Here is a 57,671-nt window from a genome sequence, read left to right as displayed (position 1 = left end):
CTTGATACGTCGGCCGCCGCAGCGAGATCGGAGCGGCCTCTCGGTTCAGCTTCGGGCGGTGCAATCGGCAGCGCGGGGTGGACGGTCTGGACGAGTTCGCCGACATCGATCTCGTTCCCCTCGGCCGAAAGCACGATCGCCATCGGCGGCAGTCGTTCCAGCCATCGCTGGGCCGACATTGTCGTGCGGCACGACGGACACTGGACCGAACAGTCGCTGGGGAGACATGTGGCCGGCAGGCGAGCGGGTTCGCCGCAGCTGGGACATGAGACGGTGAGCATGGGGTACCCGGGTGAGATAAGACGACCGCATAGTCTAACCCGATTGCGCGCGATTCCCACCTCGCGACGAACCAGAGGCGTGTTTCAGGTCCCCCTGTTGTCAGGAGGTGGCGTGGTCCTCGGGGTCACCCTCCCTGGCAGGTGGGTTTCATCAAGTCTTCATCGTGCCCCGCGCACAAGATTCTTGTCGGGTGGGACAATCGATGGCACTTTGCATCGGGGGATTTCTGTCACGGTTCCACCACCTTCTCCTTTCAACCCGGCGGTTCTACGCATCACGGCAACAAAACTCGTCAACATTGCGGTCTTGATTCAAGCCTCCAATAACTTCAACCGCAGAATCATTCTCGGGGCTTCGGCGTACAGCCGAATGCACGGTGGCTGGGATTTTTTGTATCCCGCGTCCTCGATCAATGGGCTTCAGTATCCCAAGGGTGAAGTTTCGTTGCCCGAAGGCTGGCAGGGCGACGGGATTCTATTCCGCGGCACAAGCGATTCGCTTTGGTCCAAGGTTCGGGATGCGGGTTGCCCGGCCGTCAACGTTTCGTGGCGGGGCATGAGATACAGTCCGCTGGTCAGCGTGGTGGCCGACCCGACCCGCTGCGGTGAAATGGTCGCCAGCTACATCGCGTCCAAGGACTTTCAAGTCTTCGGTTATGTCGGTGTGCCGCCATGGCAAGGCTACCCCCAGCAGTTGTTCCACGCCATCAAGAAATCGTTGGGCTGCGACCTGCGGGTCTTTGAGTTTCCCGATCAGAAGGATTATCGGTCCAGACTGCGTCAAGCTCTCGGTGAATGGGTCAAGGGATTGCCGAAGCCGATCGGGATTGTGACCTGGTCGACGGATCAAGCCAGGATTTTGATTTCGATCTGTCTGACCCAGGGGATTGCAATCCCCAACGAAGTCTCGATCGTGACGTGCGAATACGACGAACTTTCCGCGGCGCTCGCCCCGATCTCGATTTCCAGCGTCTTTCAGAACCCCAACGAAGTCGGCTTCAAGGCCGCCAAGACGCTGCACGAGATGATGATCGGTCGTCCATCGACCGCATCGCTCGAACTGGTGCCGCCGGTCGACGTGATCGAACGCGAGTCATCAAAAGTTGTTGCGTTCTACGACGATTTCACTCAGGCATGTTTGCGGTTGATCGATCAGAACCTGGCCGATGGCATCAATGCAACCAAGCTGGCCGCCGCGATGGACGTTTCCAGAAGAACACTGGAAATCAAAATCGCTCGCACTCTCGACAAACCGCCGTCGGTTGTCATTGACGAAATCAAATTGCGAAAAGCGAAACAGTTGCTGTCCGATACGGATCTGTTTTTAGACGACATCGCAAAACGAACGGGATTTTCGTCGACGTCCGCTTTCACCCGATTCTTCAAACGCAACTTGGGTTGTGCGCCGAGCATGTATCGAACCCCGCTCGGGGCTTAAAAAAAGCTCTCCTGCCAATCCCCATTGGTTGGCAGGAGAGCGCGCCGTCTTTCAGGTCACAACGGTAGGACGAAGGAGGACCTGAACGGCAATCCGGTTGAAAGCGGCTTGCTTTCGGCGGCTCACTTTCGGCGGCGACGAACGACCCATCCCACAACGCCCATCGCCAGCAAGGCCGTGGCGGAGGAGGGTTCGGGGATGGCCGTGATCACGTTGAGTGTGCGTCCACCGGTGGCGAATCCGCTGATGGCGCCGGTCTGGTCGTTCACGCCGTTGGATCCGACGTTGAACGCCAGCAAGGTCGACCCGACGTTGTCAGCCGAGACGTCCACGGTCCCCAGACGAATGGCCGGGTTGGCCGCGGTGAAGGTGACACCGGTTCCGGCAAAGCTGCCGAGCGTGGCGACCTGGGCATCATCGATCAACAGGCCGGAGGCGGATTGGCCGATCAGGTCGGAACTGGTGTTGTTCAGCGGCCACCGCGTGGCCAAGTCATCGAACGAAAGTCCGGTCGAGTTGACCACGCCGGGTGTGTCGGCGCTGAGGTTGAACGAGAGCGCCCGAATCGTTTGATCCGTCGCACCGGTCACCCAGATTCCCAGCGTCTCGTTCGATCCGAGGTTCAGGTCGAGCGCGTTGCCCGACTGGGCATCGGCCAGGTCTCTCCCGAAGACAAATTCCGCGCGGCTCGCCGCGGGGGTGATGATCAACATCACCATGGCAAAGATCATCTTTCTCATCGAAACAATTTCCAGTTGAAGGTTGACGAAAGCTAGTTAAACAATTCTGCGGCGAAACCGTCGATGTCATCAAAGTTCACGACACCGTCGGCTTTGAAATCGAATCGGGCGTCGTACCCTGCGGCACCGAACAGGGCGTTTGCAAAACCGTCGATGTCACTGAAGTTGACGACACCGTCGCCGTTGGAGTCCCCCATGACGTAGGCTTGCGTTTCGGCTTTGACACGCACATCATCGACGGCAAACCACCAGTCATTGCCGGTGTCCAGACAGCCGAAGCGGATCGTCAACGTATTGCTCTTCGACGCCGGCAGCGTGCTCAACGCGTCGCCGAAAAGAAACTGCTGCGGACCGGCGAAGGTGTTGACCACGTCTTCGCCGTCACTGTCGACATAGCCATTGCCGTTGTTGTCATTGAACAGGAACGGGAACAGGGTGAACTCATAGTCCGGTTCCTCGGGGGCACCGTTGTCCAGATTCAGGCGATCCGAATCGACATCCAGAATCGTGGTCCAGGTCAATCCGTAATCGAACGAAACCTGGGCCAGGGCGCGCTGGGAAGCGTACAAGCGGGTTTCCCACAGGAACTCAATCTCGAGTGTGGTGTTGTCAAAGCCGCTCATGTCGTAGGTTCGCTGGATGAACGAATTGAACTGCTGTTCGCCTTCCGGAGGACCGGACTCGCCTTCGGCCAATGCAACCATGTTGTCTTGGTGGGCGTCGCCGTCGCACAGCAGAATCGTGTTTCGTGCGGGGAAGTTAAAGAAGCCGCGTTGCTGGTCGCCCTGCTGGTCGAACCACGAAAGCGAGTCGACGGCATTCCAACCTTGGAACGCTCCTTCCTGGCTGGTGCGATACATCTGCTTGGTCGGAAAATCAGGCGTTCCGTTGTTCGAGACCGTCCAGTTGGGAATCGACGGGGCGTAGTCGGTGCCATCGGATGGGTCGAATGGCTCGGTGGGCCCGTCGTTGACGGCGTCAAAGGGCACCATGTCCGCGGCCGAGGATTCGAAGTCTTCGAACACGAAGACACCGTCCTGATCGGCGATCCCCACGTTGTCCACGCAGAACCACCAGTCGTTGCTGGACCGGATGCATCCGAAACGCAGAACGACTTCCGTCGCGGTGGCGTCCGCGGTGAAGTCGACTCCGGCGACGAACACGCCTTGATTGCCCAGTTCGGTGCTGAAGGCTCCGCTGTCGACGGTCGAGTCGATCGTCAACAGGTTCTGCCACGTGCTGCCGCCGTCAAAAGAGATGTCGACCACGCCGGTTTGAGTGTCTTCGCAAACGAAGTCGTAGTCGAAGCTCACCATCAGCGAAGGCAGGTGGCGCCCGGTGACGTCATAGGTTCGCGAGATGTACGAGTCGTAAAGCGGGTTGCCGGGGTCGCCCAAGTCGGTGTTGCCGCTATCGTCGGCTTCGTCGGGGTCGGCAACCAGGGCGACGTTCCGATCGGTGCTTCCGAAAAAGCAGCGGTCGCGACCGGCTTGCACATCGGCGTGAGCGATCCAGGACGCGACATCCAGCAACGACCAGCCATCGAATTCACCCGGCATCGTCGCGTTGTCGTAGCCGTTGCTGGAATTGTCCAAGACCCAGCCTTGGGGAAAGGTCTTGGTCCAGTCGGTGCCATCGAGAAAGTAGGGCGAGCTGTAGTCCAGCGTAAACGGCACCATGTTCAAGCCTTCGAAATCATCGAAAGCAACTTCAACGACTTGCCCGCTGGCCGGTGCGTGCAGTCCGCAGCAACACAGCAGCGCGAGCAAGGTCGTGTAAACACTTCGCCTCGGGAGGAAGCTTTTCATGAACAGAAACTCCAAAGTAAGTAAAACGGAAAACCTTCGAGACATTGAATGGTTGGAAGCGCTACTCGGGCATGGGCGAGTCGGTCTCAGATCCGTTGCGTGTTCCCAGGGCGCTGAACAGCTTTGCATCGATGCTGTCCGAAATCAGCCGGACCGAACCATCGCCCGCACAGAACTGCGCCCCTCCGGGGTGATTGCTGCCGAAGCTCACTTCATAGGCTGCCCACTCCGGTGACGCGTCGCTGAAGCGGACGTCGTCGGGCCGCTTGTAGTTGATGGCGACGGCGGTGGATCCGCCCTGCTCGGACCAATCGGTGCCTTCCCAGTTGTCAAAGTCGTCTCCGCCGATCGCCCAGTGGTCTTTGCGACCCGTGTTCTGGTTTTCTTGCCGTGACGATTCGATGCTATGAATGAAATCGGGTTCGACTTCGCCAAACATCAAGGTGTTGGCAAGGCCGTCGGTCACATCGCGAAACTTGGCGCCGTCCATCCCGCCTTGGCTGATGCGTGCCTTTTCGGGCGGCCGCGTGATGATCATTCCGTCGAGTTCGCTGTGGTGCAGCGTCGGCGTGCGATCGGGGCCCCAGGTGGCTCGGTTGGGACGTCCCCAGCCGAATTGTGGCTTCCAGTCGTTGGGCTGAATGCCGGTGACGACACCCAAGTAGTTCGCCGGTTCGCGTCGGGACACGAACCACGGAGGCGAATAACACGAGGCGTCGAAAACGGGACCCTGCATCACCGACGATGGGCACTTGTAGGCTTCGATGACCATTTGGCAGGCGGCGATCTGGCGAAGCTCCGGGCTCGCCGATCCTAGTTCCGCGTCTTCACGCGCCACCGAGGCGGCCCAATTGACGGAGCCGAACGAAAGGCGTTCAAACGTCGCGGACTGTTCCAGATACGGCAAGATGAACGCACTCCAGTGACCTCCCTCCTGCGCCTCGCCCAACATCGGAAGCCCCTTGTGGACCAGTTCAAAGTTGTGTGACGCCAGCCCGATCTGCTTGAGCTTGTTGGAGCACGTCATGCGACGACTGGCTTCCCGAGCCGATTGGACCGCCGGCAGCAAGAGTCCGACCAGTACACCGATAATTGCGATGACCACAAGCAGCTCAATCAGCGTGAATGCAGACCTGATGTTTGCGCGATGGTTTCTCATGAGTTTTGGGATCGATGGTGCGAGGGGGATGGGAGGCATTTTTAAATCCGAAACGTCTCTATTTCGCCGGAATGTCAAACACAAATTCGTTCACGTCACTTCGACCGATCTCAAACTCGACCGGACTTTCCGCGTCGCTCGAATACGGGTCAGGCACAATCTCTTCGGTGATCAGCTTGGGGTTGTCGTCATGCTTTTCATTGGGATCGAGCGCCTCTTGGTTTCCGACACCCTTGGGAACCATGCATGAGAACGAGACCCGATAGTGCCCGGCGGCGAGTCCATCGCCGGCACTGCTTCGCAACGTCAGCACACCGGCAGCGTCGGTCTCGCCGACACCCATGCGAAACTTGTCGACCTTTTCGTCGATCGGACGCATGTAGACGAGCAACCGTTCGTGCGGCACGCCTCCCAGCGTGACTTTTCCGGTCACCTGGTGCAGTTGGGGATCTCCACATCCGGTCGAACACGCGGCCGTCAATAAACCGATCAAGAGCAAGGTTTTGTTCATGTCACTGGGCAATGAGTCTGTCGCGGTTGAGTGCGTCTGAAGCGTGGAAATCGCCGCGACCGAATGTCTTTGAAATACACGTCGCTCGGACGCGTTGCGACACGTTCCGGGCAAGCGATGCGGCGAGAAGTAAAACGACGTTTTGTCAGGAAAGAAAGCGAGATGCGCACACGGTTGGCCGAATTGCGCAATTGGTTAAAAGACTTCTTCGAACACACACAGTCGCGTGCAGGTTGTCGATGGTTCGCGTGAGGAATGTGTGAAGAAAACTCGCTGTCACATCGCTGTCCAGGCTTTGAGGATCGTCCAGCTCAAGCCGACCGTGTTTCGCAAGTACGACGGCCCTTCCGGACCGTCGTCCAAAGGGCTCGCCCCGATGCACTAGAAAGAATGTCGTACAACGATCCGCTGACGCGGTGGGTCAGCACGCACCGCACGTCAACATCGCAAAGCACTCTGTACAATCCTGCGCCGACCGGTGATGATCGTGCAGCACAGCAGCCCGCAACGGCCTGTCGATGGATTCAACAAGAGAGTCGGCGTGAAAATGGAAAACAAGTACGATCTGATTGTGGTCGGGGCAGGCGTTTTAGGAACGTTCCATGCCTACCAGGCATTGCTCCGTGGCATGCGCGTGATCTTGGTCGACAAGAACCTGCAGCCTCAAGGAGCGACCGTTCGCAACTTCGGACAAGTGGTTCCGTCCGGCATGGACGCGACCTGGCAACGGTTGGGCCGGGACAGCTTGGAGATCTACAAGTCGATCCAGGCGAAAACCGATTTGTCGGTTCGGCAAGAAGGAAGCGTCTATCTGGCGTCGGATGCCGAGGAGGTTGCATTGATCGAGGAACTGCACGCGATCAATCGCCAGGAAGGCTATCGGTCGCAGCTGTGGACGAAAGAGCAATGCAAACAGCGATACCCGCGGCTGAACGATGCCTACTGCCGAGCGGGGCTGTTTTTTCCCGAGGAGATTTCCGTCGACCCACGCCAGATGATCCTGCGTTTGCACGACTACCTGCGTGAAACGTTCGGACTGACGATCGCCTTGGGAACCTGTGTTCAGCATTTGGATCGGCAGTCACCCACGACGGTCACGGCCCATTGCACCGACGGCCGGATGCTGCACGCCGAAAAAGCGATCGTCTGTTCGGGCGCGGAATTTCGAATGCTGTTTCCCGAGTTGTTTCAAACCAGCGACATTGAAGCGGTCAAATTGCAGATGGTGATGCTCTCGGCACAATCGGCCGGAGCGTTGCCGGGTAACGTTTTGACCGGCCAGTCGATTCGACGCTATGAAAGTTTTGCCGCCTGTCCTTCGTATCGTTCCATCAAAGCAGGCGAGGATCCGGACAGCTTCTGGAAAAAATGGAGTGTCCACATTCTGTTCAAACAAGAAGTTGATGGTCACATCATCCTCGGGGATTCGCACGAATATGCACCGGCGGCTCGATCGGATGAATTAAGTTTCGACATCCAAATGCCGATCAATCGATTCTTTGTTTCCCAAGCACAACAGATCATGGACTTGCCGAACTGGGACATCGAACGGACCTGGGCGGGCATGTATTGCCAATCAAAACACCCCCGGGGTGTTTTTCAACACACATTGGATCGTGACATCCACGTCGCAACCGCCATTGGTGGCAAGGGCATGACCGGAAGCGCGGGATTCGCCAAACAACATCTACGGGAGATTTATGGTGATTGAATTAGTCGTCTTTGACATGGCAGGTACAACGGTTGACGAGGACAACGTGGTCTACAAGACCGTTCGTGCTGCGATCAACGCCGCCGGGTATTCGTTCACGCAAGATCAAGTGCAAGCGACGGGGGCCGGGAAAGAAAAATCACAAGCCATTCGCGACGTGTTGGCACTGGACGGCAACGACCACGGCGAGGAGGAGATCGCTGCGATCTTTGCCGATTTCAAAACGCGATTGCAGCTGGCCTATGACGAACTGGATGTCAAGGAGCAACCGGGGGCGAGTGAGTTGTTTCGGCAGTTGCGCGAGCGCGGGGTCCGCGTCGTGCTGAACACGGGCTATGATCGAGACACCGCGTTGAAATTGATCCGCAAACTCGGCTGGAATGTCGGTCAGGATTTCGACTGCTTGGTCACGGCGTCGGACGTCAGCCGCGGTCGCCCCCACGGCGACATGATCATCAAGGCGATGCGGGACGTTGCAGTAAGCTCTGCCGATCATGTCGCGAAAGTCGGTGATTCCCAGATCGACATTCATGAAGGGCAAGACGCCGGCTGTGCCCTGTGCATCGGCATCACCACCGGCGCCCAGTCGCGCGAGTTGCTCGCCCAAGCTCAGCCGACCCAGATCATTGACCGGTTGATGGATCTTCTGCCGCTAATCGACGCGCCGTAGCTGATCGGGGTTGAATTTACGGCCGCATAACGTCGGATTTAACGCCGGATCGCGCGGTCGACCAGGATGTGTGGGGTGCTCATGCCCTCGAGCAGTTTCTCGTTACCGCTGACGGCGACCTTGCTATTGAGATGGTTGCGAAGGTTCACGCCCGGGTAGGGCGTGACGTAGGCGACCGTCAGTCCCGCGTCGTCGGTCAATGCGTATGGGGGACTGTTGGCGCGTGACGAATAGACTTGGACCAGATAGCCGGTCGCGGTGCCGGTGGCCGAATCGAGTGACGATTGGGTCGGTGGTGCCGAAGCGACCGGGGGCTGGCTCAGCGGCGAGGGGGCGAGGTCGGTCGGTCGGGAGGCGGTGGTCTCAAGTGAGCCGGCTTGTCGCACCGCCGTGTCGATCGGTTGGACGTTGCCGGCCAGCGACGCCGATTGAATGGTCGTCACGCCATCGCGTCGGGCGGCGACGTTCCGATAGCGCTGCGCGAGATTGAGCAGGTCACGTGTGCGCGTGGCGTTGTTGACGTCGCCCGATCGGAGCAGCCGCTCGGTGCGGCGGATCAATGGATCCAGTTCGTCAGCGGACGCGCCCTCGGCCATCAATTTGGAGAGGACTTGGCTGATCGTGTCCAGGTTTGCAGCGGCGACCGCATCTTCGACGCGCGCGATCTGATCCACCGTCACGATCCGCGAGGGCACGGCGGGGCGGGGCGGGATAGGCGCCAACGTCGTGGCCTGGAGTGCCCCGGTCTGCATCACGCCGGTCTGCGTCATGGCGGGGGACTGCAGCGCCACAGACGTGGCTTGCGGGGACAGCGTTTGCGGGGCTGGGGGTTCCGGGTACCGAGCTTGGGGCAAGTGCGTCAAGTCACCCGGCTGAGCGGAGGCGAGCGATGCCGGCGGTGCATCGATCGATCGTCCCGAGCCGACGCTCCAGCGGCGATCGGCCGGCGAATTCGGTTGGAACGCGTTGGCGTGGGAGGAATCGATTTCGACCAGCCGGGGAGGGCTGATGAAGTTGGCCACGACATCGGTCATCCGGCGCAGGGGTTCCGCGATGGCGGAGGCGGCAGCTGCGGCGCCGTTGGCCGGCAGTTCGGTCAATCGGTCTGCGCTGAGGATGGATTGGGAGTCCGCGTCGGTCGAGAGTCCGGCTTCGGAGGTTTCGACGGAATCGTCTTTCCAACCCGCCTTCAAGCCGCTTCCGATTACAGCGCCGCGGTCTTCAAAGTCCTCGGCTTGGGCGCCGCGATGAAACTGGATCGCGCGATCGGCGAGTGTCCGCGGTTGCGGCCCCCGGGGGGCGCTGTTTTCGGCAACGCTGTTTTCCGGTGCCGGTTTCAGTTCGGGGATCACGTCGGTCTCGCGCAGCGCCTCGGTTCCCGTTCCGCGTCGTGTGGAATTTGCCAGGGGGCGCGGGGAAGGCTCCGAGCCGTCGGCGGATTGAAGCGTTGCAAGTTTGGGGTTGGCGTCGGCGTTCAAGACGACGGTGGCGATGTCGCCGCGAGGTTGCAAGTCGGGTTCGGCACGGGCCACGCGGTCAGCCAGTTGCTCGGCGCTCTCCACGACGTCACCGCGGTGGATCCAGCGAAATTCTCCCGACGGAGGAACGATGCGCAGCCACGTTTTGCTGCCCGTCGATCCCTCGCGTTCGTTCTTTCCCAACACAAAAACGACTTCGCCGGCATCGAGCTGGACCTGCCAGCGATACCGACGCGCTTTTCCCAGTCGGGTTCCGATCCAGGCGACGGTTTTGTCTTCGCGGATGGTCGCCGTTTGTTCGTCTGCGGACAACTCCACCGCGTCGGCCGGCATCCAGCAAAAACTCTTCTCCGGCGGCCGGACACCCAGCCAGCCATCGGCGGTTTCGACATAGACCTCCAGCTCTTGCCCACGGCGCAGGGGCTCGGTGCGATAGTGGTCGGTGCCGGGGCCGCAGCGGGTGAACGCGGCGGGCTCGGCGACGAACACGATGTAGGGAGCAGCGTCGTCGAGATCGGTCGCGGCGGCTTCGGATTCCTGAGCCCGAGCTTCGGGCCCCAGGGCGATGGGGGCGACGAAGCCGAGGGTCAATGGAAACAGCAGGGGCAGCGCGGCGAGCGTGCCGCGGGTGCAAAATCGTTTCTTTGGTGACAAGACATCCATGTCGAGTGTTCCGTCGCGAGTGATGGTGTTCCAGGCGACCCGTCGGCCGGCAGAGCTGCGATCAAGCCTGGGACATAACGAACTTTGGGCCCCGGAATCAAGATAGAACCGCCGCCGGCGGGTGGGCCGACCCGCGATTTTGAATCCGAGTGGCCATTTCCGCTCGACAAACGCAGGCTCGAAAATTGAAAGCTGACAAAAGCACTAGGAACCATCCGGGTGCCGGGGCAGGTACAGATCGATTTGGTTTTCCTGGAAGATCCGGAACTTGACCCCGTGGGCCCAGAGCGTGAAATAGCTGTCGAACGGGTCGGCGAGCCCCGTTTGCTCAGCATAAAACGGCCACATCAAATAGTCGCGGAGCATGGCGTCGCAGGCGATGAAGTAGTAAGCCGGCCGCAGCAATTCGGCGTGCGGGTCGACTCCCGCGACTTTTTCCGTCAGACCGGGGGCGTGATCCAGGAACACGTTCAGCAGTTCGCTGCGCTGGTGGGGTTGTTTGGGGTGTTTCGGGGGAATGCCTTCCAGGACGCGGATTTTGGGCGGCGAGGCGAGTTGCTGGGCGACGTGCGAGTCGGCGACGGCTTCGGCGAGTTGCTGCAGGCCTTGGATCCAGGTCGCGCCGAGGTGTTCGGCCTGTTCGGGCGCCAAGGGGGACGGGGATCGGACGATGAAAAACGCGTCGCGTCCGCCCTGGGGGCGTCGATCATCGCCGGCGGCCTGGTAGGCATTCTGCAGCCGCTCGGAAAGTTGGTCACCTTGCCGCAGAACATCAAAAAGGCCGTGGAGGTCACCGCCGTCTGGCCGAAACAGTTGGAAGAATCCGATCAATGATTCGGATTCGGACAATTCCGGTCCGGGGCTGCACGGGGTTTGCTCACTGCACCCGGATCCGGCGGCAAGTTCGCGGCAACGTTCAACAAAAGCGGCGGTGGTCATGATGATCGAGCACTTGAAGGACAGACGGAGTTCGAGGAATTTGTAGCAAAGCGTCCAGCAGCAATAGCCCCCCCGGAGACATTTAGAATCTGAAATCTGAAATCTGAAATCTGAAATCTGAAATCTGAAATCTGAAATCTGAAATCTGAAATCTGAAATCTGAAATCTGAAATCTGAAATCTGAAACCTGAAATCTGAAACCTGAAATCTGAAACCTGAAACCTGAAACCTGAAACCTGAAACCTGAAACCTGAAACCTGAAACCTGAAACCTGAAACCTGAAACCTGAAACCGAGGACGTTCCAACTCCCGCCCCTCACTCTTGTCGCGGGGCTGGCGTTCGGCTACCCTCTCCGCCCCGGCGGAAAATACGTCGTTTTTCCGCTTTGTCTACCTTTTTTGTCCGCGTGATTCGGGATGAAGGGCCCCGCTGGTCGGGGGTGTGCTGTCGATCGTCATTGATCTTCGCCGCACATCTGTCCCTGGGAACGGTTTTTGGCCGTTTCGTGATGCCCACGCCGACACTCCACCTGGAGAAACTGTCTCGATGTCTAATCCGATCGTTCAAGAGATGATTGAAGCCGGTGTCCATTTTGGTCACCGGACGAGTTTGTGGAACCCGAAGATGAAGCCATACATCTTCGGCAGCAAGAACCAGATCCACATTTTGGACATCCGCGAAACGCTTCGTGGGATGCTCCGTGCCAAGAAGTACCTGGGGCAAGTCGCCTCGGGCGGTTCGTTGATTTTGTTCGTCGGGACCAAGCGTCAAGCCGGCGAAGCGATCGAGGAGCAAGCGAGTCGCTGCGGCATGCCGTTCGTCAGCGAGCGTTGGTTGGGAGGAACCTTGACCAATTTCCGCACCATTCGCAGTCGACTGGGACGTTTGGAAGAGCTGGAAACGATTCGCGGTAGTGACGCGATCAACAGTTACAGCAAGAAGATGCAGTCGGCACTCAATCGCGAGTACCGCAAGATGTATCGCAACTTGAACGGTCTGCGGACGATGAACCGCTTGCCCGAATGTTTGTTCATTGTCGATCCGGGCAAGGAGCGAAATGCGGTCCGTGAAGCGAAACGGTTGGGCATCACCACGGTGGGATTGATCGATACCGACAGTGACCCCTCCCTGATCGATCTTCCGATTCCTGGCAACGACGACGGGATTCGCAGCATCGAATTGATCCTGAAACAACTGGCAGACGCCGTCAACAGCGGCAAGGGGCAGACCGACGTCGGGGCTCCCCCGGCACCGGCCGAAGCGGCTCCCGCACCGGCCCAGGCTGCACCGGCCGAAGCCGCACCTGCCGAAGCTGCGCCGGCTGAACCGGCCGCCGAGGCGACCGCCGAACCCGGAGCGGCCGAAGCGGCTCCTGAAGCCTAGCGGCGCGTCGACGTTCAACGCAGGGTGCCGCGGAAAAGGGGTCAGGTACCAAAAATGCGAAGCACCCTTCGGGCCATTTGGTTTTTGGTACCTGACCCCTTTTCCGCTCGACAAACGCAGGCTCGAAAATTGAACGCTGACACAGCGATAGGCACATCCCCACTCACACGACACAAATACACTTAGTCGAATACCGACTTTTCTGGAGGAAACAATGGCGATTTCAGCCAAAGATGTAAGCGAACTGCGCAAGTCCACCGGTGCCGGCATGATGGACTGCAAGAAGGCACTGCAAGAGTCCGGTGGTGACATCGAAGGCGCGTTGGACTACCTGCGCAAAAAAGGTCAAAAGGTGGCGGCCAAACGTGCCGACCGCGAAGCCAACGAAGGTGTCGTGGTGGCATTGGTCGACGGCGGAAAGGGCGTGTTGCTCTCGCTCAGCTGCGAAACCGACTTTGTGGCAAAGAACGACGAGTTCATCGCGTTTGCCGAAAAGCTGGCCAAGCTTGCCTTGGACAGTGGTGCATCGACCAAAGAAGAAATCGGCGCGCTCGAGCTGGACGGAGAAACCGTTTCAGAGAAACTGGTCGAACGCACCGGAACGATCGGCGAGAAGATCGAGATCGCGGATTTTCAAACGATCGAAGGCGACAACCTGGCGTCCTACATTCACGCCGGAAGCAAGATCGGCGTGTTGTTGTCCTACAAAGACGGCGGCAAGGACGATGCCGGCGATTTCTTCCGCAAGGTGGCGATGCACGTTGCCGCCATGAAGCCCTCGATTCTGACGCCCGATGAGTTTGACGAAGAACTGGTCGCCAAAGAAACCGAGGCCCTGCAGGGACAGATCAAGGTCGAGAACGAAGACCGTGCCCGGTTGGGCAAGACGCTCAAGACGGTGCCCCAATATGCGAGCCGTTCGCAATTGACACCTGAAGTCATGCAAAAGGTCGAAGACGAGATCAAAGCGGAACTGAAGGCCGAAGGCAAACCGGAAAAGATCTGGGACAAGATCGTCCCCGGTAAACTGGAACGCTTCATCGCCGACAACACGCTGCTGGATCAAGAGCGGTGCCTGTTGAGCCAGTTCTACGCGCTCGACGATACTAAAACCGTCGAAGCGGCCGTGAAAGAGTTCAGCCCCGAAGCCGAAGTGGTCGCGTTCAAACGTGTCGCCGTCGGTTCGGCGTCCTGATTCGATTGAACTCGAAAACGACATTCTCGGAAACCTCGTTGTTCCCCCTCGGGAACGACGAGGTTTTTTCGTATCATCTGACCATTCACCTATGATCCTACCCGCCAGGACCGATCGAGCATGTCTGACGATTCCACCCCCGCCCCGCTCCGTTATCAGCGCGTCGTCCTTAAGTTGAGCGGCGAAAGCTTGGCCGATTCCGGAGGCCGTGGAATCAGCAGCCAGGAAATGTCGGATATCGCCGAACAGATCCGCCAGGCGCACAGCAGCGGTTGCCAGATCGCGATCGTCGTCGGCGGCGGCAACATCTTGCGAGGCGCCCAGTTCTCCGGCAGCAACGCGTTGGTTCAAGAGGCCACGGCGCACTACATGGGGATGCTGGCGACGGTGATCAACTCGCTCGCCATGCAAGACGCATTGGAAACGCTCGGGTTATCGACGCGGGTGATGTCCGCGGTCCCGATGGATAAGATTGCCGAGACATTCATCCGCCGCCGCGCGATCCGTCATCTGACCAAGGGCCGCGTGATCATACTGGCTGCAGGGATCGGAAACCCCTTCGTCACGACCGACACCGCCGCGGCCCAGCGTGCCTTGGAAATCGACGCGGACGTTGTCTTGAAGGCGACACGCGTCGACGGCGTGTACAGCGACGATCCCGAGAAGAACCCCCACGCCGTCCTGTACGATCAGCTGACCTATCGCGACGTCACCGAAAAACAGCTCCGTGTCATGGACGCCACCGCGATCGCCCTCTGCCAGGAACACAGTAAACCCATTCTCGTGTTCAATTTTAAAAAGGCCGGCAGTATCGTGCGGGCAATCAACGGGGAAACGGTGGGAACCTGGATCGGATCGGAGAAGTGATTTCCCCAATTCGCAGTTCCCACGCACGTTTCGAAGCCACCCTCCCTGGCAGGGAGGGTCGAGCGCAGCGAGGGGAGGGTCGAACGTTCAATCGCCACGTTCGCTACGAGGAAGTTCAGTCGCCCGGGGGCAATCAAATCAGACACCCGGGGGCGATCTTGTTCCAGACGCACGTCGCCACACGCCGATCTAAAAAAAGCTAGACTCATAATCTGTCGACACCACTCTAACCCCAAGGATGCTCAACATGTCCGCCGAAGAAACCTTGATGGACGCCGAAGAACGTATGGAAAAGGCGATCAGCGTACTGGGCACACAGCTTTCCGGCATTCGCACCGGTCGAGCCACGCCCGGGCTGGTTGATTCGCTCAAAGTCGAGGCGTATGGATCGACGTCGCCGCTCAAGCAACTCGCTTCGATCGGGACACCCGAACCCCAGCAAATCCTGATCCGTCCTTACGACGCCGGCACGATCAAAGATATCGAAAAGGCGATCGTGGGCAGCGACCTGGGGCTGAACCCGCAAAACGACGGTCGCGTCATTCGGCTGAACATCCCCGCGCTCTCGACCGATGTCCGCAAGAAAATGGTTTCGCGGATCAAAGAACTGGCCGAAGACTCCAAGATCTCGATCCGCAACATCCGCCGCGATGCCAACAAGACGGCCGATCAGTTGGAAAAAGACAAAGAGCTGACCGAAGACGATCGCGACAAGCTGAAGAGCGATGTTCAGGATTTGATCAAAAAGTTCGAAGAGCAAATCAACGAGATGGCCAAGGCACGCGAAGCCGAAGTCATGGAAGCCTAAAGTTTTAGTCGGGTTCTACTGAGCCAATGGTGAGCCGCTGGCCGTAAGGCCTCGGGCAACGTCGCAGTGCCCGGCCGCTTACGCGTCACGGCTCACAAAAACGACAGACCGTAAGCATCCTGCTTGCCAATCCGCGACCGATCGTGACGCGATGCGTCACGATCGCAAGCTGGAAGCTTACGCCACGATCGCAAGCTGGAAGCTTACGCCACAATCGCAAGCTTGGGGCAGGGTTACAGCGCGGCTGATTTTTTGGGCGCGAGGTCTTTGACCAGTCGGCGAATCAGATCGTCGACGGTGATCCCATCAGCCTCGGCCGTGAAGGTCGGAACGATGCGGTGACGCAGCACGGGGAACGCCAATTTTTGCACGTCATCGAGCGTGACGTGGGGGCGGCCGTGCATCAACGCACGGGCCTTGGACGCCAGCACCAGTTGCTGGCTGGCGCGAGGCCCCGGCCCCCACTCGATCAATTCCTTGGCCCAGGGGGCACAGTTCGGATCGCTCGGACGCACCGCGCGGACGGCATCGAGCACCCATTCTTTGACGTGTGGCGGCAAGGGGACGCGTCGCACGGTTTTTTGGAACGCGATGATCTGTTCTCCGCTGACCACGGCTTGGACGGTTGCGTCAAAGGTTGACGTGGTGCGGTCGACGATCTCGGATTCTTCCTCGCGGCTGGGGTAGTCGACCACCACGTGGAACAGGAACCGGTCGCGTTGGGCTTCGGGCAAGGGGTACGTCCCCTCCTGTTCGATCGGGTTTTGCGTCGCCAAGACGAAGAACGGTTCGTCCAGTTTGTACGTTTTTCCGCCGGCGGTGACCTCGTGTTCCTGCATCGCTTCGAGCAGGGCGGCTTGCGTCTTGGGCGGCGTGCGGTTGATCTCGTCGGCCAACAACATCTGGGTAAACACGGGGCCGCGTTCGAACAACAGTTGACGGCGACCGGTTTCCGGGTCTTCTTGAATGATGTCGGTGCCCGTGATGTCGCCGGGCATCAGATCGGGCGTGAACTGGATGCGGTGAAATTTCAGGTGCATCGATTCGGCGAGCGTGCGAATCATCAGGGTTTTCGCCAATCCCGGCACGCCCTCAAGCAGGCAGTGGCCGCGGGAGAGGATTGCGATCAATAATTGCTCGATCACGTCTTCCTGGCCGACGACGACGCGTCCGACTTGCTGCCGGACCGCCTGGCAGGCCTTGACCAATTCGGCGGCTTTGGCGCCGTCATTGGCTGCCTCGGATGCGGTGCCGGTTTCTCTAGGTGGCGGTTGAACCATAAAACTCACTTTTTGCGAACAGGGATACGCCCGGATGGACGACACTATTTTAACCTCTGGTGCGACCGTGTGGCCCGGTCGCGACAATCCCCGAACAAATCTTGCCAACGGGCACGAATTGGCGGTGTCGGGGTTAAACCGGCATCGGAACACGTTATCTTTGGGATATGGCATCGCTTTACGTTGTTCGCGGACGAGATCAGGGAAAGCACTTTGTGCTCGACGGGGAAGTCGTGCGCATCGGCCGCGATACGCAAAACGACGTCCAATTGCTCGATAGCGAAGCGTCACGTCTGCACGCGGAAATTCGCATCGACACGTCCAGTGATTGCCATCTGGTCGACTTGCAGAGCAGCAACGGAACCCAGGTCAACGGAAAGCGGATCCGCGATCAAAAACTGCTTAGCGGTGATCGCATTGAGATCGGCGGCACGCTGTTGATCTTCACCGGGACGGGGCAACCCACGGCGATCGAGGCCGCGCACGGTGTCGACATCGTGCGGCAAAGCAGCGGCGCCGACGCCAGCCGGATCATTTCGTCGCTGGTACGGCCCACGTCACGAACCGGCGGCGTCCGCATGGATCCGGTTCGGTTGCCCGATCAGGTCGCCGAGGCGGTGGCGCCGTTCGAAACCGAGCTCTCCCCGTCGCCGGATCCCTCGGACTCCTCGGTCGATTCGGTCGAACCGGTGATGAACACGATCACCGACAGCGACCGGTCACTGGAGGTCATGTATTTGACCGCGCTGGCGGTCGGTCGGACCGACGATCTGGATGAGTTGCTCGATCGTATCTTGAGGCTGGTGTTTGATTGGGTCGATGCCGATCGCGGATGCATCATGCTGCGAGACAACGAAACCAATCAATTGCGACCGGCCGCGCGATGCGATCGCCAATCGGCCGACGGTCAGCGTCATGACGAAGCGCCGATCAGTATCAGCAGCACGATCCTGGATTATGTTCTGGACCGTGCCGAAGGAGTCCGGACCAGTGACGCGACCGACGATGCGCGGTTTGACGCCGCGGCATCGATCGTCCAAGGCGGTGTTCGCGAGGCGCTGTGCGTGCCGCTGCAGGGACGCTACGACATCGTCGGCGCCCTCTACATCGATACCTACACCTCTCCCGGCCAGATCGTTCGGCGCGGAAAAACTCACCGCTTCACCGACGAACACCTGCGGCTGATCACGGCCATCGGGCATCAAGCGGCCTTGGCGATCGAGGACACGTTCTACTACTCCGCGCTGCTGCAAAGCGAACGTTTGGCCGCCATGGGGCAAACCATCGCGACACTCTCGCATCACGTGAAAAACATTCTGCAAGGGATCCGCGGCGGCAGCTATCTGATCGAAGCAGGGCTGAAACGAGATGACACCGATGCCGTCCGCCGCGGTTGGGGCATGGTCGATCGCAATCAAGAACGGATCTCCAATCTCGTCATGGACATGCTGACGTTCTCCAAAGAACGGGAGCCGCAAAAGGTCGAAGCCGACTTGAATGAGACCACTGCCGATGTGGTCGAACTGATGGCCAGCCGGGCCAGCGAAGCCGGTGTCGAATTGACATTGCAAACCGATACGGACATGCCTCCCGCATTTTTCGATCCCGACGCCATGCACCAAGCGATTTTGAATCTGGTCACCAATGCGATCGATGCCGTCAAGGGCGACCATGAACCGGAGTTGCATGAGCAGAACGAGAGCGATCCGTCAGCACCGGTGGGCAAGGTCAAAGTCGAAACCGGGTACGACGATCAAGTGGGCTGGTTCATCGATGTGATCGACAACGGGCCCGGTGTGTCGCCGGGGGATCGCCAAAAGATTTTTTCGTTGTTTGAGTCCAAAAAAGGGGCACGGGGGACGGGACTGGGATTGCCCGTCAGCGCCAAAATTCTCAAAGAGCACGGCGGAGCGATCGTGATCCTGGACCCGCCCAGCGGCAGCGGATGTTGTTTCCGTTTGCAGCTGCCGCCACCCGCTCGTCAATCAAACGACTGACGGCGGCTTTGTTTTTTCTGGCTGAGTTTGGTTTTGGCTTCCTTGCGGCGCCGTTTACTGCCGAGCGTCGGGCGGGTTTTCTTTCGCTTCTTGGCCGGTTCTCGGCATTCCAGCAGCATTTCGACGAGCCGAAAACGGGCATCGGCCAAATTCCGCGGCTGGTCGCGGTAGCGTTCACTGTGCAACACCAGCTCGCCGTCTTTGGTGATCCGGTTGGCGTGACGAGCGATGAAGCGATTTCGCCAACCCGGATCGATCGCGGTGCATTTTTCCGGTGACCACCGCAGCGTGATCTTGGAATTCACCTTGTTCACATTTTGTCCTCCCGGACCGCTGCTCCGCGCAGCGCTGATCGCCAATTCCGATGACGGAATCGTCAACCGTTGGTTCACATACAAATCACTCATCAAGCACTCGCTGTGGGTTTTATTTCCGAAGGGTCAATGTCACGCGGCGGACGTCCATCACGGATTGTCCCGGGATGTCGAGCGCCCGCAAGGTCAGCGGTCCGGTGCCGGCGGGCAGGTCGATCTGGCCAAGCTCCAGCGTTCGGAACTCCTTCATCTGGCTTTCGCCCTTGGGGCGTTCCAGCGTGTCTTGATTGGTGTACAGCGGCGGGTCCCAGCCGGGCGCGACTTTGCCCGTCACGCTTGCGCCCTTGAAACTCAATTCGATCGTGGAGCCCGCATCGGGAACCTTGCAGGTGTAATCAATCGTGACACCATAACGGCCCGCCGTGTTCACCTCGATCAGCCAGACCATGCTGTCGTCGGTGCTGGTCCAATCGACGAAGTACGAACAGTTGGGGGCTCTGCTGCTGCGTCGAACGCCGCCGCGTGGTTCACCGTCACGGGCGGGCAACATCGTGATCGGAAACTCGCGGTAGCCGACGGTGAAGGGCCGAGGATCGATCGATTGGCCGCCCTTCCTTTGGTTCGCAGGTTGCCGCGGTGCCGGGGCATCGGTTCCGAACATCTCCAGACGCCAGGCTTTGACCGCGGCGGTCAGTTCCGCGGCGAGCGCCGGTTGCCGGGCATTGACCGCAGTCGTCTGGCCGGGATCGGCGATCATGTCAAACAAGTTGCCTTGGTGGTCCAGGCGATGCGTTTGGGTCCTCACGCTGACCTTGTTCGCCCAGTGGGAAAAGTGGCGATGTTCGGCCCAGTCCGTGTTCTGATGATCCGCGGTCGGATGCATCAGCAGCGGCGTCAGATCGCGTCCATCGATCGGTTTGTCACCGACCCTCTGCACGCCGGCCAGCGCGGTCAGGGTCGGCATCAGGTCGATCGCGCCGCAGATCGGCGTGACGGTGTGCCCGGCCGGCAGCTTGGCGGGCCATCGGATGTAGCAGACCGATCGCAGGCCGCCTTCGTCGGTGGTGCCCTTGCGGCCCTTCATGCCGCCGGTCCAGCGGTGGCTGTTGGGACCGTTGTCGGAGAAGTAAACGACGATGGTGTTGTCATCGATGCCGTGTTCGGCAAGTCGATCGAGGACGCGTCCCACGTTTCGGTCTTGGTTTTCGACCATCGCCAGCGCGCAGCGTGTGTGGTCGTCGACCTCCGCCTTGGCGTCGGTCGCACGTTGCGTGATCGGTTTGTCCTTGAAACGCTGCCAATCCTGCTCCGGTGCCGTCCAGGGTGAGTGCGGCGTGGTGAAGGGGACGTAGCAAAGGAATGGATTCGCTTGGTTGCGGTCGATGAACTCCAACGCGCGATCGGTGCAGACATCGACGATGTATCCCCGGGTGCGGACCATGCGCCCGTTTTCCTCCAGGGGCGCGTCAAAGTACTCGCCCCAATGGCCCGCGGTGTGGCCGAAATATTCATCGAAACCGCGGGCCATCGGATGGTACGGCCACTGGCTGCCGTTGTGCCACTTTCCAAACGCGGCGGTCGCATAGCCGGCTGCCTGGAAGGCATCGGCGATCGTTGTTTCGTCCGGGTTCAGCCGCTCCTTGCCCGTCGACACGCCGCTGACGCCGCCACGTGGGTGGTACCGTCCGGTCAGAAACTCCGCCCGTGTCGGGGCGCAAACCGAGCACACGTAAAACCGGTCCAACGACACGCCGCCCTTGGCGATGGAGTCGATGTGGGGGGTGGAGACTTGTCGATTGCCGGACTGGCTGAAATCACCCCAGCCCGCGTCGTCGGCCAGAAACACGACCAGATTCGGCGAGGCGGCGAACGAGGCGCCTGGCAGAACGAGAAAACAAAACAGAAACAGCAGCGCGGGCGTGGGGATGGACTTCATGGGGGGATCCTCGGTGTGAAAGGCAGTGAGGATCATAGCAGTGGCGGATGCGCCCGTGGCCGGTTGGCGAACAGCATCGTCTAAGCGGCAGGGCGCGAGCCTCTCCGGTGTTGCAGACGGTTTTCGGGCTGCGACCGGACGGCTCGCGGGCTGTCGTTTTTGTGAGCCGCGCGCCGCGTAAGCGGCCGGGCACTGTGGCGCTGCCCGAGGCCTTACGGCCAGCGGCTCAGCATGGACTCAGCAGATCCCGACTCAATCGACAGCCCGCTCGCGCCGTTCCGCTAACACTCAGTGGCATCGGCCTACGCCTGCCGCCGTCGCGCGGCGCAAAAAAAATCCCCGGATGGCGTTGGAAAACACCATCCGGGGATTGTTGCAGGTGACCCCTACGGGACTCGAACCCGTGTCGCCGCCGTGAAAGGGCGGTGTCCTAGACCGCTAGACGAAGGGGCCATGGTGATGAGCAACCTGGGTGACTCATCACTGGGCGGAGTTTTAGCGAAGACCCTAAGGAACCGTCAAGGGTTCGTGCCGCCCACTCGGAAAAACGGCGCAATTTTTGCTCGAATCAACGAGCAAGGCGGAAATCACGCACCGTGGTGGGGGCTAAGGGAGAACCCGATCAGCCGTCTTCGTGGGACGAAACGCTGGCGGACCGGTCACTTCGAAAAAATCACATCGCCGTGTGAGACACTATGCGTCGACCGCCGCGTCTCCCGATTCCAGGCTTTTCTGGATCGCCTCGTAGACTTCGCGACGGTGCACCGGGACTTCGCGTGGAGCCTCCACGCCGAGTCGAACCTTGTCGCCACGGATCTCGACAACAACGATCTTGATGTCGTTGTTGATGACAATACTCTCGTTCTTTTTTCTTGATAAAACCAACATTGTTTCAGTCCTTTCGTTGACCGGCCTGATAAATCGAATTGATGCCTACGGGGCGAACCAGCGTCCGACGGGAGGTCATTCGGCAAGATCGCTGTAGGCCGGTTCAATGCGGCGTCACTATTGGGAGGTAGGGACAGCCACTCCTGACAATCAACTCTAGAACAAAATTAGTATCGGTCAAGGAATTCTGGCTTGACAAAACCCGATTTCTGGCCTTTCCACCCTTCAAGGGGTTCGCCTAACCGTCAAACTTCGCCGTAAAGGGGGTGTTATGCGCCCCGTATCGCGAACTTCGGTCCCCCGGCGAGGCCGCCCGGCGGGGGGGGGGCAGGTTTCAGGTTTCAGGTTTCCTGATTCTAACGTTTTCGATGTACCGGATTTCGCCGGACAGGCGAAGTCTGTTCGGCGCAGAGGGCCGGCAAAGTGAATGCCGGTGGCGTGAGCCACCGGAGATAATTTCAAGGAATCTCTGAGTCCCAGCGGGCCGACACAATTCCCCAGCTTTTAGCAATACCCGCAGCTGATGAGACCGATTGTGCCGGCCTTTCAGGCCTCCGTGATCGAGGTCTTTCCATTCCGGTGGCTGACACCACCGGCAAGCATTGTGCCAGCCCTTCGGGCTGCATCGCGAACAAACATAGAAGACGTTAGAGTCAGGAAACTTGAAACTTGAAACTTGAAAAAAAAACGCGGCGTGACCCGTTTGGCCACGCCGCGTTTTCGTTTGATCTGGTTCGATCGGTGGCCGCTTAGCGGTTGGGATCGAATCCGGTTTGAGCGAACTCTTCTTCCTCTTGGATGATGATCCGTGGGGTGACCATCAGCATCAAGCTCGAGGCGTCGCGTCCGACGGCGACGTTGCGGAACAGTCGGCTGATGTACGGAATCTTGCTGAGCATCGGGACACCGCGTTCGGTGCGTCCTTCGCTGAGTCGTTTGATTCCGCCCAACAGGATCGTTCCTCCGTCGGGCACGCTCACCGTCGTGCTGACTTGGGTGAACGCGAAGGTCGGCAACTGGACCGTCGAACCGGAGATGATGTCTTCTTCATCTTCGCTGTCGACCGCATCATCTTCGTTGACGACGCCGTCGCCGTTGGTGTCTTCTTCGGCGCGGCTGCTGCGTCGGGTCGTTCGGGAACCTTCGAAGGTGAAGGTGTCGACGTCACCGATTTGGCTGAAGAAGGGCACCAAGGTCAGGCGTACGAATCGCTTGTCATCGCTGACGATCCCTTGCACGTTCAACTGCGTGCCTTCGTTGAGGACCACGATCACGGGTTGTTGGGCGACGGCGAAGTCACCGACAACCGGCGTGATACTGGTCACGAAAGGACGCTGGCTCTGGTCGGAGATCGTTGCGATCTGGCCGTCGAACAGCGTGACCTTGGGAGCCTGCATCACGTTCGTCCGCTCGTCGCCTTGGGCGGCTTGCAGGAAGAAGAACGCTTCGATGTCGCTGAGGATGGCGAAACCGATCGATGACAGGGCCCCGGGGTCGGGTGCACCGAAGGCCGGGACGACGCCGAAGGATCCGTTGTTGAACTGGATGTCCAAGTCTGCCGTCGGCAAATTGTTCAGTGCGTTCCAGCCGACGGTGACACTCGGGCCACTGTCGTCATCGGGAAGTGTCTGGACGTTGTCGTCGAACTGGACGTTGAAGTCGACGCCGATCTGTTCAAAGAACGTATCGGACAGCGTGATGAATCGCACTTCGATCGTGATTTGCAGGTTCTGCAGCGAACGCAGCGACTCGATCAAGTCGACGATCTGGTCGTGAACATCGCTGGTGGTGCTGATGATCAGGCTGAGGTTCTGGGGATAGGGGGCCATGGTGCTGTTTCCACCAAGCGCTTCCCAAGTGTCCGGAACCACGGTCGTTTCGATCAGAGTCATCAGCGAATCGAAGTCCGCGAAGGAGCCACCCCCACCGCTGCCGTTGGGCGGATTTTGGGGGCCGAAGCCGCCTTGGGCGCCGCCCGGTGCGTATTGGCCGAGCATGTTCGGCGACATCTTGCTCGGCTGCAGGGCGTTGGCCTGTCGCGAAGCGAGGTCGGTCATCCGAACGGGCATCATTTGCACGTCCATCCGCGGGTTGGTCATTTGGTAGGCGGCTCGCAGAGCCCCGGCCAACCCGTCTTCGTAGCTGGACGTGAAGTTCGGGATCGGGGTCACCAAGTCGGCGACCTTGTAGACCCGAGTGATCACGTTGGCACGTTTGGCTTCGGCACTGGTGATTTGCAGCACTTCATCCTTGATCTCATAGCCCAGATCCAAGGGTTCCAAAATCAGATTCAGGGCACTCTTGAGTTCGATCTGGTTTTGCAGTTCCAGGTTCACCGGTGTATCGATCTGAACGCGAACCGCTTCCATGGCCCGTTGGTTCATCACGATCGGCATGCCGGTGACATTCTTCAAATCTTCGATAACTTCGACCAGCGGTCGATTGCGGTACTGGACATTGACCGGAGTGCTCAACTGTTGTTTCAGTTTTTGCTCTTGGACGGTGCCGTACAGCGAACCGGTGTCGCGGGATCGACGAAGCGTCAATTCGTGCCACGATTGGGGATCGCGTCCGAAGGTCATCGGTTGATTGGGATCCAAGCCGTCGGAGAGTGACGCGGAGTACTCGACGTCTTCCAGGCCTTTGTAAACCAGCTCTTCTTTGCCGGCTTGGATGTCCCGCATGATTTGATCGCGAGTGGCGAATCGGCTCTTGTGGAACATCGTCGTCGCGATGGTGGAGCCGGGTTTCAGCTCGCCCACTTGCTTGGCGACCACTTCCGCTTCGGAGTACCGTCGCTCGCGGATCAAGTCGTTGAAGCTGTTGACCAACTCGGAGATCTCTTCATCGATTTGAGCTTCGCGAGCGGCATCGGTGGCCAACTCGGTTCGGACCGCATCGTTTTGAAGTTCCAACTCGATCGAGGCACGATTGGATTCGACATATTGTTTTTGCTTTTCCAACTCACGGTCGACCAAACGGGCGAGCGTGCGTTTGCTGGTTTCATCGACGTTGGAACCGTCGACGCGTCGGCGCAAGCGGTTCAAGTTGTCCAGTGCGTCCAGCGGAGCCGATTCTCGCATCTCGGCGGCTTTGGCCATTTCGGCGGTGATCTCTCGATACAGCCGTTGGGTTTGCTCGCGCGATTCCGCATCGGCTTGATCGATCGCGGAAAGCTGTGGTTCGCCGCCGGCCCGCGGCAGTCGTCGTGCCGGTTGCAGCAGCGTCAGTTTGTCCTTGAGCCCTTGTCGGGTCGCCAAGTCCAGTTGATCTTCGTACTTCCACGCTTCGACAAAGTTCTTGCGAGCGGTTTCCTGATCACCGGCTTGAAGCGCCTGCAGTCCGGCTTGGTACAGTCGGTTGGGATCGGCTCCCGGTTGGCCTGCACCGGATTGGGGCAACGGTGGGATCGGGGCGCCGAGTGCTTGCACTTGGGCAACCGCTCCGCCGCCGACGTTGTTCAGTCCGGCGCCTGCGTCGGCATTGAACAGCATCTGCTTGATGAAGCCTGCTTCGTCGCTGCCGATTTCCTGTTGTCCGCCGGCCAAGGCGATTTGCGAATCGATGGTGCCGGCACGTTTGGCGGCCGATTCGGCATCCAAGACGAACTGCCACACGCGGGGTTCGCCTTGGGCGAAGGCCGACTCGGGGACGTTCAGCGATTGGGCTTGGCGTGCCAGACGCAGGGCGGTGGCGGTGTCGCCCCGATCCAGCGTCGCACGTCCGACGGCGATCAATCGCAACGCTTCCCGTTTGGCCGCGGATCCGTCCGCGGTGTTGGGAGAAGCCGTTGTCGCCAGCGGTGCCGCCGTGATGCCGGGGGACAAGCGTTTGGGCGCCGGAGCGGGGAGGTTCAGCAACTCGCCGTCGATGCCGGCAATCTGCAGATCGACACGCAGCCGTGCGACGTCGGCCGAGAGATTCGGATCTGACTTCGCCGCCGCCGAAGCTTGGCGGAAGGCGTTGACGGCCATTTCGTATTGGCCGCCGGCCAGTGCGGCGCGAGCTTGCTGGACGAGTTGTTTCCCGCCGACAGCACGACTATCGATCGCCGCGTTGGGCACCCTGTAGCCGGCCGGTAGGGCCGATCCACCTTGTGCGTAGGAAGGAGCGACAGCAGTTGCCGCACCCGTTTTGTCGTTGGATGGCAGGCTCATGCCTGGCATCGGTAGCTGGGCAGAGACGCTGGACGCCCCTACAAGCCACGCCATTACGGCGCCGCCCCATCGATTGCGATTGAGGCCGAAAAGTTTTTCGTGGCGTTTCAACGCGACACTCCTTCTTCGCGGTGAGACTTCGTTGGATACACATGGAGTTTCCGCCTACGTTCACGAAAACCCATCGTCGGCTTAGCCCCACGGCACGTCTGTCCAACCAATGAGGACCGACCTTTCGCGAGCCCCGGACGATGGCGGACCGCGTCTGGCCGCCTTCCTTCGGGCCCCGACGCTTGACCGACCAAAGTGGGCGGAAGTGCCGGGAGCTAATGGACACGGAGCCGGGGATACGGTGTTTTCGATTGCCCTGTCAAGCTCGGCCGAGCCCGGTTTTTGGCTTTTTTTCGAATTGAAACCCGTGTCGGCAGAGGGCCAGAGCGACTTGAGTCAAAGCCGAAAAAAAGATCCCCCATTTGCGTCAGTCTGGGGTGTCTAGGTAAGGATCCTGGCCGATTTCACGCTGCATCTTCTTGCGTTCCTTTTCGTGATGCAGCAGCACCATCCGATCGCGAAAGTGTTTCTTTTCCACCTTGCGTTGGGCGCGGCGGAACAGTTTGGCGTAGGAGTCGACCGAATCGGTCAAACTCTCGCCGCGGGCTTTCAGTTTCTCGGCTTTGTCCGGCCCCAAGCCGCCCTTGAGAATGTCGTCATCCAGGGACAGGTATTGGCGGTAGGAACCCGGGTCGCCCTGGCGTCCACAACGTCCGATCAGCTGGCGGTCGATCCGCGCCGCATCATGCAACTCGGTGCAGATCACGTGCATACCGCCGAGTTCAACGATCTGGTCGGTGAGTTTGATGTCGGTTCCGCGTCCGGCCATGTTGGTGGCCACGGTGACACGTCCGTGCTGGCCCGCATCGGCGACGATTTCGGCCTCCATGGCGACGTTATTGGCGTTGAGAATCTGATGCTCGATGCCGATCGCCTGCAGCATCCGCGACAGCAACTCGCTCTTGTCGATCGAACGCGTTCCGATCAACACCGGACGCCCGGTCTCGTGGATCGTTTTGACTTCATCGACGATCGCTTGAAACTTGGCATCGATCGATCCGAACACGCGGTCGGCCAATCGCTTGCGTTTGGGCGGCCGGTTGGTCGGCACCCGCAACACGGGCGTGCGATAGATGCGTTTCAATTCACGCGCGCTGGTCGCCGCGGTGCCGGTCATCCCGGCCAAGTGGTTGTAGCGGAGGAACAGGTCTTGGACGGTGATCCGTGCCGCCTGGCCGGTGGGAACGCTGATCTCGATGTTCTCCTTGGCCTCGATCGCCTGGTGGATTCCGTCGCGCCACTTGCGTCCTTCGGCGAGCCGGCCGGTGAATTCGTCGACGATCACGATTTCATCGACGCCCTTGTCGCCGGGCCGCACGACGTATTGGCGATCGAGCAGGAATTCGCGAAACACCTTGACCGCCCGCTCGGTGTATTCGTACAGATCGACCAGGCCCATGGTGCGCACCAGATTGCTCTTGGGCAACGCACGGACCTTCTGGCGACCTCGCGCGGTCAATTCGTACTGCTTGGTGTCGTCGTCGATCGTGAAGTGATCATCCAGTTCGTATTCGGGGGCGTGCTCGGACGCCCAGCGATAGGTTTCGACGATTTGGTCTCGGACGGTGTCTTCCAGGCTGCCGATGATCAGCGGCGTACGGGCTTCGTCGATCAAGATGCTGTCCGCTTCGTCGACCAGGCAGAAGTGCATGCCTCGCATGACCGGTTTATCGCCGGAATCGGAGAACCCGCCGCCTCCATCGCCCAGCATTTCGGTCTGGATGCGGTTCTGGGCGCGCAACAGCAAACGGTCTCTCAGGAAATCGAATCCGAACTCTTTGGCCGTCCCGTAGGTGACCGCCGAGCCATAAGATTTGCGTCGGGACCCTTGGTCGTCGGGCGTTTGGATGATTCCGACGCTGACGCCCAGCAAGTTGTAGATCGGCGTCATCCATTCGGCGTCCCGTTTGGCCAAATAATCGTTGACCGTTGCCAGGTGGGCGCCCTTGCCGACCAGGGAATGCAGGTACAGCGGCAGCGTGGCGGTCAAGGTCTTTCCTTCACCGGTCTGCATTTCCGCGATGTGGCTTTCGAACAGCGAAATGCCGCCGATCATTTGCACGTCGTAGTGCCGCATGCCGAGCGTTCGCCGGCCGGCTTCACGGACCAAGGCATAGGCCTCGGGAAGTAGCTTGGCCAGTTTTTCGCCGGCCATGGCGCGGTAACGCAGCGCCAACGAGCGTTTGCGAAGGTCGTTGTCGGACTCCGGTTGCAGCGTCGGTTCGAGTTCATTGATCTCGGTGAGCATCCGCTTCCAACGCACCATTTTGGGGTGGAAGCCGCCACCGGAGAAGATTGACATCGACTTGGTGCCGACCGACTGAAATCGCTCCGGGGCGACGGTGGCCGGGGGAGTGCTGGATGCGCCGCCGGGAGTGCCGGCGTCGCCGCGAGGCTTGTCGGCGGGGATGATTTCGGTCGCTTGGACGACCTTTCGTTCGACCGGCTCGGGTGCGGCAATCGGTTCGGGTTCGGCGACTTGCTCGGGTTCGCTGACCGGTTCGGGGGCGGAGACCGGTTCGACGATCGTATTGCGGCTTCCGGTGGGAGGCTCGCTTTGGGTGTCCACGGGATCGGTCGGATCGGGCTGGCGGCTCGATCTGGCGTCGTTTCGGCCGGTGTCTTGGTCGGTCATCGAGCTGTTTAGGGGACCAATTTGCGAAAAGATTTAGCAAAAGCAGAGTGCTGGGGGCGATCGGCGAACCCCAGTCTACCGCTGAAAACACTGTTTTTCCCGCACTTTGGAAAGTCCAGGCAGTTTGAGTGTTGAAGTTGGGAGGGATACGCCGACTTTAAGCACCATAAGGGACGTTCTCGATCTAACGCTCGTTTCCGTCGATCGTCTTATACCAGTCGTTCCAGTAATCCCGGACTGCGCGAGACTACAAAAATGAAGAAAAACTTTCGAGGCATGACCCTGGCAGCGCTGTTGCTGTCCGCCTCAGCGTCGGCCCAGGCTGACAACAATCAGTATGTACCCGCCAACGATTCCCCACAAGCATTCGTCGGCGATGTCGCCTCCGATGCACCGGTGCACGTTGGTTCCCCGTTTGCCGCTCCCGTTGCACCGATCAGCGATTACGCTCCCGTGACCGTCGGTGATCTGCAGCCGGCCGGCTTCTTTGACGGCGGTTTGAAGAAAGCGATCGGCGGCTGCGATAGCTGCGACAGCCCCGGCTGCGATGGTGTCGGCTGCGACAGCATGTGTGGCAGCAAGGGCGGCGGCGGCTTAGCCGGTCTGTTCAACCTGTGCGGCAAAGACGGCTGGATGCGTGCCGAAGCGATGTTGATGTTTCACGCCGAGCGACAGGCGCCACCGCTGGTGACCTCTGCCGCGCCGGGCGTGTTTCCCGTCTTGCCGGCAGCTACCGTGGAGTTCGGCGACGATCTCGATGGCGGCCTTTCCGGCGGCATTCGCACGGACGTTGGACGCTACCTGACCGACAGCTTCGGTATCGGCGGACGCACCCTCTGGCTCAGCGAAAACGGCGACGACTACTCCGCCAGCGGTGACCAAACCGATGCGACGTCACGTTCGCTCGGCCGACCCTACTACTTCGTCCCCCGATTCAATCCGGGCACGGCACAAGAGGACTCGGTCATCATCAGTCAACAGAACTTGTTCTCCGGCAATGTCCAAGCGGAATACGCCACGGATTTGTTCATGGCCGATGGTTATGCCCGGATGACGTTCTGCCACAACAAGTCATCGCGTCTGGAGTTCATCGCCGGTTACACCTACGCCGAGCTGGACGACATGATCTCGATCAGCAGCTTTCGGCGTGACGAGGACGCCGGCCGAAACCCGAACCTTGCTGCGACCGCCTTCTCCAGCTTGTTCGAAACCGAAAACCGCTTCAACGGTGGTCAACTCGGCTTTGAATCGATGGTCGCTCGCGGACGTTGGACGGCCCGAGCCCTGACCAAGGTTCACTTGGGGAACATGGAACAAACGGTCCGCAAGGTGGGCACGACGACCGACTTCTTGCTCAACGCACCCGTTTCAACCCAGAACTCGAGCATCCTGATCAACGACGAACAGGGAACGCAAACCCAAGATGTGTTCACGTTCATCCCCGAAATGGACTTCACCATCGGTTACCGGTTCCGCGATCACGTCTCGTTCACCGTCGGCTACACGTTCTTGTACTTCGACAACGTGGCGATGGCGGGCGACCAGATCAATCGCAATCGTGACACCGGCAACATCGGTGCCAACGTGACGCCGGTCGCCTACGACATCGTCGAAGGCAGTCACTGGGTCCAAGGCGTCAGCCTGGGAGCTTCGATCGACTACTAGGGGACGCGACAGCGATATCGGCCGGTTGGAAGCTCTTTGCGTCATCCGGGATCAAAAGGACTCTTCGCGAACCGAACCGATTGAACGAACTTTCAGAAACGCGTGGTCGATCCGGCCATGCGTTTTTTTGCGCGCTCGACCCTTGTTCCCGGGCTCCGCCCAACGCCGTGAACGATATGTTAGCGGCAGGGCGCGAGCCCTCCGGTGTGTTGGCAAAAACTCGCAAGCCGGAGAGTTCGCGGGCTGTCGATTGAGTGGGATTGGTCGAGGCAATGGTGAGCCGCTGGCCGTAAGGCCTCGGGCGGGCGCCTGGATGCCCGGCCGCTTACGCGCCCGCGGCTCACTCACTCAACCGACAGCCCGCTTGCGCCCTGCCGCTACAACCTCGTCAAAAACAGAAAAGAAATCGTTCACGGAGTAGGGCGGAGCCTGGGAACGAGGAAAGGCTTCGCCGCACGAGCGCGCCGGCAGAGCCGGCGAGGGTGGCAAGCAGGATGCTTACCCCACTTTGTCACTTGTTTCCAACGAGTCTTCACCAACATGCCAACTTCAAAACTTGTCTTGGGTCTATGGCCGATCGCCGGCATCACGACGATCGGCGTCACACGTGATGATGCCAGGGCGACACTGTCCGCGGCGATCGACGCCGGGATCACCACCTTCGACACCGCGTACAGCTACGGCTACGACGGAGAGAGCGATCGATTGCTCGGCGAGTGTGTTCGCAGCCGGCGCGATCGATTCACCGTGATGGGCAAAGTCGGCCAGCGTTGGACCGAGCAACGCAAACGCATCGTCGACGGCTCTCCACAGCAGTTGACGCTCGACGCCGAAGAGTCGTTACAACGAATGGGGATCGATTCGATCGACACCCTGTTCTTGCATCAGCCCGATCCGAACGTTCCCTTGGAATCATCGGCGGCGGCGATGGCACGGCTGCAAGCGCGGGGGATCTGCAAACGCGTCGGGATCTGCAACGCATCGCCCGAACAAATCCAACAGTTCGCCGCATCGGTCCCCGCCGATGCGATCCAGTGTCCGTTGAATTTGGTTCAGCGCGCGAGCGTTGTCAAGTTGATCCAGCCGGCGCAATCAGCCGGTCGGGACGTCTACGTTTTCTGGACATTGATGAAAGGCTTGTTGGCCGGAAAGATCACCCGCGACCACGTGTTCGAAAAAGGCGACAGCCGGCCGGGCTATGCGATCTTTCAAGGCGAGACGCGTCGTCGGATTCACGACGCGGTTGACCGTTTGAAAACGCTGGGCGGGGAAATCGAACAAAGCGTCGCGCAGCTGGCCGTCGGCTGGGCGATCTCCCAACCGGGCGTGACCGCGGCGCTGGTCGGGGCACGCCGTGAAGAACAGATTCGGGAACTGGTGGGGACGCGGGTCATGACGCCCGAGACGCTCGCGGCGGTGGAGCGGATTGTCGGCGAGTGTGACTGTCTAGCGTAGGGCATGCTGTGCATGCGGCGTGCACTCACTTCAGCTCTTCGAAGGCGTCGTCTTCGAGCGGTTCGACGTCGCCGCCGCCGAAGTCATCTTCGAGCACGTCTTGGTCATCGCCACTGTCCTCGGATTCGGCCTGTTCATCCATTTCGGCGTCGCCATTGTCTGACTTTGCAACGCGCCCGCCGGACGCCATTTTTGCGGCGACCGGAACGGCGACGATGACGGCCAACATCAAGACGGCCCAAGGAATAAAATACAGCATGTCTGGACTGAAAAACGGTGTGTAGCAAGGGTTCCCCAAAACGCGAGGCGTTCTAGTTTAGCTCGATCGATCCCCGGGTGAAATTTTATTCGGCCGGCTCGGGTTCGATTCCCAGATCCAGCCGTTCGCGTCCGGAAAACATGGCCTCGAACAGGTTGATGGCCGCCGCATTGGACGACTTGATGTCCGCATAGGCGGCTTTGAGTTGTCGTTTCGCTTCGTCGACGCGCAATTTGTCCCCCGTCTGCTTGGCCGCCTGGACCCGTCGGGCCAGCGCGATCAGGCGATATTTCCGATCGGTGGTCGGACTGTTGAGCAACTCGACCAGCGTAGCGTCGGCTTCGGCGATTCGGTTTTGCTCCAGATACAGCCGGGCGAGCTGCAATTTCGCCTTGCTGACATAGGCCTGCATGACGGCGCTGTCGCCGGGGGGGAAATAGGTTTCAATCGCTTTCCAGCCCTGGACGTCGTCTCGCTCGGCGGCTTCCAAATACTGTTCTTCGATCGACCCCCGCTGAGGGACTGGGTCGGGGCCCAATAGCTCCGACACGGTGGGGCGTTTGACTTGAGATGCCGTGGCGATCCCCAGTCCGACGGCCAGGATCGGAACCAGGCTGAGTGCGAACAAACGTTTTCGCCCCCGAGCACGATTACGTTTTTCCTCATCGGCGACCCGTTGCAATCGCGCCGTCGCGGTGGCCGCTCCGGCCAAGCGACGCGTGTTGCTGCGTTGGGCCGCGTCGTCACCGGTCAGCGCGTCGAGCAGCTCGCCGGGGGATTGAAAGCGTTCGGACGGGTCCTTGCGGAGCAGCTTGGCGATGATCGCGATCAACCATTCCGGGACATCTTTGTCACCGCGAACGCGATCGAGGGGCTTGGGCGTTTCGTTGACATGGGCAAACGCCAGTGCGAGCGGATCGTCGGCTTCAAACGGAGGGCGTCCGGACAACAGGTGATACATGGTCACGCCCAGCGAATACAAATCGCTGCGCGGGTCCACCGGCCGACCTTGGACCTGTTCCGGACTCATGTACCGCGGCGTCCCGAGGGTCAGTCCGGCCTGGGTCAAATCGGCGCGACTGCCGTCCACGTCGTCGCCCAATCGGGCCAGTCCGAAGTCGGCAACTTTGACCGACCCCGCCTTGGACCACATGATGTTCTCGGGTTTGATGTCACGGTGCGTGATGCCCTCGATCGCTGCGGCGTCGAGTGCCGACGCGACCCCATAGAGGATTTCGATCGCTTGTTCGGGATCGACCACACCGCTGCGTTCAAGGTATTCCCGAAGGTTCTGGCCCGAGATCAATTCTTGGGCGATGTAATGACGCGAGGCGTCTTCGCCGACTTCGTAGATTTGGACGATGTTGGAATGATTCAGCTTGGCTGCCGCTTTGGCCTCGCGGCGGAAACGCGTGATGTAGTCGCGGTCGCGTGCCAAGTCGGGACGCAAGACCTTGATCGCGACATCGCGTTCGAGTGCCATGTCACGGGCGGCGTAGACGTCGGCCATGCCGCCGCGACCGAGACGGCTGAGGATCAGATAGCCGGCCAGTCGCGACCCGACCAAGCTGGCCGTCGACAGTGGGAGCGGCTTGGGTTCGGCAGCGCCGGAGTCGTTGTCAGCTCCCGAATCGGCAACCGAATCATCGTTCGTTGCCCCGGCCCGCTGCTGCCCCGACGCGTGGCGGGTTTCGATCGTGTCGTCGTTCCGAGAGTGTTCGTCAGACGAATCATCGTTGGGCGCAGTCTTGTTCATGAAGTCTCTCGAATTCGTTTGGTCGGGGCTCGGTCCATTACCGCCCAGGCGGGAGTCACTTGCCAGATCCGATGGGTTGGCCCAGCGAGACGAGTTGCCGATTCATGCTGCCGCTGGAAAAACCTTGCAAGTCCAGGGTGATGTAACGAAAACCGATCTCGCTGAAGTGTTTCGACAACTCGGTTCGAATCGGGGCGTCGGTGAGTCTGGCGATCTGGTCTGCCGGGACCTCGATGCGTGCCAAGTCGCCGTCGTGGTATCGCACGCGTACCGTTTCGAATCCCAGCTCGCGCAGCAGGTCTTCGGCTTTTTCAACCCGCTGCAGTCGTTCGACCGTCACCGGCACGCCGTAAGCGATCCGGCTGGCCAAACACGGCGACGCAGGCAACGACGCGTTGGGCAAACCGAACCGGTGTGCGATCTCGCGAACAGCGGCTTTGTCGATCTTCAATTCCGCCAGCGGTTTCAACACGCCGGCTTGGTCACCGGCGGCGATGCCCGGTCGATAATCGCCCAGATCGTCGGCGTTGGTCCCCGAAACGATCGTCGCGTCCCGAAGCGTCGGACTTTGACACAACTGGTGAAGCGTTTGATACAGCGTGCTCTTGCAGTGAAAACAACGCGAGGCATCGTTGACACGGTACTCGGGCAATTCGACTTCGTGTGTTTCAATCAATCGATGCGTTGCCCCCAGGTGCGTCGCGATCGATTGGGCCAGTTCGAGCTGCCAGGTCGCGACGCTGGGCGAAACCGCCGTGACGGCGGTGACCGCGGGGGCGGTGCTGCGGAGCGCCGCGGCCAACACCACGCTGCTGTCGACCCCGCCGGAGAAGGCGACAGCGATTTCCCCACGCCCGTCGAACCAGCGAATCAACTCGGACTGCGCTCGCGCAGCCGGGCGGCTGGACGACGCGGGACTGGGCGAGCGGTCGGCGGGCGAAGACTCAACAGGCGAGCGATCGACAGGCAGATCGACAGGCAGGGGGGAGGAAGGATCAGTCGTCATGCATCAGGCGAATGGAAAGTGACCCGAACAAAAAAGCCGGCATCGAGTTTTCGGCCTTCCGAATCGTCCAGCGTTAAACGTCCGCTGTCGACGATCGAATCAAACCGACGGGGCGAAAACGAGAACTTTTTCGGCAACCTCGACGCCAAATAGTCTACCACGTCCGCGCCGGCGACTTGCGGAGAATGCCCCGTGATCAGCAGACGAAAGCTGTCCGGTGTCAGCAGCGACAGGCAATCCCCCAGCAGCGGCCAGAGGTCTCGCTGCAGTCGCCACGCTTTGCCCGATGGCCCGTGCCCATAAGCCGGGGGATCCAGGACGATCGTCTGGTAGCGGTTGCCGCGGCGGACTTCGCGGGCGGTGAATTTGGCTGCGTCGTCGACCAAGTATCGGATCGGATGGTCGGCCAGTCCGTTCAGCTCGGCCGCTGCTCGGGCGGCCGAGACGTTTGGTTTGGCGGCGTCGACGTGGGCGACGTTCATCCCCGTGGCGGCCATCACGATCGAGCTGGCGCCGGTGTACGCGAACAGGTTCATCCCGCTGGTGTTCCCACCGGTGCGGGCCGCCGTCTGGCGCAACCAGCGCCAGTTGGCCGCCTGTTCGGGAAACACACCGACGTGCCCGAAGGGCGTGGGCGCGATCGGCATGCGAAACCCGTCGCACTCAACCCGCAGGTCCGCCGGCCAAGTCGTCCGATGTTCCCAGTGGCGGGAATCATCATGAAAAACGGAATCGGCGCCGGCCCACAGATCCGGGTGGTGTTTTCGCCCGCCGTCGGCTGCCGGCGAGGGACGGTCCAGAATCCGCCCGCCGAATGATTCCAATTTGCGCCCCTGGCCGAAATCAAGCAGCCGATAGCCGGGGCCGTCGGGTCGTTCGTTCACCGTGTTGCTCATTTTCTCAAGCCTGCACTTTTGTCGAACGCCTGTAAAGGAGACTACAATGGCCCTTCCCACGCCTGCCCGTCCCCCTGCCCCCCACGCCTCCAGGTCCCGCCATGCCCAGCCTTTCTCGATCGCGATTCGTTCTGATTCTGATCGCCGCCCTCGCACCTTGGACCGTCCAATCGGTTTTCGCTCAGCAACCCGACCCGTGGGAGCAAAAAAAGGCCGAGCGTTTCAAGCCGCTGACGGAGAACGAGAAACATCAAATCGCCGCGGCCGTCCCCAGCGACTTGGCGGCCAAGCCGTCGTCCAAGCGACGCGTTCTGGTCTTTTATCGATGCGAAGGTTTTATTCACACTTCGATTCCGCACGGCAACGAATGTGTGCGGATGATGGCGGAAAAATCCAAGGCCTTTGAAGCCGATTTCGCCGACACCTATGACGTCTTCCGGGCAGAGAACTTGGCGAAATACGACGCCATCCTGTTGAACAATACCACCCACATGCAATTCCCCGAACCGTCGATGCGTGATGCCTTCATGGACTTCATCATCGGCGGCAAAGGCTTGATCGGTCTTCACGCCGCCAGCGACAACTTCAATCGGCATCCGGAGTGCTTGGCGATCGTCGGCGGCACGTTCGCCGGCCACCCCTGGGGTGCCGGAGGGAAATGGGCGTTCAAGTTGGACGACCCCGGCCATGTGCTCAACGCCGCTTTCGACGGTTCGGGATTCTGGCATACCGACGAGATCTACCAATACAACCCCAAGTCCTACGTCGGCACGGGCGTGTTGCGCCTGTTGGTCAGCTTGGACATGAGCAAGGAAGCCGTCTCCAGTCGCATCAACGATGGGCCGCGCGAGGTTCCCGTTTCCTGGATCCGCTCAGCCGGTGAAGGACGCGTGTTCTACACCAACTTTGGTCACCGCGAGGACACGTTTGCCAATCCGATGATCGTCAAACACATGCTCGACGGCATTCAATACGCGCTCGGTGATTTACCGGCCGATGCAACGCCCACGGACAAGATCGAGAACCTCCAGCCCGCATGGGCTCCCGCTGTGAGATAGGTGTCAGGCCACCAGGGCAATCGGGTTATTCATCCAATGCCGTGGACCGCTTCACGCCATCTTCACGTCGAGTCCGTATGATCGCAAGCCGATCGTGGCAGGTGATGCGTTCTTCATCAAAACGGACATGGCAGCAGATTCTTGTTTCGTCTCACCCTTCTCCAGACGAACGGCTCGCGAAAAGGCCGTCGCGCTACGATTGACCAGTCGCCATTTTTGATCGGCCGCAACGAGCAGTGCGATCTCGTGTTTTCCTCGCGGTCGGTCAGCAGAAAGCATTGCTCCATCGCGTTCAATGACAGCGGTGTCTTGATCCAAGACTTGGGCAGCCGCAACGGGACCGTCGTGGAGGGGGAATTGATCGAGGTCGGCGTCGCGAGGCAGCTTGGGCACCACGACCATCTGAAAATCGGCAAGTACACCTTTCGAGTTTCGATCCGAGACCAGGTGACCGGAAAGCCCCATTATCCCACGCCGAGAGAGCGTTCAACGCGGTCGGGGCCTCCGGCGGAGACGTCCAACGGGGCGGCGCAACTGTTGTTCGAGCTTGACGAACTCGCGTCCGACCTGGGGGCTTCGCAGGGATCCGAATCACCGCTGCTGCGGCGATCAGCGGCCACCGACGGGCCGCGGGAGGGCGAGGACGATCCCGTGGAGTCGGCTGAATCGGAACAGAGCGACCAATCATCCTCCGCCTCGCCCGGCCAGGGCGACGATGATGCCACCCCCTCGACCGCCAAGTTGGACGTGTCCGATGTCGACTCCGAGAAGACTTCGCCGGAGTCGGGCAAGCTTCCCGACCACCTCCGCCCCAAGCGGCCCCGGGATTCACAAAGCGCCGCTTCGGCGGCGCTCCGGAATTTGTTCATGCGGTAGATCGATGGACGGCGTCGAGCCAAAGCGTCGGCGTCGAACTAGTGCTTCGTCAACTTTTATTCTTAGGGTACCGCGGAAAAGGGGTCAGGTACCAAAAATGCGAAGCACCCTGCGGGCCATTTGGTTTTTGGTACCTGACCCCTTTTCCGCTCGCGTCTATGATGTGCAGCCGTGAATAATCCGGGCTAGGGCGTCGGCGCTGCGGCGGCCATCACGGTCAGGTCTTCCTGTCCGACGCGGGCACAGAAGTCGCCCAGCGATTCGCCGTCGTTTCGATTGGCTTTGTAAGCCGAGGCGATGGCGACGATCTCGCCGGCGATCTGATCCGACGGGACCAGGTCCTTGTACAAATACGCCAAGCGGTTCCCCAGCCATCCGCCGCCGGCAAACAGGGTGTACTTGTCCTTGGCCTTGCCGACCAACGCCAAGTCCGCGTTGTAGGGGCGGGCACATCCGTTGGGGCACCCGGTCACTCGAATCGTGAACCGTTCTTTGTCCAGCCCGAGTTTGGCCAGGGGCTGTTCCAGGTCATCGATCAGGCTGGGCAAGCGGCGTTCGCTTTCGGTGATCGCCAGGCCGCAGGTCGGCAGCGCGACGCAGGCCATCGACCAGCGGCGGACCGTGCTGGTTTCTTCGGTCGTGGGAACGTTGTGTCGCTTGATGATCTCGATCAGTTTGTCTTTGTCGGCCGGATCGACGTCCGTCACGATGATGCTCTGGTGGCCGGTCATCCGCAATTCCGTGCCGAAGGTCCGACAGACCTCGCGCATCATCGCCTTGAGTTGGCGTTTGTCGTTGTCGTACAGACGGCCGTTTTCGATGTTCAGTCCGTAAGACCATTTTCCGTCGCCCTGGTCTTGCCAACCCATGTGGTCATCGAAGCCCGTCACATCATCGGGCTCGCAATCGGCCAGCGGCTGGCCGAATTGTTCTTCGACCGCGCGGCGGAATTTTTCGACGCCCCATTCGTCGACCAGGTACTTCATCCGCGCGACCTTGCGGTCGGCGCGGTTGCCGTGGTCGCGCTGGACCTTGATCACCGCCTTGCTGACTTCGACCGCTTGCTCGGGCGTGCAAAATGCCATCCGTTTGGCCAGCGCCGGATAGGTCCGTTTGAGTGCCGGCGTGACGCCCATGCCGCCGCCGACCAGGACGTTGTAGCCGATGATCGCACCGTCGCGGACGACGGCCAAAAATCCCAGATCTTGCGTGTAGATGTCGATGCAGTTGTCTTCCGGCAACGCGATCCCGACCTTGAATTTTCGCGGCAGGTAAGTCGGTCCGTAGAGGGGTTCGACGATCGGCCCGCCGCCCTCGAGTGTCTTTTCACCGGTCTCCGGATCGGTCAGCCACAGCTCGTGGTAGGCCGGCGTTTGCGGCGCCAGCGCGGTGACCAGTTCATCGGTCAGTTGGACCATCGCCTGATGCACCCCGTCGGCGCGTTTGGCGGGGCAGCACATCACGTTGCGATTGACGTCGCCGCAGGCGGCCAAGGTTGACAATTGAATTTCGTTGATGCGATGGATCGTCGCACGCAGGTCCTTTTTGAGCACGCCGTGCAATTGCAGCGTTTGCCGGGTCGTGATTTTCATCGTCGAATCACCCAGCTCGTCGCAAAGATCCAATTGCGCGAGCATCTGTTCGCTGGTGATTCGGCCACCGGGGATCCGGCATCGGACCATCATCGCGTACGCTTTGCCGCCGCCGGCTTTCTTTAATTCCAGCCGCTTGTCGCGATCGTCTTGCTGGTAGGTGCCATGAAATTTCAGCAATTGGATGTCGGATTTACCGAAATGATCGCTGTCGGCGGCCATCTCGGTATCGATGGTGCCCTTGAGAAACTGGCTTTCCTCTTTGATTTTTTCGACCGGGCTAAGCTTCGGCGCTTCGGTAGACATCGAGTCAAAAATCCTGTGTGATATCGTTTCGCGGGTCGGGGACCTGGCGAGAGAAGAACTGTGAATCTACGCGAACTATAACGCTCAAACGCAATTCCCACTATGGTAAACCCATCGGCCGTTGACGCCCGACAGAACAGGGGTGCGACGAGCTGACGCAACACGAGGCGAACATGACGGCAGTGATTTTGGATGGAAAACAAGTCGCGGCGGAAATCCGCGCGGATCTGGCCAAGGAAGTCGCGGATTTTGTCGCCGGCGGTGCCCCGCCACCCTGCCTGACCGCCGTGCTGGTGGGCGAGGACCCCGCCAGTCAGGTCTACGTGCGAAACAAAGCGCGGGCCTGTGAAAAAGCCGGCATCGACGGCCGCACCCATCGCTTGCCCGCTGACGCCGGCCAAGACGAACTGATGGCGCTGATCGCCGAACTCAATACCGATACCAACGTCAACGGCATCCTGGTTCAGCTACCGCTGCCGACAGGCTCCGGGGTGGACTATGACGAGCGAGAGATTCTTGACGCCATCGATCCGCTCAAGGATGTCGACGCGTTTTCGCCCGTCAACGTCGGCCTGTTGATGCAGGGCCGGCCCCGTTTCCTGCCCTGCACCCCGCACGGAATCGTTCAACTGCTCGGACGATCGAACCTGTCGGTCGCCGGAAAAAAAGTCTGCGTCGTCGGACGCAGCGACATTGTCGGCAAACCAATGGCAATGATGCTGGCCCAGAAAAACGGTTCGTGCGGCCCCGATGTCGCCAATGCCACGGTGACGATCGCGCACAGTCGGACAGAGAATCTGGCTGAGGTGTGCCGCGAAGCGGATTGCCTGATCGCCGCGGTCGGCCGCCCCGAAATGATCACCGGCGACATGATCAAACCCGGCGCCATCGTGATCGATGTCGGAATCAACCGCGTCGGCGACAAACTGGTCGGCGACGTGGCCTTCGATCAGGCCAAAGAAATTGCCGCGGCGATCACTCCGGTCCCCGGCGGAGTCGGCCCGCTGACGATCGCGATGTTGTTGCACAACACCCTGGCCGCGGCGAAACTGCAAAGCGGCCGCTGACGTGCGAAGGTTGTCGTCGATTGAGTGTGAAGCGGAAAAGCGGTTCCGTTGTACGACGTCCCTTCTGGGGCGTCGGGGCGAGCCCTCCGGACGACGGCCCGGAAGGGCCATCGTACGTGCGAAAAGCGGTCGCCTTAAGCTGACAAAACACTAGCCCACGTTCATCCGGGCCGCCGCGGGCAGGTGGTTTTTGCCGGTCCCGCGGGATGCCTTGACCCAGCCCAACGCGCGGCCGCGGTGACGCACGACGCACCAGCCCGACGCGTCGCAGGGGATCGGTTGACCGCTCAAGAATAACTGTGCCGTCGGTGCGTCGACGTCGATCGACTGTGACGCCCGGAGCACACCGTCTCGCCGCAGCGCCGCTTCGTGCGACGGCTTCCAGGTCTGGCCGGTGCGATAGGCCAATTCAGGGCCCCCGGCGGCAATCGATCCCAGCCACGGCGGAGCGTCATCGGGCCATGCCCAAATGACCGCGCCGGCGACCTGATGACGCTGCGGCAACGCGTCAAACCACTCGCCGCATCCCTCCGGCAACCGTTCCTGTTTTTTGCCGCGTTTGCGTTTCTTTCGAAACCCCGACTCCGCGGGGATCGAGCTGTCGATGTCACAGCGAAGCGACGCGGCAAAACTGCCCGCACAATCGTGGCGGTGTGGCCACAAGCGATAGCTGCATCCGGTCTCGTCGCTCGCGTAGTCCGCCAGGCGATCGAGTGGCTGGGCCGTCACGCCGTCTTGGTCCAACAGCCAACGCACTTGGGATTCATTTTCCGCTTCGGCGAACGTGCATGTACTGAGCACCAACCGGCCGCCGGGGCGGACCAGATTGACGGCCGAGGCCAGGATTCGTCTGGCACGCAGCGCGCTGTGTTCGATCTGAGTCTTCGAAACCGCGGCCAGGCTTTGTTTTCCGCGCCCCAGCAACGCTTGCCCGCTGCAGGGGACATCCGCCAAGACCAAATCAAAAATCCCGCCGAGTCGCGATTGAAGCCGCTCGGGGTCGAGGCTGGAGATGGCGTAGCGATCGCTGCCGGTGCGCGCCAAGTTGTACGCCAACGGCGCGATCCGAGACTTGATCGGTTCATTGGCTAACAAAAAACCGTCGCCGATCGATTCCAGCAGGGCACTCGACTTGCCGCCCGGCGCGGCGCAGAGATCACAAATCAATCGGTCGCGTTGCGGGGGACGGTCTGCGTCGCTGGCCGCCAAAGCCAACATCGATCCGGCGTCCTGAATGAAAAAGTCGCCGGCGGCGTACTGCAGCGATCGGCTCGGCCGGACCGCGGGATCGGTGCATTGATAGCCGAGCGAATACCACGGAATCGGACGAACCGGAAAGCCAACGTCCCCGGGATCGATGTCGGCGCGATAACGCACCGCGCTGGGATGCCGCGACATCAACGCGGCGGAGAATGCGGCAAATTCTTCGGGACGCATCGCGGCGTTTCCGAGTGCCGCGACCAGCGGCTGCAGAGCGTCATGCTGATCCGCGTCAGACGGTTCGTCGTTCACGTTGTCGTGCGCTGCAAATATTTTAAAGCCGAAACCACCAGCGAAAGGACGCAAGCCAACAGCAGCGGCGATGTAAACGTAAACATGATGAACGCCCGGTGCGCCAGCCGACCGACGTCTTCACCACGCTCCTCCGCTTCACCGTACAACAGCACACTGAGTTCTTCGCGGATCGCCGGAACTTGTGAGGCGTAATACAGCGCCGCCGAGATGAAGGCGAACACGACCATCATCAGCAACATCATCGACAGGCTGATTTGAATCCGGGGGCCACGCTTGGCGGATTGCGCCGCGACACCCGATTCTGGCGGCCCGGTCGCGGCACGCTGTGAGAGTTCAGGATTCGTTGGAATAGGACTCATCCGTCGATCGCTTCCTCAGGCAATTCCGGCAACGGCTCGACCGGCGGTGCGGGCGGTTCCCATAGATCCTCCGCCTCCTGCCCACCGGTGTCACTGCGGAGCAACAAATAAACTCCCCCGAGTAGACCAAATGCCAGCGTGGTCTGCCAGGCAACCACGACCAGGGTGATGACATCGGCGGCTGCTTGGAGTTGCGCCCCGTCGGATGAAATCACCGACGTGACGAGCTGTGCCGCGACTACCGACGCCAAGCCGATTCCGCCCAGCATCACACCGAACAGACACACCAACGCCCCGGAAAACGCCACGTACCAGGCCAACGACAGCGGTCGACGATACAACGATTCATAGCCGCGGCTGAGCGAATCGATCGGGTCGGGCGTCGGCTCACAAACCATCGCCGCCAGCGCCAGCGGCACGGCAAACACGGCTCCGAATCCCAGCACCCCGATCGGGATCGCCGCGATCCCGATCAGCCAGCCCGTGATGCCGGAGACCAAGGGAACGTCCGCCACGAAACTCGGGACACGAATCAGGAACACGCCCACCATCAGTGCCACGCTGCACAGACAAGGGAGGATCGGCACGAACAGGGATCGCCACAGCCGCGAACCGACCAATCGCAGCGTCCCGGCGGCCCGCGGCAGGGGTTTGCCCGCGGACAACGCGGCACCGCCGCGGCAAACGAACTGGATCACCGGAATCCAAAGGACCAACATCACCGCGACCAACAGCGATCCGAGCAACGGACCGGTCGCCTGAAACAGCGCCCCCAGCAGCCGAATGTGCGAATGAAGCTCCCAAACCGGGGCCAGCTTGATGCGTCCCTCGACGCAAAACGAGAGGAGCGTCCGGGTCGCGACGCAGGCGACCAAGACCAGCCCGACGGCACTGGGCGAAGCGAGAATTCGCGGGATGCGGGTCAGGCGAACCCAGGATGCCACGTCGACCCAGGAACGCATCCGAGAAAACATCCCTGATTCAAAGTCGTAACCGGCGTGAATCTCGCTCTTGTTCAAGCCTGGGCTCCGCGTCGTCCGATCAACCGTGGCAATTTCGATCAAGGGCGACAGGCACCCCCGTGGTCGCTCGTCCCCTTGAGGTAACGCTGTGAAGCATTTTTCCCATGTGTTTCTTGAGGTTTTAGCGGCAGGGCGCGAGCCCTCCGGTTCTTCATCTCTGCCAAAACACCGGAGGGCTCGCGCCCTGCCGCTAAAAAATGCTTCACAGCGTTGCCCTTGAGGCCGCAGTATCACGTACGCGGTGCCGATCACGCAAGAAGCCCAACAACCACCCCGCCGGTCCATCACTTATTGTTCCAACGTTTCTAGGTCGTCGGGCGAGCCCTCCAGGCGACGGCCCGGAAGGGCCATCATCCGTGCGAAACGTGGTCGCCTTGAGTGGGACGGTCTCGAAAGCACTCGACACCCACAGACGCGTGAATCTGTCCGCGGCCGATCACGCCGCCATCGCGGTCGGTTCGTCTTGGGCCGCTTTCCCACGATCGCGCGCCCGTCGCCACAGTGCCTTGATCTCGGCGGTCAAGCTGGTCGCGACCGTCCGATGATACGGCGAATCGGCCGGCAACCCCTCGATCAGACGACGGTGGGCTTCACCCAGGTTGTGGTAGGGCAGGCGGGGGAATAAGTGGTGCAAGGCGTGGTACCGCGTTCCGATCGGGCCCCACAACTCGCTGATCCACGGATGATGGGGATAGTTGACCGAATCGAGCAGCTGTTCTTCAAACGTCATCTCGCCGCCATCGCCCGTCCAACGATGCGCCCCCAGTGTGCGGACTTCATTCAACGTCAACAATCCGATCGCAACGCTGTATGCGACGATCCAAAGTGGATCAAACCATTCCCCGGTCACGATCTTGTGGCGAAAGATCAATCCGCTTCCGATCAGAAAGCAAAAGAACTCCTGCACCACCACGATCCGCATCTCCTTGTCCGACGGATCGTCACGCTCGTAAAACGGATCCACCACCATCGTCGACGCGTGGCGATGCACGAACCCGCGGGCCCCCGGGATCACCCAGCAAAGCGGGCTTAGCACCACGAATCGAAACAGACCCAAAAACGGAATGATCAGCGCCTGGCCGATGAAGCCGACGATCATCCACGGGCTGTGATGGCTGAGCGACAAGTATTCTCCGTCATGGTCGGTGCCGTAATGTTTGCGTCGATGGTGATCGACGTGCGGATAGTACAAAAACGACGGCACAAACAACGGGATGCCGCACAACGCATTCCAAACGAACCGAAATCCGTTGAACCCCTCTTTGGGCAAATGGACCAGTTCGTGGATGAACATGATCGAGCGCATGAACAACAGCACGGTCGCCAGGTACGACACGATCACAACGGGAATCACCCAAGGCGCGGGCCAGAACAGTCGCGGCACATGCAGCGTCGCGTGCAAGGCAATGAACCCGCCGACGATCGACAGCAAAAAATCGGTCCAGTAGATTCGCGGATTCGGCTTCGTTAAATCACCGATCAAACTGCGTGCTTCGGCAAAGGAAAACTTGCCGTCTCCCCGCGGAGGGACGGAAGCGACCTTCGGCGTTCGTTCGGGCGCTGGATCAGTGTCGTTGGCGAGATGGGCTGGGCTATCAACGGACATCGCAGAACAATCGTGAAGTGGGTCGCGGCGGTGATCCAGCACACAGTCGGGCAAAACCAACGTTGCTGGACGGAATCCTCGTGTTGCTTGTATCGTCCCTGCAAGACGGCAAGTTTGCCGTCCGTCCTAGTAAACCAACAGTTTAAATCGCATCTTACAACCTCGCCCGTATATTCCCCAAAGTTACTGATGTCACCATTGTCGCACCCTGACCGCAGATGACCGATTCAACCATGCTTGACAAATCCGCACACCCAATCGTGGTGATCGGCGCCGGAGCCGCCGGTCTGGTCGCGGCGGCGGAGGCTTCCAGTAGGGGGGCGGAGGTGCACCTGTTGGAGAAGAACGGCAAAACCGGCGTCAAAATTTTGATGTCCGGTGGAACCCGCTGCAACATCACCCAGGACACCGACGCCAAGGGGATCGTCCAGGCCTTTGGCAGGGCCGGGCGATTTTTGCAAAAGTCCGTCGGTGCCTTCGGACCGGCCGATGTGGTGGCGATGTTTCACGAGCACGGGGTGCAAACCAAGGTGGAGTCGACCGGAAAAGTGTTTCCGCAATCCGATCGGGCGCTGCACGTCCGCGATGCCTTGCAACGACGCGCCGTCCAAGCCGGCGTGAAGCTTCATTTGCGTTGCGCCGTCGCCGCGGTCGAAAAGACAGCCGGCGGGTGGCTGGTCCAGACCGAATCGGAGACGATCCGCTGTGGTCGGCTGATCGTCACCGCCGGTGGCAAGAGTTGGCCGGGCTGCGGCACCACCGGCGACGCCTATGCCTGGCTGCACAAGTTGGGTCACACCATCGTGCGGACCCGCCCCGCGCTGGTTCCCCTGGTCGGCGGATACGATTGGACGCACAGTCTGTCCGGTTTAACGCTCGATGATTGTGTCGCTTCGGTCTACCAACGCAGTGATTGGGAAACCAACGCTCCCTCCAAACGCAAGCCGCTGGTCAGTCGTCGCAGCAGTTGGCTGTTCACGCATCTGGGGTTCTCCGGACCGGCCGCCATGGACGTCAGCGGCACGATCACCCGTGCCGATTCATTCGACGACGTCACACTCGCCGTCGATGTGGTGCCCGAGCTGTCGGTCCCGCAAATCGAGGCGGCACTGACCGATCGCGGCGGCGGCGGACGTCGCACGACCACCGCCGTGATCGCAGAGTGGTTGCCGAGTCGACTGGCCGAATCGATCACCCGGGCAAGTGACGCCGAGTGCCCGATCGCAGAACTTTCACGCGTCAAGCTGCAGTCTCTCGTCAACGGGCTGAAGTACGCGACGTTTCCCGTGCAAGGAACGCGGGGGTTCGCCAAAGCGGAGGTCACCGCAGGCGGCGTGAAACTATCGGAAGTGGATCCGCGAACGATGGAAAGTCGCAAGGTCCCCGGTTTGTACATCGCGGGCGAAGTGCTGGACGTCGATGGCTGGATCGGAGGCTACAACTTTCAAGCCGCCTTCAGCACCGGACGAGCCGCCGGAATCGCCGCCGCAACATGACGTGCCTCCCCACCCGTGGCGTAAGCTTCCAGCTTGCGATCCTCGGCCGTCCCGGCCGTCCCCCTTCCGCACTTGTTCCCAGGCTCCGCCGGACGCCGTGAACGATTTTTTAGCGGCAGGGCGCGAGCCCTCCGGTGTGTTGGCAAAAAGGCGCAAGCCGGGGAGTTCGCGGGCTGTCGATTCAGTGGGATTGGTCGAGCCATTGGTGAGCCGCTGGCCGTAAGGCCTCGGGCGGGCACCTGGATGCCCGGCCGCTTACGCGTCGCGGCTCACTAAGAATAAAAGTTGACGAAGCACTAGACCAACGAGGGCGCGGCTCGCCCCATTTCGCAAGAGAGGGTTTCGACGAATGGGGCGTGCGCAAACACGACTCACGACTGCGTATCGCGCACCGCGACGCCGTGTCACGCCGGTTTCTTGTGGCAGTGAGGCTCCACTCGGCTTCGGCAACCCAGAAGCTTGCCCTACACTGCAGTTACACTGTCGCCATCGAACATGAACCTTGATCATCAGACGAGAACCCTTGGCGTGAATCGAATCCTGCTCGCCGGACTGTTGTTTGCACTCGGTTGCCATGCCATTCGTTGCCCGGCCCAGCCCCTCCCGCAACCCTCGTTGACCGACCGACTGCTCGCTGAGGACAGTGGATCACTGGCCGCGCTGGCACGCGAGCGGGGGGATGCGGTTCGGGGGGCCATCCTGTTTTCGACCCAGTCACTCGCCTGCACCAAGTGCCACGCCCAAGGCGCCGCCGATCTGCTCGGACCGGACCTCACCGAAGTCTCTGCGGAACGGAATGACGAAACGATCGTCGAAGCAATCCTGCAACCTTCCAAGTCGATCGCCAAGGGATTCGAATCGGTCAAGATCCTGACCCAGGAAGGTCGCGTGGCGACCGGACGAGTCATCCGGCAAGACGCCGACACGATCGTGCTCCGGGAACTGTCCGATGCCAATCGCTTGATCGAGATCGCGCGCGACGACATCGATCGCATGGAACCGCAAACGGTTTCCGCGATGCCGACCAAGTTGGCCGATCAACTCACCGACCGGCAACAGTTTCTGGATCTGGTCAAGTACCTGATGGACATCGCCCAAACCGGGCACACACCCCACGTCGCCGCATCGGTGCCCGCGTCAAGGATCACCTCACTGGACCCGCAAATCCATGGAACGGTTTTGCTGGACCAATTCGGTTGCGTCCGCTGTCATGATGACAATGCCGCGGAACCGACGATGTATTCTTCCACGCCACCCAAACAGGCTCCGCTCTTGACCGCGGCGGCATCGCGGATTGATCCGCATTACATCCGACGTTTCATCGCGGATCCCCACGGCGTGAAACCGGGGACCAGCATGCCGGATCTGATGCAGCATCTTTCCGACGCGGATCGCGAGGCGGCGTCGACGGCGATCACCCAGTACCTGATGTCGCTGACAACGGAGCCTTTCCAACGGGGATCGATCGACGACAAGTCGGCATCGCGCGGTCGAGAACTGTTTCACTCGGTCGGATGCGTCGCCTGCCATTCACCGCGCGGCGATGACGGCGACGAGTTGATGGCCGACCGTTCGGTGGCGCTTGGCGATCTGAGTCGGAAGTACAGCATCGATGGGCTATCGGCTTTCCTTGAAAATCCGCATTCGGTACGCCCCTCTGGTCGCATGCCCGATATGAAACTGACGCATTGGGAAGCGGTCGATTTGGCCAACTATCTGGTCAGCGGTGCGGGGGCCGATGTCGACCGCCAACCGATGCCAACCGATCCCGACCTGATTCGTGCCGGCCGCCAGTCGTTCAACGAACTCGGTTGCGTCCAGTGCCATGTCGCCGAACACGGCCAAACGCAACCTGTTCAGGGCCGCGGGCGTGCCGGTCGTTATCCGTCGCTGGCTGAATTGAACACGACCCGGGGTTGTTTGTCGGGGGAGCCGGGCGCATGGGCGAACTACCAATTGGACGACACCCAGCGTGACGCGATTCGAGTTGCCCTAAAATCGTCCGCCGCCACGCTTGATGATCGAGAACAAGTCGTGTTGACGATGGCAACGTTTCGTTGTGACCGTTGCCACACACGCGATGGCTGGGGCGGGGTGTCGGACCAGCGCGATCCGTACTTTCACACGAGCAATGAAAACCTCGGACCCCAAGGACGGATCCCGCCGCCGTTGAGTGGCGTCGGAGGGAAGCTGCGTTCCAAATGGCTGCGCGATGTGTTGGTCAGCGGTCGCTCCATCCGCCCCTACATGAAAACCAGAATGCCGCAATACGGCGCGGCCAATGTGGCTGATCTGATCGATCGCTTTGCGTCGGTTGACCCCAAGCCGTTGGTCGAAATCATCCAGACGCAGGATCCCAAGGAAGCTCGCAAAACGGGCTTGGAACTGGTCGGAAACGGCGGGCTGAACTGCATCGCCTGCCACACCTTCCAACACAAACCGGCGCAAACCATGCCGGCGGTCGACCTGACCGAAATGGCCGAGCGGCTGCATCGGGAATGGTTTTATCAATACATGGTCTCGCCGCAGTTGGTCAGCCCGGGAACGGTGATGCCGTCGTTTTGGCCGGGCGGGAAAGCGATCCGCAAAGAGATCCTGGGCGGAGACCCGAACCTGCAAATCGGAGCGGTCTGGGAGTACCTGCTCGAAGGACGACAGGCCCGGACGCCGCGCGGATTGCAGTTAGAGCCGATCCGTTTGTTGGCCGACCGGGGCCGCGCCGTGATGCTGCGTCGAAGCTACCAGGGGATTGGCAAACGCGGCATCGGAGTCGGCTATCCCGGTGGATTGAATCTGGCCTTTGACGCCGAGCAGATGCGGTTGGCGATGATTTGGAAAGGCGACTTCGCCGATCCCGGCGGCGTCTGGCGCGGCCAGGGTCACGGAACCGTGCGACCACTGGGAAGCGACTTGATTCGATTCCAACCCGGTCCAGACTTAGACGACGCCCAAACGCCCTGGATCGTTGACGAGGGGCGTCCGCCGCATCACCAATTCATCGGCTATGACCTGGATGACATCGGCCGACCTACCTGGATGTATCGATGGGGTGTAGTCGAAATCTCGGATTACGCGGTCGATTCGCAAGACGCGGACTCCGAACAAACGGTGTTGAAACGAGCGGTGAAATTCACCTCCAAAGACCAACGAGACAACCTGGTCTTTCGCGTTGCATCGGGCGAGAACGTGAAAGCCATCGACGGGCAATCCTTTCTCGTCGACGACAAGCTGAGTGTCCGAATCGATCCGGAACATCAAGCGGACATCTTGCAATCGGAAACGGGAATGCAGCTGATCGTTCCGCTTTCCCTGTCGCCCGGCAGCACCACGCTGGAGGTGCAGTACCGATGGTAACTCAGTGGGATAGGCTTCCAGCCTGTCATCCCCCACTCGTTCCCGGGCTCGGCCTGGGAACACAAGGTTCCGGAGGCTCCGCCTCCGCCGCAACGACAGGCTGGAAGCCTATCCCACTCGTTCCCGCGGCGGAGCCGTGGAACGAGTCACGTGACTACGAAACACCGATCAACTATCGAAGTCCCATGCGTCTTACAACAACCCTCACCCTCGTTTTCGCCCTCCTCCTCTCCGCGGCGTCCTCGACGCACGCCCAAACGCTCGGTGAATATTGGGACACGTCCGAAGAGGAATCCAAGTACTACAAGATCGTCGAGATCCCGATGCCCGATGGCATGGCAATCGAAGCGGGCAGCTTTGAAGTCCTGCCCGACGATCGGTTGGCCATCGGAACCCGCCGCGGTGACATCTTCTTGGTCGAAGGCGCATTCGAGGACTACCCGCAACCGAAGTACAAACGCTTTGCCAGCGGGCTCGACGAAGTCCTGGGGATGTCCTTCAAAGACGACGCGTTCTACATCACCCAGCAAACCGAAGTCACCAAGATCAGCGACGAAAATGGTGACGGACTGGCGGACCGTTTTCGAACCCTCAGCGATGTCTGGGGATTCCGCAATTATCACGAGTTTGCCTTCGGTTCGAAACTGGATCCCGAAGGCAACATCTGGGTCGCACTGTGTCTTTCCAAATCCTATCAGTCCGATGAACCGTTTCGCGGTTGGTGTGTGAAGGTCACTCCCGATGGCAAAACGATCCCGATTTGCAGCGGCATCCGCAGCCCCTGCGGCATCGGCCCCAACGAACACGGCGTGATGTTTTATGCCGAAAGCCAAGGACCCTGGAACGGATCGTGCAGCTTGAAGGTGTTGGAGCCGGGCGGATTCATGGGGCATCCGGCGAGTTTTCGCTGGTATGACTTGGCGAGGAATCTGGAAAAGCCACAGGTGGAACCGAACACGCCGTCGAGGTTGATGACCGAACGACGGCGAGTCAAAGAGTTGGTGCCGTACGCGGTCGTGTTTCCGTACATCAAGATGGGGCGATCGATCTCGGGCTTCATGGTCGATCACACCGGCGGCAAATTTGGGCCGTTTGAAAACCAGATCTTCGTCGGGGATTTCAGCCTGAGTGTGGTGATGCGGGCGACGACCGAAAAGATCAACGGGGTTTGGCAAGGCGCCTGCTACCCGTTCCGCGAAGGCCTGGCGACCGGATTGTTGGCGTGTCAGTTCACGCGGCAAGGCGACCTGATCGTCGGCGGCACCAACCGCGGTTGGCCGGTACGTGGGCCGCGAGAATTTGCCATCCAACGACTCGACTGGACCGGGATCGTGCCCTTCGAAATCAAACAACTCAATGCGTTGCCTGATGGGTTTCGTGTGACGTTTACCAAACCCGTCGATCCCGAGATCGCCTCGCAACCCGAATCCTACCAACTGACGACCTACACCCACCTCTATCGACAAGGCTACGGCAGCCCCGAAGTCGACCAGACGACACCCACGGTGACCCAGGCGATCGTGTCCGACGACGGTCTGACCGTTCAGCTCAAGATCGACGGGTTGGTCCAAGGGCACGTCCATGACTTTGACTTCCATGCGATTCGCGAACCGAACGGCGAAAAGCTGGTCCACACCCGGGCCTACTACACGCTCAACGAAATCCCGAAGCGGCCCAGCGACGCGGCCGCATCGAATTAACGAGCGGGGAAAAAGAGTTCGGAGGCAAGAAAACTTGCGTCGCGACTTGCCCAAGGTTTTCAAATCTTCTCACTTCCAACCATTCTTTTCCTGCCTCCCATCATTCTGCCCCGTATCATTCTGCCTTCCTTCCGCCCCCATTGTTTTGCCAATCGCCCCGGTACCACGCCTAACGATGCCCGAAACGAACTCACCGAGGATTGTCCAACGTGCACGCCGGTGACATGATCAGCAGCGAGCAGACGTGGAAGTTCGGCCAAGACGAGCGGTTCGTTCGGTCTTGGCACCACCCCGATGCGCCGCCATCGTCTCATTCACGAGAGATCGTGTTGGGAGTGGTGCACGGATTGGGCGACCACTCGGGACGGTTCGATGCCTTGGGGCGTTGGTTTGCCGGTCGCGGAATCCGCGTGTATGCCTTTGACCAGGTCGGGCACGGCAAAAGCCCCGGACGCCGGATGCTGATCCCCTGCTACGAAGCGTTATTGGATGACGTCGACATTTTTCTGAACCGTTTAACGGAACGGCATCCCGACGCGTCGGTCGGTCTGTTGGGCCAGAGCATGGGAGGCAACTTTGTGCTCAACCACCAGCTTCGAGGCTATTCCAAGATGGCGTGGATGATCGCGGGATCGCCGATGTTGCGTGCGGTGAATCAACCCGGACCGATCTGCCTGTTTCTGCTGCGACTGTTCGCGAAGATTCGCCCCGACTACGTGTTGAACTCGTCAGTCGATCCGGCCCGCTTGAGTCGCGATCCGGCAATGCAGCGTGCTTTCATGGAGGATCCACTCGTGCAGCAGAGAATCAGTCTCCGTCTCGGCAAGGCCCTGATCGATTCGGGGCGTTGGGCGCTCGATCACGCCGAGCAACTCACCACGCCGACGCTTATCACCCACGGCGACGCCGATTTGATCACCTGCCACAGAGCCTCCGTGGAATTCGCCCAACGAACACGAGGCCGAGCGGTCACAAAGATCTGGGCACAAGGAACGCACGACCTGCACCACGACATCATTCGTGACGACTATCTCAGCAGTGTGTTCGACTGGATCGTCGCCGAAGTGACGAATCAAGACAGCTAGTCGCGCGCCCTGCCGCTAACCAAAACACCCCCGGAAGGTGTTAGCGGAACGGCGCGAGCGGGCTGTCCGTTTTGTGAGCCGCGACGCGTAAGCGGCCGGGCACTGCGACGTTGCCCGAGGCCTTACGGCCAGCGGCTCACCATTAACGCAGCAGATCCCGACTAAATCGACAGCCCGCGAGCCGTCCGGTATCCGCGCGAAAGACCGGAGGGCGCGCGCCCTGCCGCTAAAACGTCGATGTTCGGATCGTGGGCCTGCCGTCGCCTTGGTCTTTGTGTGGACAATCGGTAACGCGACGATGACAACGGTCAAAATGAGTGCTCCAGTGAAAACGCTCCTGCGGCGAATCCCTCAGATCCATCAGAACGCGGATACGCCACCCGCGACCGACCCGATGCCGTCCTTGCGACTGAGCCGATTCGATGCGGTCAGTTCGTTCTTGTCCGCATTGATGATCTTGCTTGGCACGACGGTGTCGATGTTGTTCATCCTGTGGTTGCTGGGAGAAGGTGCGGCAACGCAACCCGAAGTGCATGTCGAGCGGACACGCGTCAGCACCAGCCCGATCGGTTTTGCCATGGACTTCGAACCGCCCGGGGCGGAGGAAATCGAAGACACGTTGGCGTCGATTGAAAAAGAATACTGCGAAACCAACGGCAAGTCGTTTCCACGCGACATCGCCAAAACCGTGTTCCAAAGCGATGCGACGGCAGACGGATTCTCGTTCCAGGTCGTCGGCCAACGGTATCGATCGATCGGCGATCAGAACTAAATGGGATCCGCTTCCAGCCTGTCAAATCCATCGAAAGATCGATCCAGGCAACGGATCGAGATCTCCGCTGCTCGAAATAGACGCGGTGTCTTGTTTGCGTTACACTCTTGTTTCGGCGTCACAGGTTGATCGTGTGGCTGTCGATCCCGCACCATCTCGCCTTTCGTCCACCGTCGCTGAATTGAGTCATGTTGATACTACGTCTGATGGGAACGTTTCTTGCCGTCGGCCTTGCCTTCGTGGTGCCGGCTTCCGCCCAAGACCCGGCGGTGCCCGGTCAGGAGACGACCGGACGCAGCAAACGATTGTTTGACCGCTTTGATCAGACCGCCAAGGATCTGGAGATTCAGTCGCAAGACGGCCAAGTCTACCAGTGGCAACGCACTCCGCTTTTCCGCTTCAGTTCCGAAGGCAATGTTTTTGGAAGCGTGTTCGTTTGGCAAACTCCCTCCAAACGTTTGGCGTTGATCGGAACGATCGGATCGATTCCCATCAATCGGCAAGACTACGAGTTTGTCGAACTGCATCTCCTGCGGCCGACGCCGATCGTCCCGATGACCGTCGGAAAGGCGCCGCGCAAGCGATGGATGCCGGCAGTGGATGAACTGGAGCTAAAGACCGTGCCGTCTGCTCCAGCGGTCTCGACGGACAGTGGGAGGCGACTGGTTCAAATGCGCGGTATGGCCCGTCAATTCAAGGCGGAGATGATTCACAAAGGTCAGACGAATCATCTGCGATTGCTACCGCAGCCGCTGTTCAGGTACCAGGATTCGACCGCGGAATTCGACGGTGCCCTGTTCGCGTTCGTCTGGGACAATGGGACCGACCCCGAATTGCTGCTTCGGATCGAGGTTCAACGTGAAAACGACCAGAGCGTCTGGAAGTATCAAGCGGTCCGGTTCACCTGGCGGCAACTGCGATTGCACCATCAGGGCAAACCGGTGTGGGAAGCCGAGGAGTTTCTCGAACGAGACGGTGTCGAGCAGCGCACGCCCTACCTGACCGGCCTGACGGATGTGATACCGGAGTGACATTCTGGGTACGCGTCACGGCTCGATCAGCGCGTTGCGAAACTCGCGGGCGGCGTGTTGATTGAGTGAGCCGTGACGCGTCAGCGGCCGGGCCTTCTGGCGATGCCCGTGGCCCGTGGCCCGTGGCACGATGCACGATGCACGATGCACGATGCACGATGCCCGTGGCCTTACGGCCGGCGGCTCACGATCGGCTCAACCGATCCCTCTACTTCAACGGGCCGTCAAAACCTTCGGCGATTCGCTGAGGAAAACGAGGCGTTGAGAAAGCACTAGCATTTTGGTTCGGATTGGGGGACGATGGATGCATCGAAACGACGTCGTTTCGCGATGATTTGATGCACAGGAGCGAAGGAATGAAAGCGATTGCCACCAGTGTCAGTTGTTGTTTGTTGCTGACGACCTTGGCCGTGGCGCAGGACGCACCAAAGCCCGCGGACATGGCATCGACCGATTGGATTCAAAAATTCGACGGTGATTGGATAACGATTTCCCGTTCACCCGATCAATCGGTGACGTACAAGGGATCGATGACTTCGCGACGGATCGGCGACCACTGGGTCGTCAACGAGTTTCGGACGAACATGGGGGGATTTCATTGCCACGCCCAGCAGACGCTCGGTGTTGACCCCAAGCAAAACGTCTTCACCGCGACGTGGGTCGACAATGCACTCGATTTCAAATGGGACTATGAAGGAACGCTCGATGAAGAACAGCAGCAGTTGGTTTTCGTAGCCGAAGGGCCCAGCATGTCCGTCAAGGGCGCGACGGCTCGCTATCGTGAAATCTACAAGTTTCAGAATGCGGATCGGATCGTGACCACGTCCCAAATCTTAACTGATGACGGAAACTGGAAGACGTTCATGTCGGGCGAGATGATTCGCAAAAAAGCGGATGCCCTGAGCGCGAAGCCGAGTGTCGCCCCGCTGCTGATGTTCCAAGGGGACGCGGAACGAGCGATGAAGTTCTACGTTTCGACGTTTCCTGACAGCGGGATCGAAAGGGTCACGAAGTATGGCGAAGGCGAAAACGGCAAAGCGGGGACGGTCAAACACGCGGCGTTTCGCCTCGCCGGAACAAGGCTGCTGTGCATCGACAGCCCCGTTGATCACCGTTTTGAATTCACTCCATCGATCTCTCTTTACGTGGATTGCGAGAGCGAAGAGCAGGTCGATCTGATCTTTAAAAACCTCGCCGAAGGCGGGAAGGTCCTGATGCCGTTGGACGACTACGGTTTCAGCACTCGATTCGGATGGGTGACCGACCCTTTCGGCGTGTCCTGGCAGTTGAGTTTTGGCGAATTGAAGTAAATCGGGTTAAATGGTGGGTTCGGAGGCCCACCACAAACTGGGAGAACAATCATGTCCAAGTGTTTGATCGCCGAATACAAAACGCATGCCGCTGCGAAAGTCGGTCTCGAAGAGCTCGAACAAGAGCACTACACGTTAAAACATATCTCCGTCGTCTCCAGTGCCAGCGATCCGGCGGCGGTGCATCTCAGCGAGCTTCACGAGGAGCACGAGCACAGTTCGGGTAAACACGGACCGGATGGACGGAGCACTTCGCTGGGGATGCTGATCGGTGGGACCGTTGCCGCACCGATCGCGGCCGGAACATTGGTCGGCCCGTTCATCATGGCCGGACCGCTCGTGGGAATGGCGATCGGCGCCGCGATCGGCAGCCTGCTCGGGGTGATGGAGCGGTGGGGTGTGGATCACGACGTCAGTTCCGACTACGAAGCCCGCGTGGAATCGGGCTCGGTGCTGGTCATCGTTCACGATGTCGACGCCAAGGCACTCAACCATGCCGAGAAGGTGCTCCAAGCAACCGATCCCAAGACCCTGGAGCGATACGAGATGGACTAACCTTTGGTGTCCAGTCTTCAGACACCGTTCAGCTTAAGGCGGTCGCTTTTCTGGTGTACGACGGCCCTTCCGGGCCGTCGCCCGTGGGGCTCTGCGCGACGACCTAGAAAGGACGTCGTACCCCCCCTCCGCCGACCACCTCTCGCCCATTCGGTCAGATCATTCAGATTTGTCGCGTTTCGCGCTAGCCCTAAGCTGGACGGTCCCTGCAGTCTGCACACCAACACGCTCTGCGCTTATTGGGGCGACGTGTCCATCGGCAAACTGCGCTGGCCCAGTGCGTTGTCGAAATCCAAGACGGCCGCAGGGTCATCGGCGATCATCTTGATCCGCGCCAAGTTCGTTCGGGCGGTTTTTTCTTCTTCCACTTGCTCGGTCACGAACCATTGCAGTTCCACCAGCGACGCGAACGCTTTTTGCTCCATCGCCATGCTGAACAGGTCGTCGATCCGCTTGGTGTTTTCCTGTTCCTGTTGCAATGCACACTCGAAGATTTCGACGATCGAACCGAACGTTTGACGGGGCGCGTCGAGCGGCGACAGCTTGACTTCGACGTCGCGATCGAGCAGGAATTCGTAGATCTTCATCGCGTGCGTGTACTCTTCCTGAGCTTGTGCCCGCAGCCATCCCGCACAACCGGCAAGTTGTTCTTGGGAACACCAGGCACTCATCGCCAGGTAGGAATACCAAGAGGCAAATTCCGAGGCGATTTGTCCGTTCAAGGCGTCGTTGATTTGTTGATTTGACATTTTTTTGGGGCCTTTCATGTGAAGGGTGGAACCGGTGTCGCCATACATCGGTTTTCGCAGCGCCGCCGCGTTCTGTCGAGTCCCGGTGCGGGGGCATACCAGGGGGCAAGCCTCTTTTCCTTGTTGCTCGGGCGTGAACCGGAGCCTTGGCCGGCCCCGAGGCCGCATCGTATGCGTGCCACCGACCCAGCCCATGAAGCGGCTCATCACG

General features: G+C 60.1%; 44 protein-coding genes and 1 tRNA gene (2 of these 45 only partly in view). 21 read left to right on the top strand and 24 right to left on the bottom strand.

Translation table 11 applies throughout. The features are described from left to right. A protein-coding gene (locus Enr13x_RS38225; protein ID WP_197455340.1) for a hypothetical protein crosses the window boundary here: on the bottom strand, nucleotides 1-179 show its 5' portion. It extends 1,666 nt beyond the left edge of the window; the window shows 179 of its 1,845 coding nt (coding positions 1-179); it begins with the start codon at nucleotides 177-179; its stop codon lies beyond the left edge, outside the window. A 409-nt stretch (nucleotides 180-588) separates the two neighbouring features. Between Enr13x_RS38225 and Enr13x_RS38220 the strand changes: the two genes are divergently transcribed. Continuing rightward, on the top strand, nucleotides 589-1,719 hold the full coding sequence (locus Enr13x_RS38220; protein ID WP_197455339.1) for a substrate-binding domain-containing protein: 1,131 nt from the start codon (nucleotides 589-591) through the stop codon (nucleotides 1,717-1,719). Nucleotides 1,720-1,841: 122 nt separating this feature from the next. Here Enr13x_RS38220 and Enr13x_RS25070 read toward each other — a convergent pair whose 3' ends face one another. From Enr13x_RS25070 to Enr13x_RS25055, 4 genes are all read right to left on the bottom strand, one after another. After that, nucleotides 1,842-2,459 carry a PEP-CTERM sorting domain-containing protein gene (locus Enr13x_RS25070; protein ID WP_145389549.1) on the bottom strand — a complete coding sequence of 206 codons (618 nt, stop codon included), beginning with the start codon at nucleotides 2,457-2,459 and terminating at the stop codon, nucleotides 1,842-1,844. Nucleotides 2,460-2,491: 32 nt separating this feature from the next. Continuing rightward, entirely contained in the window at nucleotides 2,492-4,267 is a 1,776-nt protein-coding gene (locus tag Enr13x_RS25065; RefSeq protein WP_145389548.1) for a hypothetical protein, read from the bottom strand. A gap of 61 nt (nucleotides 4,268-4,328) precedes the next feature. Continuing rightward, a complete protein-coding gene (locus tag Enr13x_RS25060; RefSeq protein ID WP_231743770.1) occupies nucleotides 4,329-5,426 on the bottom strand; it encodes a DUF1559 domain-containing protein in 1,098 nt (365 codons plus the stop codon). 58 nt (nucleotides 5,427-5,484) lie between these two features. Next, the gene (locus Enr13x_RS25055; protein WP_145389546.1) at nucleotides 5,485-5,937 is read right to left on the bottom strand and encodes a hypothetical protein; all 453 of its coding nucleotides are present in this window, start codon (nucleotides 5,935-5,937) and stop codon (nucleotides 5,485-5,487) included. A gap of 547 nt (nucleotides 5,938-6,484) precedes the next feature. Here Enr13x_RS25055 and Enr13x_RS25050 point away from each other — a divergent pair. Further along, the gene (locus tag Enr13x_RS25050; protein WP_145392689.1) at nucleotides 6,485-7,648 is read left to right on the top strand and encodes a TIGR03364 family FAD-dependent oxidoreductase; all 1,164 of its coding nucleotides are present in this window, start codon (nucleotides 6,485-6,487) and stop codon (nucleotides 7,646-7,648) included. Then, nucleotides 7,638-8,318 carry a phosphonatase-like hydrolase gene (locus tag Enr13x_RS25045; RefSeq protein ID WP_315856909.1) on the top strand — a complete coding sequence of 227 codons (681 nt, stop codon included), beginning with the start codon at nucleotides 7,638-7,640 and terminating at the stop codon, nucleotides 8,316-8,318. Before Enr13x_RS25050 ends, Enr13x_RS25045 begins: the two co-directional genes overlap by 11 nt. 38 nt (nucleotides 8,319-8,356) lie before the next feature. Here the strand turns inward: Enr13x_RS25045 and Enr13x_RS25040 are convergent, their stop codons facing one another. Both Enr13x_RS25040 and Enr13x_RS25035 read right to left on the bottom strand, forming a co-directional pair. Next, nucleotides 8,357-10,459, bottom strand: coding sequence for an SH3 domain-containing protein (locus Enr13x_RS25040; protein WP_145389545.1), 2,103 nt, complete (start codon nucleotides 10,457-10,459; stop codon nucleotides 8,357-8,359). Between the two features lie 204 nt (nucleotides 10,460-10,663). Further along, complete coding sequence (locus Enr13x_RS25035) at nucleotides 10,664-11,398, bottom strand: apolipoprotein acyltransferase (protein WP_231743769.1); 735 nt, start codon at nucleotides 11,396-11,398, stop codon at nucleotides 10,664-10,666. Nucleotides 11,399-11,945: 547 nt separating this feature from the next. Here Enr13x_RS25035 and rpsB point away from each other — a divergent pair. From rpsB to frr, 4 genes are all read left to right on the top strand, one after another. After that, nucleotides 11,946-12,782: a 30S ribosomal protein S2 gene (gene rpsB / locus Enr13x_RS25025; protein ID WP_145389544.1), complete on the top strand. Its 837-nt coding sequence runs from the start codon at nucleotides 11,946-11,948 to the stop codon at nucleotides 12,780-12,782. A 214-nt stretch (nucleotides 12,783-12,996) separates the two neighbouring features. Beyond that, nucleotides 12,997-13,977, top strand: coding sequence for a translation elongation factor Ts (gene tsf, locus Enr13x_RS25020; RefSeq protein WP_145389543.1), 981 nt, complete (start codon nucleotides 12,997-12,999; stop codon nucleotides 13,975-13,977). A 120-nt stretch (nucleotides 13,978-14,097) separates the two neighbouring features. Further along, the gene (gene pyrH, locus Enr13x_RS25015; RefSeq protein WP_145389542.1) at nucleotides 14,098-14,844 is read left to right on the top strand and encodes a UMP kinase; all 747 of its coding nucleotides are present in this window, start codon (nucleotides 14,098-14,100) and stop codon (nucleotides 14,842-14,844) included. 247 nt (nucleotides 14,845-15,091) lie between these two features. Further along, nucleotides 15,092-15,652 (top strand): ribosome recycling factor, encoded by a 561-nt coding sequence (frr, locus tag Enr13x_RS25010; RefSeq protein ID WP_145389541.1) that lies wholly within the window; start codon nucleotides 15,092-15,094, stop codon nucleotides 15,650-15,652. 233 nt (nucleotides 15,653-15,885) lie between these two features. Here frr and Enr13x_RS25005 read toward each other — a convergent pair whose 3' ends face one another. Beyond that, on the bottom strand, nucleotides 15,886-16,932 hold the full coding sequence (locus Enr13x_RS25005; RefSeq protein WP_145389540.1) for an AAA family ATPase: 1,047 nt from the start codon (nucleotides 16,930-16,932) through the stop codon (nucleotides 15,886-15,888). A gap of 167 nt (nucleotides 16,933-17,099) precedes the next feature. On the opposite strand from Enr13x_RS25005, the gene Enr13x_RS25000 reads away from it, so the two are divergent. After that, on the top strand, nucleotides 17,100-18,929 hold the full coding sequence (locus tag Enr13x_RS25000) for an ATP-binding protein (protein ID WP_145389539.1): 1,830 nt from the start codon (nucleotides 17,100-17,102) through the stop codon (nucleotides 18,927-18,929). Here the strand turns inward: Enr13x_RS25000 and arfB are convergent. The 6 genes from arfB to Enr13x_RS24970 form a co-directional block, all read right to left on the bottom strand. Next, the gene (gene arfB, locus Enr13x_RS24995; RefSeq protein ID WP_145389538.1) at nucleotides 18,914-19,336 is read right to left on the bottom strand and encodes an alternative ribosome rescue aminoacyl-tRNA hydrolase ArfB; all 423 of its coding nucleotides are present in this window, start codon (nucleotides 19,334-19,336) and stop codon (nucleotides 18,914-18,916) included. The two genes, Enr13x_RS25000 and arfB, sit on opposite strands and share 16 nt — an antisense overlap. A gap of 19 nt (nucleotides 19,337-19,355) precedes the next feature. Further along, nucleotides 19,356-21,179, bottom strand: coding sequence for a sulfatase-like hydrolase/transferase (locus tag Enr13x_RS24990; RefSeq protein WP_145389537.1), 1,824 nt, complete (start codon nucleotides 21,177-21,179; stop codon nucleotides 19,356-19,358). A 380-nt stretch (nucleotides 21,180-21,559) separates the two neighbouring features. Further along, nucleotides 21,560-21,632, bottom strand: a tRNA-Glu gene (locus tag Enr13x_RS24985). 240 nt (nucleotides 21,633-21,872) lie between these two features. Then, complete coding sequence (csrA, locus tag Enr13x_RS24980; RefSeq protein WP_095742250.1) at nucleotides 21,873-22,067, bottom strand: carbon storage regulator CsrA; 195 nt, start codon at nucleotides 22,065-22,067, stop codon at nucleotides 21,873-21,875. 749 nt (nucleotides 22,068-22,816) lie between these two features. Further along, nucleotides 22,817-26,224, bottom strand: a complete 3,408-nt coding sequence (locus tag Enr13x_RS24975; protein ID WP_231743768.1) for a general secretion pathway protein GspD — start codon at nucleotides 26,222-26,224, stop codon at nucleotides 22,817-22,819. Nucleotides 26,225-26,702: 478 nt separating this feature from the next. After that, nucleotides 26,703-28,637, bottom strand: a complete 1,935-nt coding sequence (locus Enr13x_RS24970; RefSeq protein WP_390621116.1) for a preprotein translocase subunit SecA — start codon at nucleotides 28,635-28,637, stop codon at nucleotides 26,703-26,705. A gap of 588 nt (nucleotides 28,638-29,225) precedes the next feature. Here Enr13x_RS24970 and Enr13x_RS24965 point away from each other — a divergent pair. Next, complete coding sequence (locus tag Enr13x_RS24965) at nucleotides 29,226-30,635, top strand: BBP7 family outer membrane beta-barrel protein (protein ID WP_145389535.1); 1,410 nt, start codon at nucleotides 29,226-29,228, stop codon at nucleotides 30,633-30,635. A 540-nt stretch (nucleotides 30,636-31,175) separates the two neighbouring features. Then, the gene (locus tag Enr13x_RS24960) at nucleotides 31,176-32,090 is read left to right on the top strand and encodes an aldo/keto reductase (RefSeq protein ID WP_145389534.1); all 915 of its coding nucleotides are present in this window, start codon (nucleotides 31,176-31,178) and stop codon (nucleotides 32,088-32,090) included. Nucleotides 32,091-32,115: 25 nt separating this feature from the next. Here Enr13x_RS24960 and Enr13x_RS24955 read toward each other — a convergent pair whose 3' ends face one another. The 4 genes from Enr13x_RS24955 to Enr13x_RS24940 form a co-directional block, all read right to left on the bottom strand. Then, a complete protein-coding gene (locus tag Enr13x_RS24955) occupies nucleotides 32,116-32,349 on the bottom strand; it encodes a hypothetical protein (protein WP_145389533.1) in 234 nt (77 codons plus the stop codon). A gap of 85 nt (nucleotides 32,350-32,434) precedes the next feature. Next, nucleotides 32,435-34,105 carry a protein kinase domain-containing protein gene (locus tag Enr13x_RS24950; protein WP_145389532.1) on the bottom strand — a complete coding sequence of 557 codons (1,671 nt, stop codon included), beginning with the start codon at nucleotides 34,103-34,105 and terminating at the stop codon, nucleotides 32,435-32,437. Nucleotides 34,106-34,160: 55 nt separating this feature from the next. After that, nucleotides 34,161-35,111, bottom strand: coding sequence for an ATP-dependent sacrificial sulfur transferase LarE (gene larE / locus Enr13x_RS24945; protein ID WP_145389531.1), 951 nt, complete (start codon nucleotides 35,109-35,111; stop codon nucleotides 34,161-34,163). Next, complete coding sequence (locus Enr13x_RS24940; RefSeq protein WP_231743767.1) at nucleotides 35,108-35,995, bottom strand: class I SAM-dependent methyltransferase; 888 nt, start codon at nucleotides 35,993-35,995, stop codon at nucleotides 35,108-35,110. Before Enr13x_RS24940 ends, larE begins: the two co-directional genes overlap by 4 nt. A gap of 113 nt (nucleotides 35,996-36,108) precedes the next feature. Here Enr13x_RS24940 and Enr13x_RS24935 point away from each other — a divergent pair, with 113 nt between their 5' ends. After that, entirely contained in the window at nucleotides 36,109-37,065 is a 957-nt protein-coding gene (locus Enr13x_RS24935; protein ID WP_145389529.1) for a ThuA domain-containing protein, read from the top strand. Between the two features lie 141 nt (nucleotides 37,066-37,206). Further along, a complete protein-coding gene (locus tag Enr13x_RS24930) occupies nucleotides 37,207-37,941 on the top strand; it encodes an FHA domain-containing protein (protein ID WP_145389528.1) in 735 nt (244 codons plus the stop codon). Between the two features lie 185 nt (nucleotides 37,942-38,126). Here Enr13x_RS24930 and Enr13x_RS24925 read toward each other — a convergent pair whose 3' ends face one another. Further along, on the bottom strand, nucleotides 38,127-39,839 hold the full coding sequence (locus Enr13x_RS24925) for an NADPH-dependent assimilatory sulfite reductase hemoprotein subunit (RefSeq protein WP_145389527.1): 1,713 nt from the start codon (nucleotides 39,837-39,839) through the stop codon (nucleotides 38,127-38,129). Nucleotides 39,840-40,012: 173 nt separating this feature from the next. Between Enr13x_RS24925 and folD the strand changes: the two genes are divergently transcribed. Then, the gene (gene folD / locus Enr13x_RS24920) at nucleotides 40,013-40,906 is read left to right on the top strand and encodes a bifunctional methylenetetrahydrofolate dehydrogenase/methenyltetrahydrofolate cyclohydrolase FolD (RefSeq protein WP_145389526.1); all 894 of its coding nucleotides are present in this window, start codon (nucleotides 40,013-40,015) and stop codon (nucleotides 40,904-40,906) included. A gap of 150 nt (nucleotides 40,907-41,056) precedes the next feature. Here the strand turns inward: folD and Enr13x_RS24915 are convergent, their stop codons facing one another. The 4 genes from Enr13x_RS24915 to Enr13x_RS24900 all read right to left on the bottom strand — a co-directional run bounded on the left by Enr13x_RS24915 (nucleotide 41,057) and on the right by Enr13x_RS24900 (nucleotide 45,408). Further along, the gene (locus Enr13x_RS24915; protein WP_145389525.1) at nucleotides 41,057-42,418 is read right to left on the bottom strand and encodes a methyltransferase RsmF C-terminal domain-like protein; all 1,362 of its coding nucleotides are present in this window, start codon (nucleotides 42,416-42,418) and stop codon (nucleotides 41,057-41,059) included. Beyond that, nucleotides 42,415-42,780 carry a hypothetical protein gene (locus Enr13x_RS24910; protein WP_145389524.1) on the bottom strand — a complete coding sequence of 122 codons (366 nt, stop codon included), beginning with the start codon at nucleotides 42,778-42,780 and terminating at the stop codon, nucleotides 42,415-42,417. Before Enr13x_RS24910 ends, Enr13x_RS24915 begins: the two co-directional genes overlap by 4 nt. Then, a complete protein-coding gene (locus Enr13x_RS24905) occupies nucleotides 42,777-43,799 on the bottom strand; it encodes a hypothetical protein (protein ID WP_145389523.1) in 1,023 nt (340 codons plus the stop codon). Before Enr13x_RS24905 ends, Enr13x_RS24910 begins: the two co-directional genes overlap by 4 nt. Nucleotides 43,800-44,238: 439 nt before the next feature. Next, nucleotides 44,239-45,408 carry a fatty acid desaturase family protein gene (locus tag Enr13x_RS24900; protein ID WP_145389522.1) on the bottom strand — a complete coding sequence of 390 codons (1,170 nt, stop codon included), beginning with the start codon at nucleotides 45,406-45,408 and terminating at the stop codon, nucleotides 44,239-44,241. Nucleotides 45,409-45,641: 233 nt separating this feature from the next. Here Enr13x_RS24900 and Enr13x_RS24895 point away from each other — a divergent pair, with 233 nt between their 5' ends. From Enr13x_RS24895 to Enr13x_RS24860, 8 genes are all read left to right on the top strand, one after another. Next, nucleotides 45,642-46,904, top strand: coding sequence for a BaiN/RdsA family NAD(P)/FAD-dependent oxidoreductase (locus Enr13x_RS24895; protein ID WP_231743766.1), 1,263 nt, complete (start codon nucleotides 45,642-45,644; stop codon nucleotides 46,902-46,904). A gap of 528 nt (nucleotides 46,905-47,432) precedes the next feature. Next, nucleotides 47,433-50,258, top strand: coding sequence for a c-type cytochrome (locus Enr13x_RS24890; RefSeq protein WP_197455337.1), 2,826 nt, complete (start codon nucleotides 47,433-47,435; stop codon nucleotides 50,256-50,258). 185 nt (nucleotides 50,259-50,443) lie between these two features. Further along, nucleotides 50,444-51,958: a DUF7133 domain-containing protein gene (locus tag Enr13x_RS24885; RefSeq protein ID WP_145389519.1), complete on the top strand. Its 1,515-nt coding sequence runs from the start codon at nucleotides 50,444-50,446 to the stop codon at nucleotides 51,956-51,958. A gap of 209 nt (nucleotides 51,959-52,167) precedes the next feature. Beyond that, nucleotides 52,168-53,043: an alpha/beta hydrolase gene (locus Enr13x_RS24880; protein WP_231744441.1), complete on the top strand. Its 876-nt coding sequence runs from the start codon at nucleotides 52,168-52,170 to the stop codon at nucleotides 53,041-53,043. Nucleotides 53,044-53,341: 298 nt separating this feature from the next. Beyond that, nucleotides 53,342-53,815, top strand: a complete 474-nt coding sequence (locus Enr13x_RS24875) for a hypothetical protein (protein WP_197455336.1) — start codon at nucleotides 53,342-53,344, stop codon at nucleotides 53,813-53,815. Between the two features lie 188 nt (nucleotides 53,816-54,003). Next, nucleotides 54,004-54,846 (top strand): hypothetical protein, encoded by an 843-nt coding sequence (locus tag Enr13x_RS38215; RefSeq protein ID WP_197455335.1) that lies wholly within the window; start codon nucleotides 54,004-54,006, stop codon nucleotides 54,844-54,846. 356 nt (nucleotides 54,847-55,202) lie between these two features. Beyond that, nucleotides 55,203-56,156: a VOC family protein gene (locus Enr13x_RS38210; protein WP_197455334.1), complete on the top strand. Its 954-nt coding sequence runs from the start codon at nucleotides 55,203-55,205 to the stop codon at nucleotides 56,154-56,156. Nucleotides 56,157-56,207: 51 nt separating this feature from the next. Next, the gene (locus Enr13x_RS24860; RefSeq protein ID WP_145389516.1) at nucleotides 56,208-56,711 is read left to right on the top strand and encodes a DUF1269 domain-containing protein; all 504 of its coding nucleotides are present in this window, start codon (nucleotides 56,208-56,210) and stop codon (nucleotides 56,709-56,711) included. 236 nt (nucleotides 56,712-56,947) lie between these two features. Here Enr13x_RS24860 and Enr13x_RS24855 read toward each other — a convergent pair whose 3' ends face one another. Then, on the bottom strand, nucleotides 56,948-57,671 hold the 3' portion of the coding sequence (locus Enr13x_RS24855; protein WP_145389515.1) for a ferritin. Its footprint extends 44 nt past the window's final position; the window shows 724 of its 768 coding nt (coding positions 45-768); its start codon lies off the right edge, out of view; its stop codon occupies nucleotides 56,948-56,950.

This window comes from Stieleria neptunia, assembly GCF_007754155.1.
Classification (GTDB): domain Bacteria; phylum Planctomycetota; class Planctomycetia; order Pirellulales; family Pirellulaceae; genus Stieleria; species Stieleria neptunia.
Note: the sequence above shows the minus strand (reverse complement) of the source record. Positions and strands in the feature narration are given on the sequence as shown.

Coding starts and splice junctions, on each gene's coding strand:
- Enr13x_RS25070 (WP_145389549.1), bottom strand. CDS start 2,459: ATGAGAAAGATGATCTTTGCCATGGTGATGTTGATCATCACCCCCGCG.
- Enr13x_RS25065 (WP_145389548.1), bottom strand. CDS start 4,267: ATGAAAAGCTTCCTCCCGAGGCGAAGTGTTTACACGACCTTGCTCGCG.
- Enr13x_RS25060 (WP_231743770.1), bottom strand. CDS start 5,426: ATGAGAAACCATCGCGCAAACATCAGGTCTGCATTCACGCTGATTGAG.
- Enr13x_RS25055 (WP_145389546.1), bottom strand. CDS start 5,937: ATGAACAAAACCTTGCTCTTGATCGGTTTATTGACGGCCGCGTGTTCG.
- Enr13x_RS25050 (WP_145392689.1), top strand. CDS start 6,485: ATGGAAAACAAGTACGATCTGATTGTGGTCGGGGCAGGCGTTTTAGGA.
- Enr13x_RS25045 (WP_315856909.1), top strand. CDS start 7,638: ATGGTGATTGAATTAGTCGTCTTTGACATGGCAGGTACAACGGTTGAC.
- Enr13x_RS25040 (WP_145389545.1), bottom strand. CDS start 10,459: ATGGATGTCTTGTCACCAAAGAAACGATTTTGCACCCGCGGCACGCTC.
- Enr13x_RS25035 (WP_231743769.1), bottom strand. CDS start 11,398: ATGACCACCGCCGCTTTTGTTGAACGTTGCCGCGAACTTGCCGCCGGA.
- rpsB (WP_145389544.1), top strand. CDS start 11,946: ATGTCTAATCCGATCGTTCAAGAGATGATTGAAGCCGGTGTCCATTTT.
- tsf (WP_145389543.1), top strand. CDS start 12,997: ATGGCGATTTCAGCCAAAGATGTAAGCGAACTGCGCAAGTCCACCGGT.
- pyrH (WP_145389542.1), top strand. CDS start 14,098: ATGTCTGACGATTCCACCCCCGCCCCGCTCCGTTATCAGCGCGTCGTC.
- frr (WP_145389541.1), top strand. CDS start 15,092: ATGTCCGCCGAAGAAACCTTGATGGACGCCGAAGAACGTATGGAAAAG.
- Enr13x_RS25005 (WP_145389540.1), bottom strand. CDS start 16,932: ATGGTTCAACCGCCACCTAGAGAAACCGGCACCGCATCCGAGGCAGCC.
- Enr13x_RS25000 (WP_145389539.1), top strand. CDS start 17,100: ATGGCATCGCTTTACGTTGTTCGCGGACGAGATCAGGGAAAGCACTTT.
- arfB (WP_145389538.1), bottom strand. CDS start 19,336: ATGAGTGATTTGTATGTGAACCAACGGTTGACGATTCCGTCATCGGAA.
- Enr13x_RS24990 (WP_145389537.1), bottom strand. CDS start 21,179: ATGAAGTCCATCCCCACGCCCGCGCTGCTGTTTCTGTTTTGTTTTCTC.
- csrA (WP_095742250.1), bottom strand. CDS start 22,067: ATGTTGGTTTTATCAAGAAAAAAGAACGAGAGTATTGTCATCAACAAC.
- Enr13x_RS24975 (WP_231743768.1), bottom strand. CDS start 26,224: ATGAGCCTGCCATCCAACGACAAAACGGGTGCGGCAACTGCTGTCGCT.
- Enr13x_RS24970 (WP_390621116.1), bottom strand. CDS start 28,637: ATGTCAATCTTCTCCGGTGGCGGCTTCCACCCCAAAATGGTGCGTTGG.
- Enr13x_RS24965 (WP_145389535.1), top strand. CDS start 29,226: ATGAAGAAAAACTTTCGAGGCATGACCCTGGCAGCGCTGTTGCTGTCC.
- Enr13x_RS24960 (WP_145389534.1), top strand. CDS start 31,176: ATGCCAACTTCAAAACTTGTCTTGGGTCTATGGCCGATCGCCGGCATC.
- Enr13x_RS24955 (WP_145389533.1), bottom strand. CDS start 32,349: ATGCTGTATTTTATTCCTTGGGCCGTCTTGATGTTGGCCGTCATCGTC.
- Enr13x_RS24950 (WP_145389532.1), bottom strand. CDS start 34,105: ATGAACAAGACTGCGCCCAACGATGATTCGTCTGACGAACACTCTCGG.
- larE (WP_145389531.1), bottom strand. CDS start 35,111: ATGACGACTGATCCTTCCTCCCCCCTGCCTGTCGATCTGCCTGTCGAT.
- Enr13x_RS24935 (WP_145389529.1), top strand. CDS start 36,109: ATGCCCAGCCTTTCTCGATCGCGATTCGTTCTGATTCTGATCGCCGCC.
- Enr13x_RS24925 (WP_145389527.1), bottom strand. CDS start 39,839: ATGTCTACCGAAGCGCCGAAGCTTAGCCCGGTCGAAAAAATCAAAGAG.
- folD (WP_145389526.1), top strand. CDS start 40,013: ATGACGGCAGTGATTTTGGATGGAAAACAAGTCGCGGCGGAAATCCGC.
- Enr13x_RS24910 (WP_145389524.1), bottom strand. CDS start 42,780: ATGAGTCCTATTCCAACGAATCCTGAACTCTCACAGCGTGCCGCGACC.
- Enr13x_RS24900 (WP_145389522.1), bottom strand. CDS start 45,408: ATGTCCGTTGATAGCCCAGCCCATCTCGCCAACGACACTGATCCAGCG.
- Enr13x_RS24895 (WP_231743766.1), top strand. CDS start 45,642: ATGCTTGACAAATCCGCACACCCAATCGTGGTGATCGGCGCCGGAGCC.
- Enr13x_RS24885 (WP_145389519.1), top strand. CDS start 50,444: ATGCGTCTTACAACAACCCTCACCCTCGTTTTCGCCCTCCTCCTCTCC.
- Enr13x_RS24875 (WP_197455336.1), top strand. CDS start 53,342: ATGACAACGGTCAAAATGAGTGCTCCAGTGAAAACGCTCCTGCGGCGA.
- Enr13x_RS38215 (WP_197455335.1), top strand. CDS start 54,004: ATGTTGATACTACGTCTGATGGGAACGTTTCTTGCCGTCGGCCTTGCC.
- Enr13x_RS38210 (WP_197455334.1), top strand. CDS start 55,203: ATGAAAGCGATTGCCACCAGTGTCAGTTGTTGTTTGTTGCTGACGACC.
- Enr13x_RS24860 (WP_145389516.1), top strand. CDS start 56,208: ATGTCCAAGTGTTTGATCGCCGAATACAAAACGCATGCCGCTGCGAAA.